We start from the raw sequence: 57,671 nt of genomic DNA, 5'->3' as shown, positions 1-57,671 counted from the left end.
ATTTTTTAAAATAGTTGTTGACATACTTGAAGACGCTCGCTATACTATTAAGCGGACGTTTTTAGAATGTTCAAATAAAGTTGACCACAACCTTTGAAAAAAGGGCATGGAAAGGAGGAAAATCGTGAAAGTAAGATCTTCTGTAAAGCCTATGTGCGAGAAGTGCAAGGTCATCAAAAGAAAGGGTAGCATTCGCATTATTTGTGAAAACCCAAAGCATAAGCAGCGTCAGGGTTAATTTCTGATTACTTATGTAATGCATTTATTATGTGCGGCTGCAGTCTAAAGTGTATCTAATTTAGGCTGTTCATAATAAAAGGCCTATCATACCGAGGCCAGATTTGGAAACAGATATGGGAATACACACATTTCAGGCCGATTTATCGGAGCTGTATTACTTATATCGATTATTAATTGTAGAAATATTTATGGAGGTGTAAACACACATGGCTCGTATTGCAGGTGTAGATTTACCAAGAGACAAGAGAATTGAAATTGGTTTAACTTACATTTACGGAATTGGTAGAGTAAGCTCAAACAAAGTTCTTGAGGCAGCTGGTGTAGATCCTAACACACGTGTTAAGGATTTAACTGACGAAGAAGTTAAGAAGATCAGCACAGTTATCGATGAGACATTAACTGTAGAAGGTGATCTTAGAAGAGAAGTTGCACTTGATATCAAGAGACTTCAGGAAATCGGATGCTATAGAGGAATCCGTCATAGAAAGGGTCTTCCTGTTCGTGGACAGAAGACTAAGACAAACGCTCGTACTCGCAAGGGTCCAAAGCGTACAGTAGCTAATAAGAAGAAGTAATTATTTATAGAAAGAAAGTAGGTTAGTTTAATTATGGCTAAAGTTGCAAAGAAGACAACAAAAAAGCGTGTAAAGAAAAACGTTGAACACGGACAGGTACATGTTCAGGCATCTTTCAATAACACTATCGTTACTATTACAGATGCTCAGGGTAACGCTCTTTCATGGGCAAGTGCTGGTGGTCTAGGATTTAGAGGTTCAAGGAAATCTACTCCTTATGCTGCGCAGATGGCAGCAGAGACAGCAGTTAAGGCTGCATTAATTCACGGTTTAAAGAGTGTAGATGTATTCGTAAAGGGACCAGGTTCAGGACGTGAAGCTGCTATTCGTGCAATCGATGCAAATGGCGTTCAGGTTCTTACAATCAAGGATGTTACTCCAGTTCCACACAACGGATGTCGTCCACCAAAGCGTAGAAGAGTCTAATTAGGAGGGAAATCTAATGGCAGTTAATAAGACACCAGTTCTTAAAAGATGTAGATCTCTTGATTTAGATCCTACATTTTTAGGATATGATAAGAAGTCACGTAGACAGAAGAATAGAGGAAGAGGCAAGAAGTCTGAGTACGCTCTTCAGCTTCAGGAGAAGCAGAAGGCTAAGTTTATCTATGGCGTACTTGAAAAGCCTTTCCGTAATTATTATGAGAAGGCTGACCGTCAGAAGGGTATGACAGGTGAAAACCTTATGACAATGCTTGAGAGCCGTCTTGATAACGTAGTATTCCGTATGGGATTTGCACGTACAAGAAAGGAAGCTCGTCAGGTTGTTGATCACAAGATGTTCCTTGTAAACGGTAAGTCAGTTAACATTCCTTCATACCTTGTAAAGGCTGGAGATGTTATCGAGGTTCGTGAGAAGTCAAAGAGCCTTCAGAGATTTAAGGATATCACAGAGGTTACAGCTGGTAGAATCGTTCCTGAGTGGATCGATGTTGACGCTGAGAATCTTAAGGGTACAGTAAAAGAGCTTCCTAACAGAGAGCAGATTGATGTTCCTGTAGACGAGATGCTTATCGTCGAGTTATATTCAAAATAATAGAATTTAGTAAAATCTTACAAAAAGCACTTATACAAGCTTGCTTGTATAAGTGCGATTTGTTAGAATTTTATTATGCGATAATAAGCGATAGAATCAGAATATTTATACTATTCTGATTTTGTAGTCTAATACATTATTTAAGGAGGCAATGTAGTGTTAAATTTTGAAAACCCAAATATAGAAATCGTACAGATTTCTGAGGACAAAAAATACGGCAGATTTGTTGTAGAGCCACTCGAAAGAGGCTACGGTATAACACTTGGTAATTCTCTTCGTAGAATTATGCTTTCATCTCTGCCAGGAGCTGCAGTTAGCCAGATTAAGATTGAAGGCGTTCTTCATGAGTTCAGCGCTATTCCAGGCGTTAAGGAAGACGTTACAGAAATCGTTATGAATATCAAGGAACTTGCTATTAGAAATAACAGCAGTTCAGATGAGCCAAAGACAGCATATATCGAGTTCGAAGGAGAAGGAGTAGTTACAGCTGCCGATATACAGGTTGATTCTGATATCGAAATTATTAATCCTGATCTTGTTATTGCTCACCTTAATGGTGGCAATGATTGCAAGCTTTACATGGAGCTTACAATTACAAAGAACCGTGGTTATATTTCAGCAGACAAGAATAAGACTCCTGATACTCCAATCGGCAAGATTGCAGTTGACTCAATTTACACACCAGTTGAACGTGTAAATATGACAGTAGAAGACACTCGTGTAGGTCAGGTTACAGATTATGACAAGCTTACACTTGATGTATATACAAATGGTACTATGGGACCAGATGAGGCAGTTTCTATGGCTGCTAAGGTTCTCAGTGAGCACCTTAACTTATTCGTAAATCTTTCAGATGCTGCACAGGATCTTTCAGTTATTGCTGAAAAGCCTGATGATACAACAGGAAAGACTCTTGAGATGAGCATTGATGAACTTGAGCTTTCAGTTCGTTCATACAACTGCTTGAAGAGAGCTGGTATCAACACTGTAGCTGAGCTTTGCGACAAGACACCTGATGATATGATGAAGGTTCGTAATCTTGGTCGTAAGTCTATGGAAGAAGTAGAAGAAAAGCTTCACGAGCTTGGTCTTTCACTCAGAATGATTGAGGACTAAATCGTTGAAATAGTAACAGGAAATAATACGTGAAATATAAGACCGATGAGCATTTTCGCGCATGCCTTTCCATTAATCAAAGTTACGGGGTAAGACCGATGAGCACCTGTGACGCCAGTTTTAAGGAGAAAAGAAATGGCAAAGTACAGAAAGTTAAGCAGAACATCTTCACAGAGAAAAGCACTTTTAAGAAATCAGGTAACTGAGCTTCTTTATCACGGAAAGATCGTTACAACTGAGGCTAAGGCTAAGGAAGTAAAGAAGATTGCAGAGCACATCATTACACTTGGTGTAAAGGAAAAGGATAACTTCGAAGAAGTTACAGTTCAGGCTAAGGTTGCTCGCAAGGATAAAGATGGTAAGAGAGTAAAGGAAGTTGTTGATGGCAAGAAGGTTACTGTATACGATACAGTAGACAAGAAGATTAAGAAGGATTCTCCTTCAAGACTTCACGCTCGTCGTCAGATGATGCAGGTTCTTTACACTCCAACAGCTAAGGGTACAAAGAAGTCAGAGTCACACAAGGTTGACATGGCAAACTTCGTATTCGATGAGATCGCTCCAAAGTACGTTGATCGTAAGGGTGGTTACACACGTATCGTAAAGATCGGACCACGTAAGGGCGATGCAGCTATGGAAGTTGTTCTTGAGTTAGTATAATTTAAGACTTTCATTTATCCCAGGATATTTATATCCTGGGATTTTTTTGTTCATAAAAAATAGATGATGAATATAAGTGAAAATAATCATAAATAATGTATTTTTAGGATATACTAAAATATTTTAGTAGTGTATTATGATAATTAACAAATAAAAATCTTCATGGAGGAAATAGAATGTCAACAAGTACCACCAAGAAGTTAACAGAGGGAAATCCAATGACTTTAATTCTCGAATTTTCAATTCCTATGCTTGCAGGCTTACTTTTTCAACAAATGTATAGCTTGGTTGACACAATTATCGTTGGACAGACCTTGGGAGATAATGCTTTAGCTGCGGTAGGTTCAACAGGCTCTATAAATTTCCTTATAAACGGTGGCTGTATAGGTATCTGTTCTGGGTTTGCTATACCTGTAGCACAGCGATTTGGTGCAGAAGCATATGATTCCATGAGGAAATTTGTAGGTAATTCAATCATCCTAGCTGCTATTTTGGCCGCTATAATTACAACGGTGGTTTGTGTCTTTTGCTACAGTATACTTGCTGTTATGCACACACCAAGTGATATTATAGATCTAGCGTATGATTATATATTTATTATTTTCTTAGGACTACCAGTTACATTTCTTTATAATCTTACTGCTGGAATAATGCGTTCACTTGGAGATAGCAAAACACCAACATATTTTTTAATTATGGCTGCAGCAATTAATATAGTGTTGGATATACTATTTATTATTGGATTTAAAATGAGTGTAAATGGGCCAGCCTTAGCTACAGTTATATCACAACTCATTGCAGGTTTAAGCTGCCTTTTGTATATGAAAAAGAAATTCCCGATCCTATGCCTTTCAAAAAATGACTTAAAACTAGGGAGACATCACTCACAGGTATTACTTGCAATGGGGATTCCATTTGGCCTTCAATATTCTGTTACCGCTATAGGTTCAGTGATTCTTCAGACGGCTGTAAATGGTCTTGGCACTGTAGCGGTAGCATCAATGACCGCAGGTTCAAAAGTTTCTTTATTTGTAGTGTGCCCGTTTGATGCATTAGGTGGCACAATGGCTACATATGCAGGTCAGAATGTTGGCGCCAAGAATATACCAAGAGTAAAAAAAGGTGTATGGACCGCCCAAATGCTTGGGACAATTTATGCGGTTATAATATTTGTCGTGCTCTTTTTATCAGGAAGGTTCATGCTCAGATTATTTACATCAACAGATGTTGTTATAGAACAGGCTATGATGTTTTTACTTACAAATGCTATAACTTACACACTTTTGGCTGCAGTCAATATCTTTAGGTTTGCAATTCAGGGTATGGGGTTTTCAACTTTTGCGATTTATTCGGGTGTGATGGAAATGATAGCGAGAATTCTAGTAGCGTTTACTCTTGTGCCGATGATAGGCTACGCAGGTGCAATATGGGCTAGCCCTGTGGCATGGCTTTTTGCGGTAATTTTTTTAATTCCAGGATTTTATTCATGTTGCAGAAAGCTTGAAAAGAAATTTGGAGAGGATGGATTTCATCACTTTTAGGTTATCATGAAAGAAAATAAAAACTAAATTGAATAATATCGGATTGACTTTAACAGATAAAAGTGCTAAAGTGAACACCATGAACAACATAAGGAGGAGCGTTGTATGAAGAAATTACTTAGTGTAATCATGGCGTCTGCTTTAGCACTTTCTTTAGTTGCCTGCGGTACAGATGCTGCAGCAAAAAAAGAAGCAAGCAATGATTCCGAGCCAGCAGTTGAAGAAACAGCTACAACAGACGATAGTAAAACTTATAATGTGGGCGTTATACAGTTGGTGCAGCATCCTGCACTTGATGCTGCTACAGAGGGATTTCAGGCAGCACTTGTTGATAAGCTTGGAAGCAGTGTAAACATTACTGTTGAAAATGCTTCTGGTGACAATTCAACATGTGCTACAATTGCTAACTCTTTTGTATCAGATAATGTGGATTTGATTATGGCAAATGCGACACCTGCATTACAGGCTAGTGGAACTGCAACAAGCACTATTCCAATCGTTGCTACATCAATAACAGACTATGCTACAGCACTTGGAATTAGCGTGGATGATTGGAGTGGAGCAACAGGTGTTAATGTAACAGGTACTTCAGATTTGGCACCACTTGATGGACAAGCTGAAATGCTTAAGGAACTTTTCCCTGATGCAAAGGAAGTTGGTATTATTTATTGCTCTGGTGAGGATAATTCAAAATTCCAGGCTGGCAAGATTAAGGGATATCTTGAGGATTATGGATATACCGTTAGCGAGTATACTTTCTCAGATTCAAGTGATGTTGCTACAGTAGTTCAGTCGGCTTGCGGTTCTAGCGATGTTTTATATGTACCAACTGACAATGTGGCTGCAAGCTGTGCAGAGACAATCAACAACGTAGCAGTTACAGCTAAGGTGCCAATTGTTGCAGGTGAAGAAGGAATCTGCAAGGGCTGTGGTATAGCAACATTATCAATTTCATATTACGATATTGGATATGCTGCCGGCCTTATGGCGTATGAAATCCTTGCAAATGGCGCAGATCCAGCAACAATGGATATTCAGTATGCACCTGAATTTACAAAGGAGTACAACCCTACAATTGCAGAACAGCTTGGAATAACACTTCCAGATGATTATGTTGCAATTGAAATGGAATAAGATATTCAAAATAAAATAATTAAAAATTATGGGCAAGGTCAAAATTTGACCTTGCTCTTTGGAGTTTAGAATGGGAATTGAAACATTAATAGCAGGTTTGCCGGGTACAGCCGCACAGGGAATAATATACGGTATAATGGCTCTCGGCATTTTTATCACATTTAAACTATTGAATTTTGCAGATTTGTCTGTGGATGGTTCTTTCGCTACGGGCGGAGCTGTTGCAGCAATGGTAATAATATCAGGTCATTCGTGGATATTAGCATTGGTGTTGGCGTTTATAGCAGGAGCATTAGCTGGCTTAATCACAGGTGTACTTCATACACTTCTTGGAATTCCAGATATCTTGTCCGGAATACTTACACAGTTGGCGCTATATTCGATTAACTTGCGTATTACAGGGAATCAGCCAAACACACCTATTTCGGTGGACAAGTATAATTTGGCTGTATCCTTAAGATATAAGACGGATGCTCTTATAACAGTACTTGTTATTGCAGTTATCATCATATCAATCATGTACTGGTTCTTTGGAACAGAAATGGGGTCAGCAATTCGTGCTACTGGAACAAATCCAGCGATGACAAAGGCACAGGGAATTAATGTGAATCTCATGAAGGCACTTGGTCTTGTCTTATCAAATGCATTTGTTGCTTTTGCAGGTGCTCTTTCAGCCCAGTTCAACGGAAATGCAGATGTAAATATGGGACGCGGCGCAATTGTAATCGGTCTTGCTGCAATTATCATTGGAGAGGTATTCTGCAACGCATTATTTAAGAAGAAAAGAAATTTCATTCTTACACTCACTTTCGTTGTGTTCGGTGGAATTCTTTATTATTTATTCATCGCAATTGTTCTTTGGCTCAAGATGCCAGCAAACGATATGAAGTTATTCACAGCAATTATAGTTGCAATTTTCCTTGCAGTTCCTTATTTGAAAAATAAGCACAACAGCTCATTTAGAAAGGCAGCTAAGAGAGGAGGCAAGGAAAATGCTTAATGCTTTTAATTTACAAAAAACCTTCAATCCTGGCACAATAAATGAGAAGGTTGCTCTTGCAGGTGCTACATTACATCTTGAAGAAGGTGAGTTCTGTACAGTAATCGGAGGAAATGGCGCTGGAAAATCTACATTTTTGAATGCTATTGCAGGTGTATGGCCTGTTGATGGAGGTAGTATCACTATTGATGGAATAGATGTAACAGGTCTTCCAGAGCACAAGCGTGCTCAGTACTTAGGTCGTGTTTTCCAGGATCCAATGACTGGAACAGCAGCTAATATGCAGATTGATGAAAATATGGCTCTGGCAGCCCGCAGAGGCAAGTTTAGAGGTCTTAGCTGGGGCGTAACCAAGGAAGAGAAGGCAAAGTATCATGAGATGCTTAAAGAACTTGATTTGGGTCTTGAGGATAGACTTACTGCAAAGGTAGGACTGCTCTCTGGTGGACAGCGTCAGGCGCTGACCCTTCTTATGGCTACCATTCAAAAACCTAAGGTACTTCTTTTGGATGAGCACACAGCCGCACTTGATCCGAAGACTGCAGCAAAGGTACTTGAAATCACAGATATGCTTATTAAGGAGCATGGCCTCACAGCAATGATGGTTACTCATAATATGCGTGATGCAATTAATTATGGAAACCGTCTTATCATGATGAATGAAGGCCGTGTGATTCTTAATATAAGCGGCGAGGAGAAGAAGCATCTTTCAATCGAAGACTTGCTTCACAAATTCGAAGAAGTCTCCGGAACCGAATTCACCAACGACACCGAAATCCTTTCTAAATAAATAATTAAGGCTGAGAGCCTCCAGTTACACTATCAAGCCTTGGTATTACTCCGCTCAACGTAGAATGTTTCGCTTGAGTAACACCAAGAGCTTGATAGTTACTGGAGGCATTTTAGTTTAATTGTATTAAAAAAGTATTAAAATCATTACTTTTACGACGTTTTATGATAAATTAGTATCGTACAAATTTATTATGTTACGGAGGCAGATGTGAACGACAATAACAGAAATGGTGGAGATAAAAAGAATAACCGTCAGCCTTTTTATACATTAGGAATATTGGTGCTCATAGCACTTTTCTTTACGAGTATGATGTATAAGGGCGTCAATGCCGGTACTAATCAGGAAATCAAGTATACAGAATTTCTTGATTTGGTGGAGGATGACAAGGTTTCTTCAGTTACCTTTAAGGACGATGTTATCAATATCGAGCTTAAAGAGGGGGTAACCTACGGTGTTTCAGATGAGGACGCTGCGAAGCTTCAGCAGTTGTATGAGGTGACAGGACAGGCTACAAAGACATCGCTTTACACAGCTTATATCAATGATGATGAGCTCCTTCCTCTTCTTAAGAAGCACAATGTTGAAATTGAAGGTACTATAGCAGATTCGACAGCAGCAATTATTTACAATATTCTTTCATTCGTACTTCCGTTAGTTCTTCTTTGGGTAGTCCTTGGATTCCTGATGAAGAAGATGGGCGGTGGTCCAATGGGCGTTGGCAAATCAAATGCCAAGCTCTACAATATGGAAAAGGCCACAGGTATTACTTTCAAGGATGTTGCGGGACAGGACGAGGCAAAGGAATCTGTGCAGGAAATGGTTGATTTCCTTCATAATCCTAAGAAGTACACTGAAATTGGTGCAAAGCTCCCTAAGGGCGCACTTTTAGTTGGACCTCCAGGAACCGGTAAGACACTTCTTGCAAAAGCTGTTGCTGGTGAGGCGGGAGTTCCATTCTTCTCACTTGCAGGTTCAGACTTCGTTGAGATGTTTGTTGGCGTTGGTGCATCTCGTGTGCGTGATCTTTTCAAGGAGGCACAGAAGGTTGCACCTTGTATCGTATTCATTGATGAGATTGATGCTATCGGTAAGAGTCGTGATGCTCATTATGGTGGTGGCAATGACGAGCGAGAGCAGACACTTAATCAGCTTCTTTCTGAGATGGATGGTTTCGATTCCAATAAGGGTCTTCTGATTCTTGCAGCCACAAACAGACCAGAGGTATTGGACAAGGCACTTCTTAGACCAGGTCGTTTTGATAGACGTATCATCGTTGACAGACCGGATCAGAAGGGACGTCTTGAAATTCTCAAGGTTCATGCTAAGGATGTTAAGATGGATGAATCCGTTGATTTGGATGCACTTGCTCTTGCTTCAGTTGGCTTGGTAGGTTCAGACCTTGCAAATATTATTAATGAGGCTGCTATTCTTGCTGTAAAGGCAAAGAGACAGTACGTAAATCAGAAGGATTTATTTGAAGCATTTGAGCTTGTTGCTGTTGGCGGCAAGGAGAAGAAGGACAGAGCAATGAGTGAGAAGGAACGCAAGATTGTTTCTTATCACGAGGTTGGGCATGCACTTGTGTCAGCACTTCAGAAGGATGCTGAGCCAGTTCAGAAGATTACGATTGTTCCACGTACAATGGGAGCACTTGGATATACTCTTCAGACTCCAGAGGAGGAGAAATTCCTTGAGTCTAAGGATGAGCTTATAGCAAAAATTGTTACATACATGGGTGGTCGTGCAGCCGAGGATATCAAGTTCGGAAGCTATACTTCAGGCGCTGCAAACGATATTGAACAGGCAACAAAAATTGCCAGAGCAATGGTTACCCGTTTTGGTATGTCAGAGAAGTTTGGCATGATGGGACTTGCTACTGTTGAGAGCCAGTATCTTGATGGTAGAGCATCTCTTATCTGCGGTGAGAACACCGCAGCTCAGATTGATGATGAGGTTCTCAAGATGATTACTGATGCCTATGCAAAGGCTAAGGAACTCCTCGCTGAAAATATGGAAAGCCTTGATAAGATTTCTGAGTATCTTTTTGAACACGAAACAATCACTGGTAAAGAATTCATGAAGATTTTCAGAGAAATTAAGGGGCTTCCAGAACCAGAGGAAAAGAAGTCTGAGAAAGATTCTATTTTACCAGAGCACAAGAGCATCTTCGAGGAAGAGGATGATCCTAAGAACGTTGTAACAGACAGTATTTTTGATGAGTAATTAATATGGTTACAGAACAAGACTTAAGTAAACTCCCGGACCAACCGGGAGTTTATCTAATGCATGGGAAAAACGATGAGATAATATATGTGGGTAAAGCACGCTCACTAAAGAACAGAGTGCGCCAATATTTTCAGCCGAGCCATGATGAAGGACTGAAGAAAAAACAGATGGTTGCCAATATTGACTATTTTGAATTCATCGTTACCGATTCCGAGCTCGAAGCCCTTATCTTAGAATGCAATTTAATAAAGGAATATCGTCCAAAGTATAATACAATGCTTCGCGATGATAAGACCTACCCGTATATAGAAGTCACCCTTAATGAGATGTATCCAAGGGTGCTTTTTTCGCGTCGTCTGAAGAAAAATGGAAGTAAATTTTTTGGACCATTTACTTCTGCGGGTGCGGTTCATGACACAATAGAGCTGGTTCAAAAGCTATACAAGATTCGTACCTGCTCTCAAAAGTTACCAGAGAATTTCGGAAAGAATCGTCCTTGTCTCAATTATCACATTGGACAGTGCTTGGGCCCTTGCCAAGGGAATGTTGACAAAGAAGAGTATCGAAAGAATATTGATAGTGTAATTGCATTTCTGGATGGGGATTACTACGATACTCTCAAGGATTTGGAAGAGAAAATGACAGCCGCTTCAAATGAATTGGATTTCGAAAAAGCTGCACTTTACCGCGATTTGATAGAATCAGTAAAGGCGTGTGCAGGTAGACAGAAGGCCACGCAATTGGATGGAGAGGATAGAGACATTATCGCTATGGCAAAGGCGGCAGATGCAGCTGTTGTACAAATATTCTTTGTGCGTGGTGGCAAGATGATTGGCCGAGAACATTTCTTTATCAATGTTAGAGTGGATGATACAGATGAAGAACTATTAGAATACTTTATCAAGGATTACTACACTGGTACACCATTTATCCCAAGAGAGATTTTTGTCCAATATGATATGGAGGAATCTGAGCTTATAGAAAACTGGCTTGGTGAAAAGAAAGGCTCAAGAGTTTATATCAGGACTCCAAAGCGCGGGGCGAAGGAGAAACTCGTTGAGCTTGCAGCAAAGAATGCTCAGATGGTTCTCGACCAAGACAAAGAAAAGATTAAGCGTGAAGAAGGCCGAACAATTGGTGCTATGAAAGAAATCTCAGACTTGCTTGGACTATCTGGTGCAAGCCGTATGGAAGCTTATGATATTTCCAATATTTCAGGATTTCAGTCTGTTGGTTCAATGGTCGTGTTTGAGAAGGGCAAGCCTAAACGCTCAGATTACCGCAAATTCAAGATTAAAACTGTTGAGGGGCCAAATGATTACGCATCCATGCATGAGGTCCTTACGAGACGCTTTTCGCACGGAATAGAAGCTCTTGAGGAGAATGGTGGAGCGATTGAGGACAGCTTTACTAAATTCCCTGATATTATCATGATGGATGGTGGTAAGGGACAGGTTCACATTGCAGAGCAGGTTCTGTCAGAACTAGGACTTCACATTCCTATTGCAGGTATGGTGAAGGATGACCATCACAGAACCAGAGGTTTGTATTTCAAGGACCAGGAGCTTCCTATTGACATTCATTCTGAAGGCTTTAAGCTCATCACTAGACTTCAGGATGAGGCCCACAGATTTGCAATTGAATATCATAGAAGTCTTAGAAGCAAGGGGCAGGTTCACAGCTTCCTGGATGATATCCCTGGAATAGGACCGAAACGTCGAAAGGCGCTGATGAAGAGATTTGTATCTGCAGAAAAAATGGCGCAGGCTTCTTTGGAAGAATTTATGGAAACAGAAGCTATGTCTAAAGAAGCCGCGGAGAATGTATATAACTACTTTCACCCTATGAATTAACAAAAAAATGATATATGATATATAAAGCAAAATGCATTTTTAAACGGAGGGATTTTATATGGCAAATAACAAATTCGTGACTGTAGCTACAGTGCAGGAAAGATTCAATTTAACAAATTTTACACCAGAGCTTAATCTGGAGGACGCACATGTTACCGTTGCCGACGTTAACAGACCTGCGCTTCAGCTTCATGGATTTTATGAGCACTTTGAACCAAGCCGTATTCAGGTGATTGGTAATGTAGAGGTTGCATACCTCTCAAAGAAGTCAGATGAGGAAAAAGTAGAAAGTTTTTCAAAACTGTTTTCATATGATATCCCATGTGTTATATTTTGCAGAGGCGAAGAGCCAGGCCCAATTCTTCTTCAGGAAGCAGTGAAGGCTAAGGTGCCTATCCTTGGAACTGACAGAAGCACATCTGAGTTCATGTCAGCCCTTATCTTCTCGTTGAATATGGACTTTGCACCTTACACAACCATCCACGGTGTTTTGGTTGACGTATATGGCGAGGGCCTTCTTATTACAGGTGAATCAGGAATTGGTAAATCAGAGGCTGCTCTTGAGCTTATCAGACGTGGTCATCGTCTTGTTTCTGACGATGTTGTTGAAATTCGTCGTCCAAACAATGAGAGACTATATGGTCGCGCACCATCAATTACACAGTATTTAATTGAGCTTCGTGGTATCGGTATTATCGATGTTAAGTCGCTCTATGGTGTTGAGGCTGTTAAAGATGAGCAGCGAATCGACCTTGTTATTAAGCTCGAGGATTGGACCAAGGAGAAGGAATATGACCGTCTTGGCATGACAGATGAATATATGAATATTCTTGGAATAGATGTTACTTGTCATTCACTTCCAATTCGTCCAGGACGAAATCTTGCAATTATTTGCGAGACAGCAGCAGTTAATCATCGTCAAAAGAAAATGGGCTACAATGCGGCAGAGGAGCTCTATCGCAGAGTCCAGAATAATATAGATAATAATTAGTTAGGAGTTATTTTTAATGGAACGTATTAATGCATGGTCTAAGTACACTTCAGAAAAAGACATGGAAAAAGTTATGGCATTCGGTGAGGATTATAGACAGTTCCTCTCAGATTGCAAGACAGAAAGAGAATGCGTAGATTTCTTTATTGAGAAGGCAGAAGCTGCTGGATATGTAAACCTTGAGACACTTATCGTGGAGGGCAAGAAGCTTAAGGCTGGAGATAAGGTATACGCAGCTAACAAGGGTAAGATGCTTGCTGTATTCAACATCGGAACAGAAGCTTTAGAGAATGGTCTTAACATTCTTGGCGCTCACATCGACAGCCCACGTATGGATTTAAAGCAGAATCCATTATATGAGGATACAGACATTGCTCTTCTTGATACTCATTATTATGGTGGAATCAAAAAGTACCAGTGGGTAACTATTCCACTTGCACTTCACGGTGTAATTGCAAAGAAGGACGGCACTACAGTAAAGATTAACGTTGGAGAGGACACTTCAGATCCTGTATTTGGTATTTCTGATTTGCTTATCCATCTTGCGGCTGACCAGATGGACAAGAAGGGTGCTAAGGTTGTTGAAGGTGAAGATCTCAACATTATCGTTGGTGGTATCCCTGAGTTCGACAAGAAGGGAAAGAAAGAAAAGGATGCTGTAAAGAATAACATCCTTAAGCTTTTAAAGGAAAAGTACGATATCGAGGAAGAGGATTTCATTTCTGCTGAAATCGAAGTAGTTCCAGCAGGTGCAGCAAGAGACTTTGGCTTTGACCGTTCTATGATTTTAGGGTACGGTCATGATGATAGAGTATGTGCATATCCTTCATTTATGGCACTTCTCAACACTACAAAGAAGCTTGCAAAGACTGCTTGTGCACTTCTTGTAGATAAGGAAGAGATTGGCTCTGTAGGAGCAACAGGTATGCAGTCTAAGTTCTTTGAGAACACTGTTGCTGAGATTTATAATCTCCTTGGCGATTATTCAGAACTTAAGCTTCGTCGAGCTCTTACAAACAGTAAAGTACTTTCATCAGATGTTTCTGCAGCTTTTGATCCAAACTATGGATCAGCTTTTGAGAAGAATAATGCGGCATATCTTGGACGTGGTCTTGTATTCAACAAGTACACAGGTGCACGCGGTAAGAGCGGTTCTAACGATGCCAGTGCTGAGTATGTTGGAGAGGTTAGAGCTATCATGGATAAGGATAATGTATGCTGGCAGACAGCTGAGCTTGGCAAGGTTGATCAGGGTGGTGGCGGAACAATCGCGTACATCATGGGCAACTATAACATGCAGGTAATTGATTCAGGTGTTGCAGTTCTTTCAATGCATGCTCCATGTGAAATCATCTCAAAGGTTGATTTATACGAAGCATTGTTAGGATACGAGGCATTTATTAAGTATGCATAAAGAGTTTTCTAAGTTAGATTTATATAATGATTTGCGGACAAATTTTTCTGAGGTGGAGTTTCTTCTTGATGAACCAATGAAGAAGCACACCACCTTCAGAATTGGTGGTCCGGCAGATATTTATGTGGAGCCATCTATTTCTCAGATGGTTCCTCTTATTGCTTATTTGAAAGATAACAGTGTGCCTTTTATGGTGATTGGAAATGGCAGCAATCTTTTGGTTTCAGATGATGGAATCGAAGGTGTTGTTATTTCTATGGGCAGGAATGCCAGTGATATTATTATTGATGATGAGATTATCACGATAGAGGCTGGTGCAATGCTTTCATCTGTGGCTAGTAGGGCGGCAGATGCTGGACTTTCAGGATTAGAATTTGCATCAGGAATTCCAGGCTCCATGGGTGGAGCTGTTTATATGAACGCGGGAGCCTACGGCGGAGAAATAAAGGATGTTTTGATAGAAGCCAATATTTTGACGGCAGAAGGCGAGGTTAAAACCATTTCATGTGAGGATTTGAATTTATCCTATAGGCATTCTGCTCTTATGGAAAATCCGGCTGTTGTTCTTAGTGCAAGAATCAGACTTGAGCATGGAGATAAGGCTGCTATTAAGGCTCAAATAGATGATATACGTAAAAAGCGTATTGAGAAGCAGCCACTTAATTTCCCAAGCGCTGGTTCAACCTTTAAGCGTCCTGAAGGATATTTTGCAGGAAAGCTTATTGATGATGCGGGACTAAGAGGCTATACTGTAGGAGGCGCGCAGGTCTCTGAAAAGCACTGTGGATTTGTGGTAAACAAATCAGAAGCTACAGCTGCCGATGTTCTTCAGCTAATGAAGGATGTTGATGCAAAGGTATATGAAAGCTTTGGAGTTCATCTTACTCCAGAGGTTCGAATTGTTGGGAGGAATATCAATTGAAGCTACTAATTCTTACAGGAATGTCAGGTGCAGGTAAAAATACCGCGTTTAAAATGCTAGAGGATATGGGTTATTATTGTGTCGATAATTTGCCTGTACAATTACTTAAGAGCTTTGTGGAATTGGCTGACAGTGGCACCTTTGAGAAGAAAATTGTAGTTGGAATTGATGTGCGTAATGGCACGGCAATGAAGCTTTTGCCGGATATATTGCAAGAATTAGACGGGGCTGAGAAGCGATTTTCTATACTATTTCTCGATGCTGAGGATGATGTCCTTGTAAAAAGATACAAGGAGACCAGAAGAAATCATCCCCTTTCAGGCAGAGAGAGAATTGCAGCTGGTATCAAAGAGGAAAGACAATCTATCGGATTTCTTCGTGATGAGGCTGATTATGTTATCGATACTACTCATCTTCTTACAAGAGAGCTTAAAGAGGAGCTTAAAAAAATCTTTGTAGAAGATGCAGAATATAAGAGCTTGTTTGTTACCATTATTTCCTTTGGTTTCAAATACGGAATCCCAGAGGATGCCGACTTGGTATTCGATGTCAGATTCCTTCCAAATCCATACTATGACTTGGAATTGAGACCATTCACTGGTAATGACCAGCCTATTAAGGACTTTGTTCTGAAATATGATGAGGCCAAGACATTTTTAGATAAAACGACTGACCTTATCAAGTTCCTGATTCCTAACTATATTAAAGAAGGAAAGAATCAGCTTGTTATCGCAGTGGGTTGTACTGGGGGGAAGCATCGTTCAGTATGCCTTGCTGATGAAATATTTGAAGCACTAAATGGAGACGAGTCTTACGGACTTAAAATAGAGCACCGTGATATCGGAAAGGATGCTCTGAGAGGAAAGTAATTGTCATTTTCAAAGAATGTAAAAGAAGAACTTTTTCAGGTCCTTCCGAAGAGCAGACATTGTACTGTTGCTGAGCTTGCAGCAATCTTTATGCTACAGGATGCGGATAGTTTTAAAACTATTTCGGAAGACCAATTAAATAGAAAAGTCTTTACTTTATTAAAAAATTCACGTAATATAGGAAAAGATGTCACCGCTATTACTGCCGATGTCTTTTTTGAGACTAAAAAAATGCTTAAGCTTACAGATGATTGTCAGCTTGCTGAAGACATCGTTATTCAACAGTCATGTTGTAAACGAGCCTTCATAAGAGGAGCATTTTTGGCAGCAGGTTCGATTTCAGATCCAAATAAGGGTTATCATTTCGAGATAGTATGCAATACCGTTGCTCAGGCTGAAATGATAAAAAGAGCAATGAATACCTTCGAAGTAGGTGCCAAATCAGTTGAAAGAAATGGTAAGTTCGTTGTGTATTTAAAGGAAGGTGCCCAGATTGTGGAAATCCTCCGTGTTATGGAGGCTGCTCATTCTGTCATGGATTTGGAAAATATTCGAGTTGTGAAAGAAGTGCGTGGCACTATCAACCGTAAGGTTAACTGTGAGACAGCCAATATTGGCAAGACCGTGGGAGCAGCAGTTCGTCAGATTGAGCAAATAAATCTGATTGATGAAAAACTCGGGTTAGAAAATCTTCCAGTTCAATTGGAAGAGATTGCTAGGGTAAGGCTGAGGTATCCTGATACACCGCTCAAGGATTTGGGAGAAATGCTTGAACCACCTATAGGAAAATCAGGGGTGAATCACAGGTTCAAAAAGCTGGCAGCAATAGCAGAGGGATTATAAGCCAGCGTTAGGTTTTATTAGATATTCAGGAGGACGTCATGCAAAAAGAAGTTACTATTCAGATGTCAAATTCAATGGAAGCTACACCTATAGCACACTTAGTTCAGTTAGCAAATAGATTTTCAAGCTCAATCTATTTTGAGATGGATGAGAAAAAGGTAAATGCTAAGAGTATTATGGGAATGATGAGTTTGGTATTATCTTCTGGTTCACACGTTGTTATCGATGCAGCAGGTGATGATGAGGAAAAAGCAGTAGCTGAGCTTTCTGATTTCCTTACAAAATAATTTTTTTCGAGGGATATATGTCAAAGAGATTATTATTTATAGTGAACCCACGCTCAGGCAAGGGGCAGATAAAAGAACATCTTGCTGACATCTTAGACATTATGATTAAGGCAGACTACCAGGTTAGTGTACATGTTACACAGGCTGGTGGTGATGCTACAGTTCAGACAATTGAACAGGCAGGGAATTTTGATAGAATCGTTTGCTCTGGAGGAGATGGTACCCTTGACGAGGTTGTCACAGGTATGATGCAGCTCCCTCTGGAAGAGAGAAAGCCAATTGGATATATTCCGGCTGGCTCCACAAATGATTTCGGTAATTCCCTTGGTATAGATAAGAACATGATAAATGCAGCGCGTATAAGTGTATCTGATCATCTATTTCCATGTGATATCGGAAGATTTAACTCAGATTCATTCGTTTACGTTGCTGCATTTGGTATTTTTACAGAAGTTTCTTATGCTACCCCTCAGGATTTAAAAAATGTTCTAGGACATGCAGCTTATATAATTGAAGGAGCAAAGCAGCTTCGCGATATTCCGTCTTTCAGAATGCAGGTGGAATACGAAGGCAATGTTATTTACGACGAATTTATCTATGGAATGATTACCAACTCTAAATCAGTTGGAGGCTTCCAGGGAATCATTCGTGGCGATATAGGATTGAACGATGGTGTATTCGAGGTTACTCTTATTAAAATGCCTCGTAATCCAATCGAATTAAACGAAATTCTTGGATTTATGACAGGCATTATTCCTGATTCGGAAATGGTTTATGCTTTCCAGACTAGCGAAATCAAGTTCATAAGCACTGATGTAGTACCATGGACATTAGATGGCGAGTTTGGTGGAAAACACGACGTTGTAGTGATTAAGGACGAGGGACACGCCTTGGAAATTGCTATTGAATAGAAATTTAGCTTATGCTAAAATTTCGTTTAGATAGGGTTTAAAACCTAATAACGAGAATATGGAGGATAATTCTATGTTAGTTTCTGCAAAAGAAATGCTTGATAAGGCAAAAGCAGGCCACTATGCAGTTGGTCAGTTTAACATCAACAACCTTGAGTGGACAAAGGCCATTCTTCTTACAGCTCAGGAGCTCAACTCTCCAGTAATCCTTGGTGTATCTGAGGGCGCTGGTAAGTACATGACAGGCTTCAAGACTGTAGCAGCTATGGTTAAGGCTATGGACGAGGAGCTTGGAATCACAGTTCCTGTAGCACTTCACCTTGATCACGGTACATACGAAGGATGTTACAAGTGCATTAAGGCTGGTTTCACATCTATCATGTTTGATGGTTCACACTATCCATTCGAGGAGAACCTTGCTAAGTCTACAGAGCTCGTTCACGTAGCTCATCAGCTTGGCCTTTCTATCGAGTGCGAAGTTGGTTCAATCGGTGGTGAGGAAGACGGTGTCGTAGGTATGGGCGAGTGCGCTGATCCAGAAGAGTGCAAGACAATCGCTGACCTTGGCGTTGATATGCTTGCAGCTGGTATTGGTAACATCCACGGCAAGTACCCAGAGAACTGGGCTGGTCTTTCATTCGAGACACTTGACGCTATCCAGCAGAAGACAGGTGCTATGCCACTCGTTCTTCATGGTGGTACAGGTATCCCAGCAGACATGATCAAGAAGGCTATCGAGCTTGGCGTATCAAAGATTAACGTTAACACAGAGTGCCAGCTTTCATTCGCTGATGCTACACGTAAGTACGTTGAGGCTGGTAAGGATCTTGAGGGCAAGGGATTTGACCCACGTAAGCTCTTAGCTCCTGGTACAGATGCTATCAAGGCTACAGTAAAAGAAAAGATGGAGCTTTTCGGATCAGTTGGAAAGGCTTAATTAATTATGATTATTTAGCTCTCACATGAGCTTTGGAAAAGACAATCGGCAATGGACAATCGCTGGTTGTCTTTTCTATTATTTTGTTATTTTGCGTGAAAGGATACATGATTAATGGAAGAATATTTTAATGTGGCAGACATCTTTGGTGAGAATGTTTTCAATGACACTGTTATGCAGGAACGCCTCCCAAAGAAGACCTATCAGAAGCTTAAGCAGACTATCTCTGAGGGTAAAGAACTAGATTTAGAGACAGCTGATGTCATCGCTCATGAGATGAAAGAATGGGCAATCGAAAAGGGCGCTACTCACTATACACATTGGTTCCAACCACTTACTGGTATTACTGCAGAAAAACATGATTCATTCATTTCTGCTCCATTGCCATCAGGGAAGGTTTTAATGAGCTTTTCAGGTAAGGAATTAATCAAGGGTGAGCCAGATGCATCGTCATTCCCTTCAGGCGGTCTTAGAGCCACATTCGAGGCTAGAGGCTATACTGCTTGGGACCCAACATCTCCAGCTTTTGTTAGACAGGATGCTGCCGGAGCTACACTTTGCATTCCAACAGCCTTCTGCTCTTATACAGGCGAGGCTCTCGATCAAAAGACACCACTTCTTCGTTCGATGGAGATTCTTTCTGAGCAGGCAATTCGTCTCCTCAGATTATTTGGTAACACCACATCACAGCGTGTTACTCCTTCAGTTGGTGCAGAGCAGGAATACTTCCTTATCGACCGTGAGATGTATCTTGCACGCAAGGATTTAATGTACACAGGTCGCACACTTTTCGGCGCTATGCCACCTAAGGGACAGGAGATGGACGACCATTACTTTGGTTCTATTCCTGAGCGAATTGAGGCATATATGCGTGATGTAAATATTGAGCTTTGGAAGCTTGGTGTTTCATCTAAGACACAGCACAACGAGGTTGCACCAGCACAGCACGAGCTTGCACCAATCTATGCACAGTGTAATGTTGCAGTTGACCATAACCAGATTATTATGGAGACACTTAGAAAAGTGGCTAACCGCCATGGCCTCCAGTGTCTGCTTCACGAGAAACCATTCAATGGCGTAAATGGTTCTGGTAAGCACAACAACTGGTCACTTGTTACAGATGATGGAATCAATCTTTTTGAGCCAGGAAAGTCGCCACACGAGAATATCCAGTTCTTACTTGTTCTTTGTCTTGTTTTAAAAGCAGTAGACCGTCACTCAGACCTTCTTCGTGAATCTGCAGCTGATGTTGGTAATGACCATCGTCTTGGCGGAAATGAGGCACCTCCAGTTATCATTTCTGTATATCTTGGAGAGCAGCTTGAGGATGTGCTTACACAGCTTATCTCAACTGGTACAGCAACTAAATCAAAGAAGGGTGAGAAGCTTGCTACAGGTGTTAAAACCCTTCCAGATTTTAGAAAGGATGCTACAGATAGAAACCGTACATCACCTTTTGCATTTACTGGAAATAAATTCGAATTCAGAATGCCAGGTTCACAGGATTCAGTTGGTGAGCCAAATGTAGTTCTCAATACAATCATGGCAGAAGCACTTTGTGAGGCATGCGATGTTCTTGAGAAGGCAGAAGATTTTGATGTGGCTGTTCATGACATGATTAAGAAGCTTGCTATCGAACATCAGCGCATCGTATTCAATGGAAATGGATATGGTGAAGAGTGGATTAGGGAAGCTGAGAAGAGAGGCTTAAAGAGCATCAATTCACTTGTAGAGGCTATTCCAGCTCTTACAACAGATGCTACTGTTAATATGTTTGAAAAGTTTGGTGTATTCTCAAAGGTTGAGCTTGAGTCACGTGCAGAAATCGAGTACGAGCAGTACATCAAGTCTATTAACATTGAAGCTCGCACAATGATAGATATGGCTTCTAAGCAGATTATTCCTGCTGTAATCAGCTATGCAACAGAGCTTGGTCTTTCTATTGGTACCATCTCTGATGCCTGCCCAGAGGCAGATGTTAGCACACAGAAGGAGCTTCTGATTAAGCTTTCTAATCTTCTTCGTGAATCTAAGGATGCACTTGTTACACTTAAAGAGACAAATGAGAAAGCATACTCTATGAAGGTTTCAAGCTGTGAGAAGGCAAACTATTATCATGATGAAGTTGTGAAGGCTATGGATAATCTTCGCAGACCTGTAGATGCACTTGAAATGATTGTAGATAAGGAATCATGGCCAATGCCTAGCTATGGCGATATGATCTTCGAAGTATAAAAAGGTAACAAAAAGCCCCCGGTTACGCTTTCAAGCCTTGGTATTACTCCGCTCAACGAACATGTTTCGCTTGAGTAACACCAAGAGCTTGACTAGCTACCAGGGGCTTATTTTACGCATTTTTTATTCGCCGCCAATTACTTGTATTTGTACGTCGCCGCTAGTTTCGCTAGTGGTTCCGCCGCCGGCACTGCCACCAAAGGTGCCACTATTTGGAAGTGGTTCACCACCATGGATAGGGCAATATTGTCCAAAGGTAGTTGGATTAACACCAAATGGTTCATCTTCACTGCCTGCAGCAGCTCCGATTATAAAGACGCCAGTGTAATGTGGGCATTCAGAGTTGGCAAACATGTGAGTTTCTGTACAAACATTTCCAAGATAATGGTGATCACAATATTCAGTAGGCTGCGTACCTTCTTCAAAATATTCTGTATATACCATTGAACCTCTTGGATCACAGTCGCAAACACCTGCTATGGCAAGTTTTCCTGATTTCTTACATACCTGAGCAGTTACAATACCTGATGGCTGGCTGAAACTCTTGTTAGCTAATCCTGAGTGGATTCTGCTCATTACAGCTTTCCAAATTACCTTTGAATAAGTTGTGTAGCTCTGTGGGGTATTATCATCATATCCACCCCAGATAACGCCTGTATAATATGGTGTGAAGCCTGCAAATACAGTATCGCGGTTCTTTGTTGTGGTACCTGATTTTCCTGCCACAGTCATTCCTTCGAAGTTCGCAACCTTACCTGTTCCAGCAGTCATAACATCTTGCATAGCGCTTGTAAGAAGCCATGCAGTAGTTTCTTTTAGCACTCTCTTAGAAGTGTTTTCTCTATTATCAAGAATTATATTTCCCTGATGGTCAACAACTGTTGTGTAGAAGATTGGCGTGTTGTATTCACCACCGTTGGCAATGGTTGCATAAGCAGCAGTCAAATCAAGGTTTGTAACACCATTTGTGATTCCGCCAAGGGCGAGAGCCTGGTTATTATCGCCATCTGTAAGGGTGGTAATACCCAAATCTTTTGCATATTGATAGCCGAGACTTGTACCGATATCACCCATGACTTCAACCGTAACAACGTTAATTGAGTTTGTGATAGCGGTTCGAATATTAGTCCAGCCAAGGTAAGTATTATTGTAATTCTTAAGAGATGTACCATCTCTGTAAGTGGTTGGCATATCGTTTTCAACAGAAGCAAGTGTCATGCCTCCGGCATCAAGAGCCGCTGTATAGCAAGCGATAACCTTGAAGGTGGAACCTGGCTGACGTTTAATGCCTGTGGCGCGGTTCAGTGTCTTTGCAGCTGTTTTATCGCCGCGTCCGCCGACCATTGCAACAACCTCTCCAGTAGAGTGATTAATGATTGTCATTGCAGCCTGTGGCTGGAGGGTGTATGTGACAGATTCACCTGCAATGGTGTCACCCTCTTCCATGATGGCTGCCTTGTATGTTTCAATTGCCTCGGCAGCAGCTTCCTCTGACTCGAATTCCAAGTTGTAGTCTTTATTGCTTGACTGATAATAAGAAAGCATTGTGGTGTCTGAATAATTCTTTGTAGAACCATCGGCCTTGTTGATTGTCAGTCGGTAAGAGAAGGATACCTTCTCAATCTTGTTATAATTATCAGTGTTGTTAATTTCCTCTTCCACTATGGATTGTATATTGGAGTCCTGTGTAGAGTAAATTGAAAGACCACCTGAATATAATAATGAGTATGCCTCTGACTCGTTGTAACCGAGTTTGTTCTGCAAATCAGCGACGATTTCATCCGTAAGGGCATCTACAAAGTATGAAGTGGATGAAGTAGAAAGCTCAGTGTTCAACACCTGAATCCTTCCGTATACATCATCTGCTAATGCCTCTTCGTACTCACTTTTTGTGATATATCCCTGCTCAAGCATGTGGTTTAAGCACTTCTTGCGACGCTTGGCGTTTTCCTCAGGACGGGAAATAGGATTATATTTTGTAGGATTCTGTGTGATACTGGCAATTACAGCACTCTCAGAAAGGGTAAGCTCTGAAACTGATTTGTTAAAGTATCTTTCAGCAGCTGATTGTACACCCAGTGTATTCTGTCCAAGGTTGATACTGTTAAGGTAGTTTTCTAAAATAACAGATTTCTTTACGATTTTTTCAAGCTGTACTGCTAAATATTGTTCCTGAATTTTTCGATTCAAGCTGTCAGCGAAGGTGTGCTCCGAAGTCCAGGTAGTGAAATAGTTATTCTTTAATAACTGCTGGGTAATGGTACTTGCACCTTGAGAAAAATCGAAACCATTCATCACACCTTTAACAGCGGCTCTGATGATACCCTGAACATCCACACCGTTGTGTTCGTAGAAACGCTCGTCCTCAATTGCTACGAATGCGTGCTGCAAATCTTCTGGAATCTGATCTAAAGTAACGTAAGTTCTGTTGGCACCAGTTGATGCCAAAGTTTCTATTTCAATTCCGTTAGAGTCGTATACCTTACTCATGTACCCTGTCGGAGAAATATCGATAGTGGATACATCTGGTAGCTGGTCTATAAGGTTCTTTGCGTAGAGGTAAGCAATTATGCCACTTGCAATTACGACAGAAACAATACATATCAAAAAGATACGGATAATAGCGAGTCCGGCGCTGTGGCGCTTTCGCTTTCTACGTCCTGTCAGCTGGGCTGATTGCTTAGCTGCATTTTCTTTTCCGTAATTCATAATAACCTCCAATTTAGACTTCATTATATCAAAATTATCCTATATAATGAAGTAACACTTTATTATATAGGAAATTATAGGCAAGAGCAAAATGGAAAAAGAATTCAAAATCATATATCAAGGCGGAACAGGTGAAATCGAAGAAAAGAAATCTCGCTTTATCGCACATATTGCACCGGTTACTTCAGAGGAAGAAGCTGTCGCATTTATTAATGGAAAGAAAAAAGAATTTTGGGATGCAAGACATAATTGCTCAGCTTTTGTGATTGGCCAGAATAATGAAATTACCCGCTGTAATGATGATGGTGAACCTGCTCAAACTGCAGGCAGACCAATGCTTGATGTTTTATTACGTGAGAATATTCATAACTGTGTAGTTGTTGTCACAAGATATTTTGGTGGAGTCCTTCTTGGAACAGGTGGACTCGTACGTGCTTATCAGGCTACAGTTCAGGAAGGTTTGAAGAATTGTCAGATTCTTGCCCCTAAAACGGGAATGCCATGCTCAATTTCTACAGATTACAATGGCTATGGAAAGATTGAATACGTATTGCGAGATAATAATCTTCCAATTTTAAATACTGAATTTGGGGCTGATGTAAATATTTCTTCTGTAGTTCCAACAGAAATGGTAGAAAATGTTGGGAAACTGATTGCAGATAAAACTGCTGGAAACGCAGTAATTACCTGGGATGATGAGATACGCTATGATATTCTAAATGGAAATCTATTAAAATTTTAAAAAAGTTGAAAAAAGTACTTGCACTTTTTGAAAACAGGTCGTATAATAACATTCGTTGACGCGGCAAAGCAAAGCAAACGCGAAAGACATTGGCCCATCGCCAAATGGTAAGGCAACGGACTCTGACTCCGTCATTTCAAGGTTCGAATCCTTGTGGGCCAGCTCTTAGGACCTAAGCGAATAGCTTAGGTCCATTTTTCGTATATGGAGAAATATGATTAGTTTTGCAATTGCAAGTATTAGATGAGGCTTGAGAGCGTAACAAGTCGGATTACAGTGATGGAGGGAAAATGTATAAGTACAATTCCAGAGTAAGCTATAGCGAAGTGGATTCTAAGCTTAATCTCACATATTTTGATTTAGTTAATTACATGCAGGACTGTAGCTGTTTTCACTCAGATGATGTGGGTGTAGGTGTTAGATATCTGGCTCCAAAGAAGCGTGGCTGGTTTGTCACATCCTATGAGATTCATATCAACAGGATGCCTGAATACATGGAGCGCATAGTGGTTTCCACATACCCATACCAGGTTAGGGGGATGATGGCTCGTCGTATTTATACAATCGAGTCGGAGTCGGGAGAGCTGTTGGTGTATGCTGATTCTCTCTGGGTACTGATGGATTTAGAAAATCTTAGACCAGCAAGACTTACGGATGAAATTATTGAAGCATATCCAGAAGATCCGGACAGACCAAAGTTTGAGTTCGGTCGTAACAAGCTTAGATACAATAATGATGGCAAATTAGTGGGACATTTCACAGTAAATGAAAACCACATAGATACTAATAGTCACATGAATAATTCTTTCTATATTGATGTGACAAGACGATTTCTTCCAAGGGAAGATTTTTCTACCATACTGGTTAATTACAAAAAGGCGGCAATGCTGTTTGATGAACTTGAGGTTTATTTGGTAGAATTAGAACAAGGTTACCAGGTTGTCCTTATGAAGGATGACGATGTTTATACAATTGTGGAGTACAAATAATGAAATTAGGTGAAATTCAGAAGCTTAAAATTGAAAAGAAGGTAGAATTCGGTGTTTATCTCACCGATGGGGAGCAGCGTGTTCTTCTACCGAAGAAGCAGGTTCCAGAGGATGCAAAGTCTGGTGATGAGGTGTCAGTTTTTGTTTATAAGGATTCAAAAGACAGACTTATCGCATCAACCAATATTCCAAAGCTTACACTTGGTAAGTTTGGCGTTCTTTCTGTAAGCCAGATTAATAAAGTGGGAGCGTTTATGGACTGGGGACTTGAAAAGGATTTGTTTTTACCATTCAAGGAGATGACTCGTCAGCCATCGGAGGGAGACGAGATTCTTGTGAGGGTATATATCGACAAGAGTGAACGTCTCTGTGCAAGTATGAAAGGCATATATGAACTTCTTTCTAAGAAGCCACCATATCAGGTGGGAGAGGAGATTGAAGCAAGAATTTATGAGTTCGGTCATGATTTTGGAACCTTCGTTGCACTTGAAGACAAATACTCTGCAATGATTCCCCGTCACGAGGATGTTTCAAAGTATCGTATAGGTGATGTTATTATGGTTCGCATTACTGGTATCAAAGAGGATGGTAAGTGCGACGTTACAATTCGTGATAAGGCATACGTGCAGATGGAAGATGATGCGGAGGCGCTTCTTCAGCTGATCGACAGCTATGCTGGTGTTCTTCCATTTTCTGAGAAGGCATCTCCAGAAGTTATCAAGCGTGAAACCGGTCTTTCAAAGGCTGCATTCAAGCGTGCTGTAGGCCGTTTATACAAGGAACGAAAAATAACTTTGAACGATGGCAAAATTCGTCGTAGCGAGTCGTAAATTATATGTTATAATAGGTTTACTATTTATAGGCGTAGAAATATTTTTAGTGAGCTTGTAGCTATCAAGCTCTTGGTATTGCTTTAGCGGCGCTTTCTATGCAGAGCGTAGCAATACCAAGGCTTGTGAGCGTAACAAGCGGGCTAAACAGGAGGTAATGCTATGAAAAATGTAATTTCTACAGACAAGGCGCCAGCTGCAATCGGCCCATATTCTCAGGCTGTAGAAGTCAACGGAATGGTTTATACATCAGGCATCATTCCAGTTGATCCAGCCACAGGAGAGATTCCAGAAGGTGCAGCAGCTCAGGCAGACCGTGTTTTCAAGAGCATGTCGGCTTTGTTAGAGGCCGCAGGCACATCTATGGCTAATGTTGTTAAGACAACAGTATTCATCAAGAATATGGAAGATTTTGCTGCAATCAATGAGGTGTATGCAAAGTATTTCCCACAGCCTTATCCATCACGTTCGTGTATTGAAGTTGCCAGAATTCCAAAGGATGTTCTTTTGGAGGCAGAGGCTATTGCCACAAAATAACATTGCTTTCGGAGAATAATGATGATTTATGACATTATAGTTGTAGGCGCAGGGCCGGCAGGACTTTCTGCGGCTATCTATGGCAAGAGAGCAGGAAGAAATATTCTTGTCTTAGATACTAGTTCCATCAGCGGTGGACAGATTCTTAGCACCTATGAGATTGATAATTATCCTGGAATGCCAGGTGTGACCGGTGAGGAGTTGGCTATAGCCATGCGTCAGCACTGTGAAAAGCTTGGAGTTGAGTTTGCTCGTGGTCGTGTTACATCTATTGTGGATAAAGGTGGCATCAAGGAGCTTGTCACCAAGAAGGCTACCTTCGAAACCAGAACTGTAATTCTTGCCACCGGTGCTACCAACAGACAGCTTGGTTGTCCTGGAGAGGAAGAATTTTCTGGTATGGGTGTTTCCTATTGTGCGACCTGCGACGGAGCCTTCTTTAAGGATAAAGTCGTTGCTGTCGTAGGCGGTGGAGACGTGGCGTTGGAGGATGCGATTTATCTTTCACGCTTCTGCACAAAGGTCTATCTAATTCATCGCAGGGACGAGTTCAGAGGTGCGGTTGTACTTCAAGAGCAGGTGAAGTCTTCTGAGAGAATTGAGATTATTTACGATACCACTGTTGAGGTAATTAATGGTAAGGATAGTGTAGAATCACTTCTATTAAAGAATAGAAAGTCCGGGCAGATGAATGAGCTTTCGGTAGATGGTGTTTTCATTGCCGTTGGAAATGTTCCTAATACAAATTCAATTGCAGGTTTGCCAGAGATGGATGAAGCAGGCTATATAAAAGCAGATGAGACATGTACTACTTCAATTCCTGGAATTTTTGCTGCTGGAGATGTTCGTACAAAGCAACTTCGACAGGTGATTACAGCTACTGCAGATGGTGCTAATGCCATAACTTCAATCGAACGGTTTTTACAAAAATAGTTACGTTGTCCCTTTTTTCTCAAATGTTACAAATTCTCGCATGATGATAAACGTGTGGACAAGCGTATAACAATGGGGCTTGACAGGATAAAAGATAGAATATATAATGTTCAATGTTGTAACAAAGTTGTAACAAATTGGAGGTTTTATTACAAAATGAATTCAAAAATGACAAAAGTTGTTAGCTACACACTTGCTGCTTGCGTCGTTGTTTCTAGTATATCCCTTACTTCGGATGCGGCTACTGCTACATCCGGTGTCAGTGCACTTTCCAGTGCTACTGGAGTTTTAGAGACTACTAATTACACTGCATTTGCAGGTGCTCAGCTTTCAGTTAATGATATGTTAGCTAATGCAACTATTATTGCAGCTGAAACCCAGCTTGCTGATAATGGTGCAGAGGCAGTTTCTTCTACAGAGGCAAATCCATACGAGAATATTGCTATTGCTCAGGTTGATAATTATGTTTATATCCGTGAGCAGGCTTCAGCAGAAAGCGAGTATGTTGGAAAGTTATACAACAATTCAGCTGCAACAGTTTCAGAGACAGTTGATGCTGCTGATGGCACTTGGCTTAAGATTACATCTGGTGATGTGACAGGTTATGTAAAGAGCGAGTACGTAGTTCAGAACGATGAGGAGCTTGCAAAGAAGGTTTCAAAGCGTCTTGCTACAGTTACCACAACTACTCTTAAGGTTAGAGAGTCAGCTTCAAAGGATTCATCTGTTCTTGATCTTCTTCCAATGGGCGACGATCTTGTTGTTATCGATGAGTCCACTGCTAGCGATGGTTGGGTAAAGGTTACTTGTAATGATGGCGAGGGTTATGTCAGCACAGACTATGTAACTCTTTCTACTGATTTCACAGTTGCTGAGTCAAAGGCAGCTGAGGAAGCTCGATTAGCAAAGGAAGAGGCAGAGCGTAAGGCTGCGCAGGAAGCAGCAAAGAAGGCTACTGAAAAGAGCCAGTCAAAGTCATCATCAAAGTCATCGGGCAGTTCTTCAAGCAAGAGCTACTCTTCACCATCGGGTTCAGGCGGTAGCGCAGTTGTTAATTACGGTTCTCAGTTTGTTGGTAACCCATATGTATATGGTGGTTCATCTCTTACAAACGGAACAGACTGCTCAGGTTTTGTAATGAGTTGTTATTCAGCATACGGCGTCAGCCTTCCACATTCATCAAGTGCAATGAGAAGCGTTGGTTATGGTGTATCTTATGATGAGATGCAGCCAGGTGATATCGTATGTTATTCTGGTCACGTTGGTATTTATGCTGGAAATGGAACACTTCTCCATGCATCAAATAAGAGAACTGGTATCACATATTCAAATGTAAACTACAAGACAATTCTTGCAATCAGAAGAATTTTCTAGTCCGATATTTAGATATTTAGGCATCACTTAGGTGGTGCCTTTTTTGTAGTAGAAGGCAGAAATTGATGCGAATTGTCAGAAAATAATATTTTTAGATATTGGATATTTTTAGATAATTGTGCACAAATAGACTCTTTGTTAAAGATGAATATAATTTCTTAAGCTGTGGAAATGCAATATTTTATCAACAAATGTTCACAATTTAAACACGAAAAAATGGACTTGTAAACGTGTTATCCACTTTATCCACAATAATTGTGAACGGATTAGAAAAGTTATCCACAATTTTTATAAACAAGTGTTTTGTCTTAAAGTGACAAAAGTGGTTAAATTGCTAAAAATACTTGACTTTGGAAGTGAGTAAAATATATCTGATAAAAGTGGGTATTATCAGACAATAAACCACATTGTTTGTCACTTCACAAAAGCTCCATAACCATGAGTATTTTATTATAGTTGTAAATGTGCATAATAAAATGTAAGTTTACTATTTCATTTTTTGGTTATTTATATTAGAATAGCAATAGATTATGTGAATTTGTATGCAAAAAGAGCTTTTTTGATTGTTGATATTGCATAGACAGGCAGGAGGTATTCGATATGATTTCGAATCAAATTATGCAAAATACTTTAGAGGGATTACATCAGCTTACTAAAATAGATTTAGCGGTAATGGACTCAGATGGGGTTATGTGTGCAGCCACTTTTGGCGATACTACACAATATTCGGATTCGGTAGCAGTCTTTGCTGCATCTGAGGCTGAGAGTCAGGTTGCTTTGGGCTGTCATTTCTTCAAGGTTTTTGATGACCAACAGTTGGAGTTTGTTATTTTAGCTGTTGGAGATAGTGAAGAGGCATCTACTGTTGGTAAGATTGCTGCTTTCCAAATTCAGGAGTTAATGATTGCTTACAAGGAGCGCTTTGATAAGGATAACTTTATCAAGAACCTTCTTCTTGATAATCTTCTTTTGGTTGATATCTACAACCGTTCTAAGAAGCTTCATGTGGATATCGCTGCACGACGAGTAGTTATGATTGTTGAGGTTGGTCCAGAAAAGGATGGCGATGAACTCGACAGAGTACGCTCTGTTTTTGGTGGAAAGAACAAAGACTTTGTTACTGCGGTTGATGAGCGCAACATTATCGTTGTTAAAGAACTGGGTGAAAATGATTCAAACAACGAAATAGACAAAATTGCGGCAGTAATTATCGACGCTTTTCATGATAAAGACGATAAAAAAGTCCGTGTATCTTATGGTACAATAGTCGGAGAAATAAAAGAGGTTTCCCGTTCATACAAGGAGGCTTCAATGGCTATGGACGTTGGCAAGATTTTCTTCAATGACCAGAATGTCATTGCATATTCACAGCTTGGTATAGGACGTCTGATTTATCAGCTTCCAATTCCACTTTGCAAAATGTTTATTTCTGAAATTTTTGAGAATAAATCACCTGACGATTTTGATGAGGAAACACTTACAACCATCAGCAAGTTCTTTGAGAACAGCTTGAATGTTTCAGAGACATCTCGTCAGCTATACATCCACCGAAATACTCTTGTGTATCGTTTGGACAAGCTCGAGAAGAGCACTGGTCTTGACCTACGTGTATTCGAGGATGCAATCACCTTCAAGATTGCACTCATGGTTGTAAAATACATGAAGTACATGGAAAGTGAAAAGTTCTAATTAGAAAGAGGTATTGAATTGATACGATTAGATCATGTTAGTAAATCCTACGAGGCTGGCAAGCCGGCTCTTGAGGATGTCACTATTCACATTGATCCAGGCGAATTTGTTTTTGTTGTTGGAGATAGTGGTTCGGGTAAATCTACCCTTATTAGATTGCTTTTAAAGGAACTTGAGCCTTCGAAGGGCAAGATATATATCAATGGTCAGGATTTAAAGAAGGTTACCCACAAAAAAATTCCTATGTATCGAAGGAATGTTGGAGTAGTCTTCCAAAATTTCCGACTGCTGCCTGATAGAAATGTTTATGAAAATGTTGCATTCGCTATGAAGGTTGTAGAATCTTCGAATCGCGAAATCAAAAAGAAGGTTCCAGCTATTCTGTCATTGGTTGGTCTTGCTGCAAAGTACAAGTCCAGACCTAGTCAGCTTTCCGGAGGAGAACAGCAGCGAGTTGCAATAGCCCGTGCTCTTATCAATGAGCCGAAGATTATTCTTGCTGACGAGCCTACTGGAAATCTTGATAGCGATAACACTTGGGAAATCATGCGTCTCTTGGAAGAGATTAATCAAAGAGGTACCACTGTTGTTGTCGTTACCCATAATATGGAAATTGTCAGAGCTATGAATAAAAGAGTTATCACCATCAAAAAGGGCGTGGTAGTTGACGACTTTGGAGGTGACAACTATGAAGATTAGTACGCATATTTACAATATTGGACAGGGATTGAAAAATGTATGGCGTAACAAGATGTTCTCGCTTGCATCGATCGCTACAATGACAGCCTGCATTTTCCTGTTTGGAATTTTTTACTCACTTGGTACCAACTTTCAGTCAATGGTAAAGACTGCAGAAGAGGGTGTTGCTGTAACTGTCTTTTTTGATGAGGGTATTACCCAACAGCGAATTGACGAAATCGGTGAAGAGATTAAAAAGCGAGTTGAAGTTTCGAAATATAATTATGTATCTGCAGAGCAGGCTTGGGCAGATTATCAGGAAGAGTATTTCGGAGGAAACGCCGAACTTGCAGCGGGCTTTGCTGATGATAACCCACTTGCAAATTCAGCAAACTACGAGATTTATCTTAATGATGTTTCGATGCAACCTACCCTGGTGTCTTTCCTTGAAGGACTTGATGGTGTTCGCCAGGTAAATCAGTCAGAGGTGGCAGCCAAGACTCTTACAGATGTAAACAAAGCTATTACAATTGTTTCTATGGCAATTGTTGCGCTTCTTTTAGCGGTATCAGTTTTCTTGATCAGCAATACTGTTATGGTTGGTATCTCAGTCAGAAGAGAAGAAATTGCTATCATGAAGCTTATCGGTGCTAAAGATGCATTTGTTAGAGCACCATTCGTTGTAGAGGGTATTTTCATCGGATTGATAGGCTCAATTATTCCACTTGTGCTTCTGTTCTTTATATATGGAAAGGTTGTGGAATATGCAAGTTCAGAGTTTAATTTCCTCAGCAACATGGTTTCATTCATTCCAGTTGAGACAATTTTTAGGACATTGGTTCCTATTTCTCTTTGTTTAGGAATTGGTATTGGCTGGGTTGGTTCTCGTGTGACCTTGCATAAGCATTTAAGAGTTTAGTTTAAATTTTAATAGCGAAGACATTTTAGGGAGTGCCTTGGATTAAAGGCACTTCTTAGTTTATTTAAGGAGGCTTATCAGCTATGCAAAACAATGAAAATGAAGAATACACTTATTATTACGATGCTCCTGAAAATGTAGTGGATGTACCTACCCCAGCACCAAATCGAAAGAAATGGCCGGTAGTTCTAGCTGCAATTCTTGGTCTAATCATTGGTGGCATAATATCTGCAGTTGCACTGCTTAGTGTATTTGGAAGTCAGTTTATGGTGCAGGAAAAACCTTCTGAAGAGGTTCTTGATAATCTTCAAAAGGGCGAGACTTCTGGCTCAAAACTCAGCACAATTATTTCTATTATAGAGAACTATTATTATCAGGATGTTGATTCAAATGACCTTGTGAATGGAATTTATAAGGGCGTTGTTGCAAGCCTTGATGACCCATATTCTGAGTATTATACTGCCGAGGAGTATGAGGATTTAATGTCTACCTTGACTGGTAATTATGCTGGAATAGGAGCACTGCTTCAGAAGAATGCCGAGACAGGTGCTGTTACAATAACAAAGGTTTATGCTGGAACACCTGCAGAAAAGGCGGGACTTTTAGCCGGTGATTATATCGTTTCAGCAGATGGAAATCTTGCAACTGATGAAGGGCTAGATACTTTTGTTCAGCACATACGCGGTGAAGAAGGAACAGATGTAGAGCTGGTTATTTCAAGAGATGGCGAGGAGCAGACGGTAGTTTGCACCCGTGCATCGATTGCTACACCAACTGTTGAGCATCAGATGCTTGAGGGAAATGTTGGATATATCGTTGTATCTCAGTTTACAGAGCATACATACAGAGATTTTGTGGATGCATACAAGGATTTGGAAAATCAGGGAATGACTTCAGTAATCTTTGATATGAGAAATAACGGCGGCGGTCTCTTGGACTCTGTTGTTGAGATGCTTGATTATCTTCTCCCAGATGGAACCGTTGTTTATACTATGGATAAAGCTGGAGAGCGAGAGGATTATCGTTCAGATGATGCTTCATCAAAGAATATACCGATGGTAGTCCTTGTTAATGAAAATACTGCTTCTGCAGCAGAAATTTTTACAGGTGCCATCCGAGACTTTGATTATGGTACAATAATCGGTACCAATACATTTGGAAAGGGAATTGTTCAGTCGACTATTCCGCTTACAGACGGTTCAGCTCTTAAGCTGACCACACAGACTTACTATACACCAAGTGGAGAGTGCATACACGGAAAAGGAATCAAGCCAGACATCGAGCTTGAATACGAGTTTATGGGCGGTGAAGACGACACCTACAGCGTCGATCTCGACAACCAAATCCAAAAAGCGTTAGAAGTGTTACGTAAGTAGAGTAAAATCAACTAATAAGTAACTAGGTTTATAGATGAGCCTGTAGGCATCAAGCTATTAGGGCTCTCTAGCGAGGCTTTTTGTAGCCGAGTCTGAGAGACTCTAATGCTTGTAGCCGTAACAGGCGGATTATGAAAAGAGGTGATTTCGTGATAGAACTTGATCAGTTCAAACAGCGACTTACGTCGCAAAAAAATTCTATGACGGAAGTGAGGGATTCACTTTGACGTCGCAGCCAAGAAAGCACGCATAGAAGAACTTGAGCGTGAGATGGAAGCTCCAGACTTTTGGACGGATGCAACTGCATCTACAGCCAAAATGAAAGAGCTTAAGTCCATGAAGGACGACGTGGCTGTAATTGATAAGCTTGAGGATTTATATAAAGAAATAGAGGATTACATCGATCTTGGCAATGAAGAAGAGGATGAAGAAATTGTTGAGACTGTTGGAATTCTTATTGAAGAGTTTGAAAATGACTTGGAGACTCTTCGTATGAAGACTCTCCTTTCAGGAGAATATGATGGTGATAGCGCCATTGTTACTCTTCATTCTGGAGCAGGTGGTGTGGAAGCCTGCGATTGGGTTCAGATGCTATATCGTATGTATAGTCGCTGGGCTGGTGATATGGGCTTTGGAGTTGAAGAGCTTGATTATCAGGAAGGCGATGAAGCGGGTATAAAGTCTGTTACATTCCAGGTTAATGGTGAGAATGCCTATGGCTACATGAAATCTGAAAAAGGTATTCACCGTTTGGTCCGCATTTCGCCATTTAATGCACAGGGCAAGCGACAGACTTCTTTCGCAAGCTGCGATGTTATGCCTGATATTGAAGAGAACGTTGATGTTGAAATACGTGATGAAGATATCAGAATCGATACTTATCGTTCATCTGGTGCGGGCGGTCAGCATATTAATAAGACCAGCTCAGCTATTCGTATTACCCACTTCCCTACTGGAATTGTGGTAACTTGTCAGAATGAGCGAAGCCAGTTCCAAAACAAGGATAAGGCAATGCAGATGTTGAAAACCAAGCTTCTTCTTTTGAAGCAGGAGGAAAACGCTGCTAAAGCTAGTGGAATTCGTGGAGAGGTCTCAGAAATCGGTTGGGGAAATCAGATCCGCTCTTACGTTCTCCAACCTTACACTATGGTCAAGGACCTTCGTACTGGTGAGGAATCAGGTAATGCAGATGCTGTCCTTGATGGTAAGCTAACTCCATTTATGAATGCGTATTTGAAGTGGCTTTCTCTCGGCTGCCCAGACCGCGGCACCAGCGCAGATGAATAAAAGTAAATAAATACAATTAATTAAAAGCGGCCAAATTGTGTTGGCAAGCGCGAACAGGGAAGTATCATGCCAAGCTAGGAGGGCGCCGCGGAGCGGAAAGTTGCCTAGCGAAGGTATGAGGGGGGCCCTGCGGGAACAAGGAGTTCTTGGTGGCTGCGATAATTATATTATGATTTGACTTGAAATTAGGTAGTATTTAATGTTATCATCTTCTGAAAGCGCACAAATGTATTTGTGCGAAAGACACTTATGGAGGAGATATGGCAGAGAAGACTACCTATTTTGTTTTAAAAGAGAAAGCTGTACCAGAAGTATTGCTAAAGGTTGTTGCCGCTAAGAAGCTTTTGGACACTGGCAAATGTGACTCAGTTCAGGAGGCTACAGAAATAGTTGGCATAAGCCGTAGCTCATTTTATAAGTACAAGGATGACATTTTCCCGTTCCATGAGGATACAAAGGGAAAGACAATCAATATGGTCATCCAGTTGGAGGATGAGCCTGGAATTCTTTCGAGAGTACTAGATGAGATGGCTCACTTCCATGTGAATATTTTGACTATACATCAAAGTATTCCAGTCAATGGCTTTGCCACCCTTACTATTTCGGTGGACGTGCTTGAAGATTCAGGAGATTTTTCTGATCTTGTGACAGCTATCGAGGCCTTTGATGGTGTTCATTATGTAAAAATTTTAGCAAGGGAGTGACAACAGGATGAAAGCAGCAATTATGGGTTATGGAACTATAGGTTCCGGCGTAGCAAAGGTTCTTGAGACAAACAAGGATGTCTTGGCAGAAAGAATAGGTGAGCCACTTGAGCTTAAATATATTCTTGATCTTAGAGATTTCCCAGGTGACCCAAACGAGAAACTTTTTGTTAAGGATTACAAGGAAATAGTCAAGGATAAAGATGTTAAAATCGTTGTTGAGACTATGGGCGGTGTCGAGCCTGCATTTACCTTTGTGAAAGCTATGTTGGAGGCTGGCAAATCAGTCACAACTTCCAATAAAGCACTTGTTGCGGACAAGGGTGCTGAGCTTATGCAGGTAGCTGAGAAAAATAATGTTAACTTCGTTTTTGAAGCTGCCGTTGGCGGAGGTATTCCTATTATCAGAACTCTCACAGCCTGTCTTACAGGTGATGTGATTGAGGAAATGTCTGCTATTTGTAATGGAACCACTAATTATATGCTTACAAACATGGAACAGTTCGGAAGCGACTATGCTGAAATCCTTGCTGAGGCACAGAGCCTTGGTTATGCTGAGAAGGATCCAACTGCTGATGTTGAAGGTCATGATAGCTGCAGAAAAATCGCAATTCTTACTTCTCTTGTTTCAGGTAAAAATGTTGACTTCAATGATATCCCAACTGAGGGTATCAGCAAGATTTCATCGACAGATTTCAAATATGCCAAGGCTATGGGCCGTAGCATTAAGCTTATTGCACACAGTATAAAGGTTGGCGATACATACGCATGTCGTGTTGCTCCTTTCCTTGTAAAGCCAGATAGCATGCTTTATCATGTTTCGGGTGTTATGAATGCTGTATCGGTAAGGGGAAACATGCTTGGTGAGTCTATGTACTATGGTGCAGGCGCTGGGGCGCTTCCTACAGCATCCGCTGTTGTTGGAGATATGGTATTCCTTGCACGAAATCCAGGTAAATACATCAAGCTTGGATGGAGTGACGAAAAGCTTGAACTTGCAAATCCAACTAAGGAGAAGCATAGATTCTTTGTAAGAACATCAGCTCTTCAGTCAAATATTGAAAATGAATTTGAAGAGGTTGAGTACTCAACTCTTGACTTAGATAATGAGGTGGGCTTCATCACAGCTGAGATGTCTGAAGCAGAATTTGCCGAGCGTAGCGCAGCACTTGGCGGAATCATTAGTGTAATTCGCATGTATTAGTCGTATAAAATTTATGAACTAGTTAATGAATACAGGTTTTTAAATGAGCGGTAGGCATCAAGCTTATAGATATCTCAAGTCAAGCTTTCCATGCTGAACGGAGATAGCTAATGCTTGTTGCTGTAACTGCGTACTATAGGAGAGATGTTATGTATATTACTTGCTTAGATTTAGAAGGTGTACTTGTTCCAGAAATTTGGATTGCATTTGCTGAAGCGAGTGGAATCCCAGAGCTTAAGAAAACAACCAGAGATGAGCCGGACTATGACAAGCTTATGAATTACCGTATCGGTATATTAAAAGAGCATGGTCTAGGTCTTAAAGAGATTCAGGATACTATAGCAACCATTGACCCGCTCCCAGGAGCAAAGGAATTCTTAGATAAACTCAGAGCTAATGGTCAGGTTGTCATAATTAGTGATACATTTGCACAGTTTGCTGGACCTCTTATGGAAAAGCTTGGCATGCCTACTATCTTCTGCAACGAACTTGTTGTTGGAGAAAATGGAGAGATTACAGGATATAAGATGCGTTGTGAAAAGAGTAAGCTCACCACAGTAAGAGCGCTTCAGTCCTGCGGTTTCGAGACAATTGCAAGCGGAGATAGCTTTAATGACCTTGCAATGATTGAAGCTTCAAAGGCGGGCTTCTTATTCAGAACAACAGATGCTATTAAGAGGGATTATCCACAATATCCTGCATTTGAAGAATATAATGATTTATACAATGCAATAGTTAGTTCCCAACAATAGACGTAAAAGCAAGTTTTGGTATCAAAACTTGCTTTTTTAGTTTCCACAAATCCTTCCTTTACACACATTTGTCTATAATATCTTAAACGCAACTTTTAACAAAACCTGATTTTATGCAATTCCTACAGTTCGTTAATTATATCACAATGACAATATTGGGCAATTATGTACAGATAATGTTTAGACTGTGAAAAATTTATGTTGAATTTTACTCAGATGTCGTGTATCATTTAATCATAAAAGTTAATAAATGCCCGTGAGAGATGAGAATGTGGCTGTGTCGAGAGTTGGAGCTCTTGCATCTTTAGGCATGTTCTTTTTTTGTGCCTAAAACAAATAGGGGTATTTGAAGGAGTATAAATAGTAATGCATAGAGACTTCATCGAAAAGCTGGAAGCAAATCCAGTTATCGCAGCCATCAAAGACGACAGCGGATTGAAAAAGGCAATTGCTACCGACTGTGAGATTATCTTCATTCTATATGGAGATGTCTGTACGATTCCAGGTATCGTAGAGCAAATCAAAGCAGCAGGAAAGCTTGCCATGGTTCATTTAGATCTGGTTGCAGGTTTGAATAACACCAAGGAAATTTCGGTCGACTTTATAAAAAACAACACCCAGGCAGATGGAATCATCACCACCAAAGGGAATCTCATCGGAAGGGCAAAGGAGTTGGGGCTTTACACAGTGCTCAGATATTTCGTAATCGACAGTATGGCTCTTGTGAATATTGAGAAGCAAGACCGTCACGGAGTATCTCAGCCAGATGTCATCGAGATTCTTCCGGGAATCGTTCTTCCGAAGATTATCAAGCGTGTAAATCAGGCAAGTAGGGTGCCTGTTTTAGCTGGAGGTCTTATCGGAGACAGAGATGACGTAATGAACGCACTAAATAATGGGGTGCTTGCCGTATCTACCACCAATGAGGAGGTATGGAAGCTTTAGTGACGTTTAAGCCAACTCCTGAATAGTAGCCAATGCCAAAGGCAAAAAGGAGGAGTAATAATGGCAAAATATGTAATGGCTCTTGATGCCGGAACAACAAGTAACAGATGTATCCTTTTTAATGAGAAAGGTGAGATGTGCTCTGTTGCACAGAAGGAATTTACACAGTATTTCCCACAGCCAGGTTGGGTTGAGCATGATGCCAACGAAATTTGGCAGACACAGCTTTCAGTTGCTCGTGAAGCAATGAGAAAGGTTGGCGCTACATCAGATGATATCGCAGCAATTGGTATCACAAATCAGCGTGAGACAGTTATCGTTTGGGATAGAGCAACAGGACAGCCTATCACACATGCAATCGTATGGCAGTGCCGTCGTACAGCAGATTTTGCTGAGCAGATGAAGGGTAAGGTTCCAGGTATCGTAGAGAAATTCCAACAGAAGACAGGTCTTAAGTTTGACCCATACTTCTCTGGTACAAAGATTCGTTGGATCCTTGATAATGTAGAGGGCGCACGTGAGAGAGCAGAAAAAGGCGAGCTTTGCTTCGGTACTGTAGATTCTTGGTTAATCTACAAGCTCACAAAGGGCAAAGTACACGTTACAGACTACTCTAACGCATCTCGTACATTATTATTCAATATCAACACTCTTGAGTGGGATGATGAGCTTTGCCAGATTCTTGAGATTCCAAAGAGCATGCTTCCAGAGGCTAAGCCTTCAAGCTGCATCTATGGTGAGACAGATCCTGAGTTCTTCGGTGGTCCTATCCGTATCGCTGGTGCTGCTGGCGATCAGCAGGCAGCTCTTTTCGGACAGACATGCTACAAAGAGGGCGAGGCAAAGAATACATACGGAACAGGTTGCTTCATGCTTATGAACACAGGCGAGAAGCCAATCTTCTCCAAGAATGATCTTCTTACAACTATTGCATGGGGTCTTGATGGGAAGGTTACATACGCACTTGAGGGTTCTGTATACGTTGCTGGTGCTGCTATCCAGTGGCTCCGTGACGAGTTAAAGATTGTTGATTCTTCACCAGATTCAGAGTACTTCGCTACTCGTGTTAAGGATACAAACGGTTGCTACGTTGTACCTGCATTCACAGGTCTTGGAGCTCCTTACTGGGATCCATACGCACGTGGAGCAATCACAGGTCTTACACGTGGTGTTAACAAATATCACCTTATCAGAGCAACACTTGAGTCTCTTGCTTATCAGACATACGATGTTCTCCATGCTATGGAGCTTGATTCTGGCAAGCATCTTACAGCTCTCAAGGTTGATGGTGGTGCATCAAACAACAACTTCTTGATGCAGTTCCAGTCTGATATTATCAACACTGACGTTCTTCGTCCAAGCTGTGTTGAGACAACAGCTATGGGTGCTGCTTACCTTGCAGGTCTTGCAGTTGGATACTGGAAGAGCAAGGAAGACGTTATCCAGAACTGGTCAGTAGACCGCGAGTTCAAGCCAGAAATGACAGATGCTGACAGAACAGCAGCTATCAAGGGCTGGTCAAAGGCTGTAGCAGCAACAAGAGGCTGGGCTAGGGAATAAAACGTAATTCGTAAAACTGAATACAATAAGCACCCTTCATAGTTTAAAGAGTGTGTGCATTATTTACATGAGTCAGTAGCAGACAAGCTCTTGGTATTACTTAAGTGAAGCATTCCAAGCTGAACTAAGTGATGCCAAGGCTTGTAAGCGTGACTGGCGGACTGTGGAGGTAGTGCTGAAAATTATTAAATGTATTAAGGGGGTAAATGTATATGTCAGTTTATTTAGGAGAGTTTATAGGTACTATATTACTTGTATTACTCGGCGATGGTGTTTGCTGTAACGTTTCTTTGAACAAGTCAGGTTTCAAGGGCGGCGGAGCAGTTCACATCCTTATTGGATGGGGAATGGCAGTTATGGTTCCTGCATTTGCAATGAGCAATTTCACAGGATGTCCTTCAGCATTTAACCCAGCAGTTACAATTGGTATTGCAATTAGATCTGGTGACTGGAGCACAGTTCCTGGACAGATCGTAGCTCAGATGCTTGGTGGTTTCGTAGGCGCAGCTATCCTTATCTTCCTTTACGGAGATCATATTAAGGAAACAGCTGATGATGCTGTAATCAGAGGATGCTTCTGTACAGGAGCTTCAATTCCTAACCAGGTACTCAACTTCTTCTCTGAGTTCGTAGCTACATTCGTACTTGTATTTACACTTGCTCTTATTCCAGCAGGTTCAGATCGTACAGTTTGGGTACTCGTATATGGCGTAATCGTTGCTTGCGGTGCTTCATTTGGTGGCCTTACAGGATACGCTATGAACGCAGCAAGAGATACAGCTCCTCGTATTGCTTACCTTCTTCTTGCACCAAACTTTGGTAAGAAGGACGGAAACTGGAGCTATGGATGGATTCCAGCAGTAGCACCTATCTGTGGCGGTATTGTTGCATCACTTCTTTACAATGCACTTGCAGCTGCTCAGATGTTTGGCTAAGATTTAGTTAAGAATTTAATAGCGAATTTTGGAGGCGAGAGTGTTATGAAACTACGGGGGACGTAGTTTATTTCTCTCGCCTTCTCTTATAAGAAGGAGATAAAAATATGTTGTATGATGTCATAATCATAGGCGCAGGCGTTTCAGGAAGCGCAATTGCAAGGGAACTCTCACGTTTCGAAGCTAACGTCTGTGTTCTTGAAAAATGTGAGGATGTATGTGAAGGTACATCAAAAGCTAATTCAGCAATTGTTCATGCAGGCTTTGACGCAGCTGCAGGTTCATTAATGGCAAAACTTAACGTACGTGGAAATGAGATGATGGATGACCTCTGCCGTGATTTGGACATTCCATTTAAGAGAAACGGTTCTATGGTCGTATGTATCCACAAGGAAGCTCTTCCAGGACTTCAGGAGCTTTACGACAGAGGAGTTAAGAATGGTGTTAAGGGCTTAAAGATTCTTACTCGTGAGGAAGCTCTCGAGATGGAGCCTAACCTTTCTGACAATGTAGAAGGAGCATTATATGCACCAACTGGCGGAATCATCTGCCCATTCAAGCTTTGCATCGCAATGGCAGAGAATGCAAATGTAAACGGAGTAGACTTCAGATTCAACACAAAGGTTGAAAATATTAAGAAAGATGAAGATGGATTATGGCATATTCGTACCAACAATGGTGAGTATGTTTCTAGATATGTAGTGAATGCAGCAGGAGTTTATTCTGGTGTAATCCACAATATGGTTAGCAAGGATGATGACAAGATTGAAATCATTCCTCGTCGTGGAGATTATTGCCTCCTTGATAAGGAAGTTGGTAATCACGTATCACACACAATCTTCCCACAGCCTACTAACCTTGGTAAGGGTGTTCTTGTATCACCTACTGTTCACGGCAATCTTATCGTTGGACCAACAGCTATTGATATTGAAGATAAAGAAGGCACAAACACAACAGCTGATGGAATCAATGATCTTATTGCAAAGGCAAATGACCATGTAAAGAACCTTCCTATGAGAAAGGTTATTACATCATTTGCAGGACTTCGTGCACACGAAGCTCGTCATGAGTTTATTATTGGTGAGGTTGATGGTGCTCCACACTTTATTGACTGTGCAGCAATCGAGTCACCAGGTCTCACATCTAGCCCAGCTATCGGCGAGATGGTAGGAAATATGTTAAAGGAAATGATGGGACTTACACCAAAGGCTAACTGGATTAGCACACGTAAGGATGTTATGAACCCAGCTGACCTTTCAGTTGAAGAAAGAAATGAATTAATTAAGAAAAATCCAGCTTATGGTAACATTATTTGCCGCTGTGAATCTATTTCAGAGGGAGAGATTCTTGATGCAATTCACAGACCTTTAGGAGCACGTTCATTGGACGGTGTTAAGAGAAGAACACGTGCAGGAATGGGAAGATGTCAGGCAGGATTCTGCTCACCTAAGACAATGGAAATTCTTCACAGAGAGCTCGGCCTTGAATACGAGGAAATTACAAAGAGTGGCGGACGTTCAAATATTGTAATCGAGCGCACCAAAAATCAGAAGGGAGGCGAGAAATAATGTTAAATTATGATATTGTTATTGTTGGCGGTGGTCCAGCTGGTCTTGCAGCAGCAGTTGCAGCAAGAAATGCTGGCGTAGATAAAATTCTTATTTTAGAAAGAGATAAGGAATTAGGTGGTATCCTTAATCAGTGTATCCACAATGGTTTCGGACTCCACACATTTAAAGAGGAGCTTACAGGTCCAGAGTATGCTTATCGTTTCATTGAGAAGGTCCTTGATGCAAAAATCGAGTACAAGCTCAACACAATGGTAATGGATATTTCTGAGGACAGAGTTGTTACAGCTATGAGCCGTGAGGATGGAATGTACCAGATTAAGGCTGGTGCAGTTATCCTTGCAATGGGATGCCGTGAGCGTCCAAGAGGAGCTTTAAACATTCCAGGCTACAGACCAGCTGGCATTTTCTCAGCAGGTACAGCTCAGCGTCTTGTAAACATCGAGGGCTATATGCCAGGTCGTGAGGTAGTTATCCTTGGTTCAGGTGATATCGGACTTATCATGGCACGTCGTATGACACTTGAAGGTGCCAAGGTTAAGGTTGTAGCAGAGCTTATGCCTTACTCAGGCGGTTTAAAGAGAAATATTGTTCAGTGTCTTGATGACTTTGGTATTCCTCTTAAGCTTTCACACACAGTTGTTGATATCGAGGGCAAGGAGCACCTTACAGCTGTTACAATTGCAGCAGTTGACAACAAAGGCAAGCCAATCCCTGGTACAGAGGAAAGATACACTTGTGATACTCTTCTTCTTTCTTGTGGACTTATCCCAGAAAACGAGCTTTCAAGAACAGCAGGTGTAGAGATGAGCCCAATTACAAGCGGCCCAGTTGTAAATGAATCTCTTGAGACAAACATCCCAGGTGTATTTGCTTGTGGTAACGTTCTTCATGTACATGATCTTGTTGATTACGTATCTGAAGAAGCAGACAGAGCAGGCCATAACGCTGCTAAGTTTGTAAAAGGTGAACTTTCAGAAGGTGCAGCTGATATCGAAATCGTTGCAACAGAAGGCGCACGTTACACAGTTCCATCTACAATCAATGTAGACAGAATGGATGATAAGCTTACAGTTCGTTTCCGTGTTGGTGCAGTTTATAAGGATTCATACGTAAGTGTTTACTTTGATGATGAGAGAGTAATGCACAACAAGAAGCGTATCATGGCACCAGGCGAGATGGAGCAGGTTATCCTTCTCAAGGATAAGCTTGCTGAAAAGCCAGGTTTAAAGAAAATCACAGTAAAGATTGAAGCAGAATAGAAGGAGGCGGCAGATAAATTATGGAAAAAAGAGAATTAACTTGTATCGGCTGCCCAATGGGGTGCCAGATTACAGTAGAATTAGAAAATGGCGAGGTTTTATCTGTAACAGGTAACACTTGCAAAATCGGCGAAAATTATGCTAAAAACGAGGTGACACATCCTGAAAGAACAGTTACATCTACAGCTGTTATCTTAGGCGGGGATAAGCTACGTGTTTCAGTTAAGACAAAGTCCAACATTCCAAAGGACAAAATCGCAGACGTTATGAAGGAGATTGATGCAGCAGTCATGAAAGCTCCTGTTCATATCGGAGATGTGGTTGTTAAAGATGTTTGCGGAACTGGCGTAGACGTTGTAGCAACAAGAAATGTAGAAACAGTTTAATACGAAAAGGAAAAGGGGCTGTGAAATAATCAGCTCATGAAAAAAAGAGAAGTAATAGCTGGAAACAGCCGATTACTTCTCTTTTTTCATGGTAAAATATTACCATGATCAATCAAACCAATTCTTATAATACTCTAAATCAGGGCGTTTTACCATTTTTTATTTCAGATTGCTTGGATATCTGTGATCCGGTTTTTACTTTTGACGAACTCGTGGGAGGTATGAATCTTGAGAAGTATCTGAAAAATGTGCCAGAGCATAAGCTTGGCAGAATCAGATATAATCCAGTCAAAATGTTGAAAACCGTACTATTCGGTTTTATGAGTGAAGGATATATTTCACTAAGAGGACTTCAAGAAAACTGTAGGGTTAACATTCGATTTATGTATCTTATGGACAGGGAAACTCCTTCTTACAGAACCTTCAGCTATTTCATAAACGATGTGTTAAAGGATTCAATAGAGGATATTTTCAATGATATTAATCAGGAAATATTCAGCAGGCATAAAGTTGACCTGAATCATCTTTATATTGATGGTTCGAAGTTTGAAGCTAATGCTAACAAATATACTTGGGTATGGAAGAAGGCCACGGAAAAATCCCGTTACCGTCTTTTTGAAAAGATTACTAAATTACTGCAAGAAATCAACAGCGATCTTCAGTGGAGCGGAATCAAGATTGAGACTAATACAGAGTACATGCCTGAATATATGCGCCAGATAACAGAACGGTTTTCTGAGATATGGAAGCTTGATACTTCAACTTTTGTTTCAGGAAAAGGACATAGGAAAACCGTCCAGCAGAGACAGTACGAAAAGCTTGTAGAGTACACAACAAAGCTCAATGAATATGTCACAAAAATCAGCATCTGTGGAGAAAACAGGAACAGCTATTCAAAGACAGATCCTTCCGCTACATTCATGAGAATAAAGACCGACTACATGGGAAACGACCAGCTTCTTCCCGCATACAACGTTCAGATTGGTGTAGCTGATGAATACATAGCAGTTGTTGATGTTAATCAATACAGATCTGACATGGACTGCTTCATACCGTTGATGAATAAGTATTATGAAACATATGGCTTTTATCCAAAATATCCTGTGGCTGATGCTGGATATGGCTCGTTCAATAATTATATCTTTTGCGAGCAAAAAGGCATGAAAAAGTACATGAAGTTCACAATGTTTAAAAAGGAGACGACCGATAAGAAATATCACAACGATCCATTCAGAGCTGTTAATTTTGAGATCGGTGATGATGGGAAAATGCGTTGTCCTAATGGGAGGAGCTTCAACTTTCTATACAGGCAGCATGTAAAAGGAAACCAGTATGGCCGGCAAGAAGAAGTCTATCAGTGTGAAGACTGCAGTGGTTGTCCCTATGCATCGAAGTGTAAGAAAACAGATAAAAACAAAACCGTAAGAATAAACGAAGAACTGACCGCTATGCATCAGGAGGTTATAAATAATCTTGAAAGCATCCAGGGAGCACTCCTTAGAATGAACAGATCCATTCAAGCGGAAGGTACTTTCGGAATCATAAAAAATGATCGTTGGTATAAAAGAATAGTCCGAAAAGGAATAGAATCCGTAAAACTTGAGGTTCTTTTGGTTTCAATAGGTCATAACTTATATAAATATCACAATAAAAAGATGCGTCTCCAAGAAGCTGCCTAATCAAAAAAGTTTGTAGTTTTTTGGGGAAAGGGGCATTATACTCTATTTTTGCCAGAAACAGCATACCTCACAAAAAATGATATAAAAAGGGAGCTGGAAAAAATGATTATCTCATTTTTTCACAGCCCCTTTTTTTGTCTTTACACACTTTTAACATAGAAGTTTTTTATAATTAATAAATAAATTATGAAAGAGCTTCTATGGTGGCAAAATGGTGTAGGAAAGGAGATTTTATTATGGAAAAGAAACGAGGAATTCCGCATTTTATATGTGAGAAGCTACCAGCGTTAGCGATAGTTTTATCTGTTGTTATAATTACTGTATTATTGGCAGCAGCTGAATTGCCTGTAGAAGGTCTCCTGGCTGATAATGATGCTTTGCACAATCTCTATAATGTATTGGTGGCTATAATACTTCTGTTTGTAATCAAGCTATGGTTTACTCCTAACTACAAGGGCTCGTTAAAATCGTCCATTTCCTTAGGCGAAATGATAAAGATACTTATACCTGTAGTAGTCTATGCTGTGGCTTCAGAGATTGTCACCATAATTACGGGTGATTTTGTTTTTAAGCCAACATTGACTAAACTATGTATGGCACTAAACGCTGGATTTGGCGAAGAGACTATGTTTAGAGCTGCAGCGATTCCTATTGGTCTTATGTATTTGAAATCTGAAAAGAAAATAGCATACACACTAATTATAACTTCAATTGTTTTTGGTGCTTTACATTTTGTAAATGTTACGGGAGGAGGAGCACCTTCTGTTATACTAATGCAGGTTATTGCTACAACATTTATGGGTATATATTTTGCTGCATTGTTCATGATTTCAGGCAGTATTTTAATACCTATTATTGTTCATGCCGTGTGGGATTATTTATGCTTCGTAACAGATGGCTCCTTGGAAAATGGGGTGATGACTCAAGATGCGGTTAATGCTCCATTGGTCGTAGCGGTATTATTTGATGTGGCAATCGGCATAGCAGCGATAATCATGATATACAGAAATAAGGATAGAATTAATCAGATCTGGGATGAAAAATGGAGTAAGTAAAGCACCCTGAGGGGTGCTTTTTTGATGTTCAATAGATATATCAAAGTTGATAACAGATTTTATTTTTTATATACTTAACTAGAAAATAATTCTAGGAGAGTATACATGAAAAAACGAATCATAGGCCTTGATATCCTTCGTGATATAGGCGTCATTTTTATATTCTTTTACCACTTCTTTGTGGAGTATATAGTTACAGCAGGTGGCACTGATGGTGCTATGTATGGCTATAACTATTTCTTTAATATCTTGGCTCGACCAGCTAGTCTTTTTTTGTTTGTTATTTCGGGGTATGCCCTCATGTACAATCATGAGGACGAGATGCCAATTGGCAAATATTTTAAGAGACGATTTAAGGGGCTATTTATTCCATTTTATGTTGCTTATACATTAATGTTCATTATCTCATTTTTGGTGAATAATGAGGTGGTAGGTCACGACCTTCCAATTAAGCTATTCGTATATACGATACTTGGCGTAGATGGAGTTGCACAGCTCACCGGAGCAAATTTCTATCTTATTGGTGAGTGGTTTATGACTTGCATTGTGGTTTGCTATGTGCTGTTCCCACTGCTTGCCAAGTTGCTTAAAAAATTTAAATACATAACTCTCGGAGTATTAATGGTTTGGTACGTATTCCTACTTTATATTTACAATCCATTCCCGATCACACAGCTCATGAATCCAGCATTTATCATCGTATATTTTTACCTGGGAATGTTTCTTCAGAACCTCCTTGGAGAGAACAAAATTAACTCTAAAATTCGTGTTGCCTGTGCAATTATTTCAGTTTTGATTTTCATATATTTCTGTATGATAGGCTTTATTCCGTCTTTGGAATGGATGAAGATGAAACAGGTTCAGACTGAGATAATCTATTTCATTCTCAGCATGACTATGCTGATTGCATTACGTGATGTAGAAATACCTTCAGATAAAATCGTATATACGATAATCACATACATATCAGGTATCAGCTGGTATGTAATCCTTTTACATCATCGAATTATGATATTGTTTTATTCTCATTTGTCAGTCGAGAATTACAATCACCGCGACATCTTCGCGCTGCTTCTCGCCTGCATTTTCATTACATGGGCATTGTCAATTTTCGTACGCGAAGCGTCGAATCGCGTAAAAAAGTTGATTTAATATTTATTACGTATAAATAGCTGGTAGCTATATAGCTCTTGGTATTACTTAAGTGAAACATTTCAAGTTGAGCGGAGTAATACCAAGGCTTGATAGCGTAACCAGCGAGATATAAACTAAGGAGTTTTCAACATGGATATTAACAAAAAAATTGCTGGGGAGCTACAGGTTCGTGTCGCTCAGGTTGAAGCAGCGGTAAGTTTATTGGACGAGGGCAACACAGTCCCATTCATCTCACGATACAGAAAGGAAGCTACAGGAGGTCTTAATGACGAACAGCTTCGTACACTTGCAGAACGCCTCACATATCTAAGAAATCTTGAGGATAAAAAGGCGACCTGCCTTGCATCAATCGAGGAGCAGGGGCTTCTTACAGATGAGCTTAAAAAGGCAATTCTTGAAGCAGAGACACAGGTGGCAGTAGATGATTTATATCGTCCATACCGTCCAAAGCGCCGCACTCGTGCAACTATCGCAAAGGAAAAAGGCTTAGAACCACTTGCAAACATTATCATTCTTCAGATGACAGATAAATCTCTTGAGGAAGAGGCAAAGGCATTCATTAATTCTGAGAAGGAGGTTAACACTCCAGAGGAAGCCATCGCTGGCGCTTGCGATATCATCGCTGAAAGTATTTCTGATGACGCAGATTACAGAACTTGGATTCGTGAAAAGACATTCAAATTTGGTCGTATTGTTTCTAAGGCAAAGGATGCTGAGGCAGAATCGGTTTATGAGAATTACTATGATTACGATGAGTCTGTTGCAAAGCTTCCGGGACATAGAATTCTTGCACTCAATCGTGGTGAGAAAGAGAAGATTCTCAAGGTATCAATAGAGGCACCAGTTGAGGATATCCTTAACTACCTTCAGAAGAAAATTATCAGCCGTGATAACGTAAATACGAATCAGGCTCTTATCAATACAATCGAGGATGCATACACAAGACTTATTGCACCTTCTATTGAAAACGAAATCAGAAATAACCTTACAGAGATGGCAGAGGATGGAGCTATCAAGGTATTCGGCAAGAACCTTACACAACTTCTCATGCAGCCTCCAATCGCAGGACGTAATGTTCTTGGCTGGGACCCTGCTTTCAGAACGGGTTGTAAGATTGCTGTAGTTGACGCTACAGGAAAGGTTCTCGATACAACAGTTGTTTATCCAACAGCTCCACAGAACAAGGTTGAGGAGACAAAGAAGGTTATCAAAGCCCTTATTAAAAAATACAACGTTTCCCTTATTTCATTAGGTAATGGTACTGCCAGCCGTGAGTCAGAGCAGATTATCGTTGATATGCTCAAGGAAATACCTGAGAAGGTTGAATATATCATCGTAAATGAAGCAGGTGCTTCAGTTTATTCTGCCAGCAAGCTTGCGACAGAAGAGTTCCCTAACTTCGATGTAGGACAACGTAGTGCTACATCTATGGCTCGCCGTCTTCAGGACCCACTTGCCGAGCTTGTAAAGATTGATCCTAAGTCTGTTGGTGTTGGTCAGTACCAGCATGATATGAATCAGAAGAAGCTTGATGAGACTCTTGCAGGTGTTGTAGAGACCTGTGTTAATGCTGTAGGTGTAGACCTTAACACTGCCTCAGCTTCACTTTTAGAATATGTTTCAGGTATCAACAAAACTCTTGCAAAGAACATCGTTGAATATCGTGAGACAAATGGCAGATTCAATTCCAGAGCTGAGCTTAAAAAGGTTCCAAAGCTCGGACCAAAAGCTTTCGAGCAGTGCGCTGGTTTCATGCGAATCACAGGTGGCAAGAACCCTCTTGATTCAACAGCTGTTCACCCTGAGAGCTATGAAGCTGCAAAGGCTTTACTTGAGAAACTTGGATTCAGTACAAAGGATATTGCTGCTGGAACGCTCAAAGATATTCACAAAAGTATCTCTAACATAAAGGCGTTATCCACAGAACTTGGTGTTGGCGAGATGACTTTGGAGGATATTGTCAAGGAACTTGAGAAGCCAGGGCGCGACCCACGTGAAGATATGCCGAAGCCAATCCTTAAGAGCGATGTTCTTGAAATGAAGGACCTTAAGCCTGGAATGCAGCTTAAGGGTACTGTTCGTAATGTAATCGATTTTGGTGCATTCATTGACATCGGTGTACATCAGGATGGGCTTGTGCATATTTCTCAGATGACAGACCGCTATATCAAGCATCCACTTGAGGTTGTTTCTGTAGGTGACATAGTAGATGTTGAAGTTATTTCTGTTGATGAGAAGAAGGGACGAATTGCCCTCACTATGAAGCTCAATAAGGTGAAGAAAGCTTAAAGGTTTATGTCTTGTAATCATTTACATATAATACACACTGAAATTAGCACATTCTTACAAAATAATACCCTAAAGAGCCGCCACTGTTGACATTAGTATAGACAATACCTATACTTTATTTATGGAAAGTAACAGTGAGTGTGCTTTTTAGGAGAAATGTTGGCATGAGTCGTTAGGGGTTTCGACTCGTGCTATTTTTTTGCTTAAAATGACTTCCACATGAGGAGAAGCTGTCAGCACTTGCTATTTTTTTAAAAATAAATATGATAAAATAATAAAAAATAGGGAGTTTATGGGATTATGGGACAGAGCACTTCATTCAGCGTAAAGATCAAAGAAGAAGATTTATATCGTTTCAATCTTCATCATGCATATACAAGTAGTCAAGGTATCATTTCAGTGGTGCTTTTCATTCTGCTTATAGCTGTTTGGATTTTGAGATTTCCTCAGCTGTCTTTAATCTACAAGGTTCTCTATCCAGTGATAGCGACTGTATTTCTTTTATATATTCCGATGAGCCTCAAGCTTCGTGTTAAAACACAGATGCAGCAGGAGGTATTTCAGTACCCTCTCACCTACGAGCTCGTTGATACTGGCATTAAAGTCAGTTCTCCATCTACAGAGGAGCCTGCCGAGTTGCCATGGGAATATGTTTACAAGATTTCTACATGGAAGGACTATCTTCTCATCTACAGTAATCGTGTAAATGCGTACATCATTCCGCGGAAAGATATAAAGGATGTATACGAGCCAATCATTGACTATATTAAAAATCACGTAGAGGATTATAAATTACAAATAAAATGATAGAAGTATTTGAAACTAATTCACCAGAAGAAACAGATGCTCTCGGACGAAAGCTTGGTGCTGAAGCTACTTCAGGGCAGGTATTCACATTAATAGGCGATTTGGGTGTTGGTAAAACTGTTTTTACACAGGGATTTGCTACCGGTCTTCAGATTGATGAGGCGATTTGCAGTCCAACCTTCACAATCGTTCAGGTCTACGACACAGGTCGATTGCCATTCTACCACTTCGATGTTTACCGCATCGGTGACGTGGAGGAGATGGACGAAATCGGTTACGAGGATTATGTCTATGGTGATGGGGTTTCACTCATCGAGTGGGCAAACCTCATCGAGGATATTCTTCCAGAGCATTACACTCAGATTACAATTGAGAAAGATTTAGAAAAAGGATTCGACTACCGTAAAATCACGGTAGAACAGATATAAACTATGAAGATTTTAGGAATAGATGGCTCTGGCCTTGTCGCATCAGTGGCCATCGTAGAAGACGACAATTTAATTGGTGAGTACACCACAGGCTATAAAAAAACTCATTCACAGACATTACTTCCAATGCTGGATGAGCTTACAAAGATGGTGGAGCTGGATTTGAATTCAGTTGATGCTATTGCAGTTTCAGCAGGCCCAGGCTCTTTCACAGGCCTTCGTATTGCTTCTGCAACAGCTAAGGGATTAGGACTCTCGTTGGGATGCCCAATCGTGTCCGTGCCAACGGTGGATGCGCTGGCATTTAATCTTTGGGGAAGTGATTCATTGATTTGCCCTATCATGGATGCGAGACGTGGGCAAGTTTATACGGGTCTTTATTTATTTGAAACCAACGGTGATTTTAAGGTCGTTAAGGCTCAGTGTGCTGTTGATTTCAGCGAGATTGCTGAAGATATTAATGCGAATGGACAACCAGTCACTTTCCTTGGTGATGGAGTCCCTGTATTTAAGGATAAGATTGCTGAAATTATCAAGGTGCCTTACAGATTTGCTCCAGCACATCTCAATCGTCAGCATGCTTCTTCGGTAGCTGCTCTTGGCTCAATCTATTATGCAAATGGAGATTGTGAGATTGCAGCAGATCATCGTCCTGAGTATCTTAGACTATCTCAGGCAGAGCGCGAGCGTATGGAACGCGAAAAGTCTCAGATGCCTGAAAAGGAAGGAAAGGCTTAATGGCTTTTGATTTTAGATATGCAACAGAATCAGATATAGAGCAAATTGTTGCTATAGAGGAAGAGGCCATGAGTAACCCATGGAATGCCGTGGCATACCAGGAGGCAATCAGCTCTGATCATGCTTTTATCATAGTTGCAGAGGATTCTGGTACTATCGCAGGCTTTGCGGTTTTTTATCTTACTGCACCGGAGTCAGAATTGCCAGATATTGTTGTATCAGAGGAATATCGTGGACATGGCATAGGAAAGAAGCTTTTGGCCCATTCAATCGAAGAATTGAAATCCAAGGGGATTGATATTATATTTTTAGAGGTTCGTGTATCCAATACACCAGCTCGACACCTATATACGTCTCTGGGCTTCGAGGAAATTGGAAGACGTAAATATTTTTACAGTAATCCTGTCGAAGACGCGATATGCATGCGTTTGGACATAGAAAAGGATAGATAGATGTTAGATGTTTGTTTACTAGGAACAGCAGGCATGATGCCATTGCCTAATAGATGGCTCACCTCCTGTTTATTTAGATTTAATGGCGAAGGTCTGTTAATTGATTGTGGTGAGGGAACTCAGGTAGCTCTTCGTGAGGCTGGTTTTTCGCCAAACCCAATTTCAATTATATGTCTTACCCATTACCACGCAGATCACGTCAGTGGTTTGCCAGGTTTTCTGCTTTCTATGGGAAATTCCGATAGAACAGAGCCTATTACTATAGTTGGTCCAAAGGGCTTGGAAAGAGTTGTTAACTCACTCAGGGTAATTGCTCCAGAGCTTCCTTTTGAAATCAACTTCCATGAAATTACAGAGCCAGATGAAACTTTTGAGATTCTTGGCTATCACATTCATGCTTTTAAAGTAAATCATAATGTTTTGTGCTATGGCTACACCATTGATATCCCTAGAAAGGGACGTTTTGATGTGGAGGCTGCCAAGAATCTTGGTCTTCCTGTTACTTTATGGAATCCACTTCAAAAGGGGCAGACTGTCCAGCACGAAGGCAAGACCTACACACCAGATATGGTTATGGGAAATGCTCGAAAGGGAATAAAGGTTACTTATTGCACAGATACAAGACCTACCAAGTCTCTTGTAGATGCTGCAAGTGAATCGGATCTTTTGATTTGTGAAGGAATGTATGCTGAGGAAGAGAAGCTTATTAAGGCTAAGCAGAATAAGCATATGACATTCTATGAGGCTGCCAAGGTGGCAAAGGACGCCAATGTTTCAAAACTTTGGCTCACTCATTTTTCACCATCGATGACGGGACATAAACGCTATATGAAAGCAGTTTGCGATATTTTTCCACAGGCCCAGTTGGGTGAGGATGGCAAGTTTTTAGAGCTTGATTTTGCGGAGGAGTAATATGAAAAAGGTGCTGCGTATAGGAATAGCGGTAATCTGTATGGTTTCTCTTGTTGTGGGGTATTATGCCTATTTATCAACCAGAAAAGCCTCTGCTAGTACGGAAAAGAATGTTGAATTATCCGAGGTTCAGACAATCATTTCTAAGAATTTTACTACAGATTACCCTGTCACGCCTAGAGCAGTAGTCAAATGGTACAATCGAATAATTACAGCTTACTATGCTGAGGATTTTGATCAGAAACAGCTTGAGCAGATGGCAGATCAGGCTCGTATGCTCATGGATGATGAACTACTATCATACAATCCTAAGGATACCTATTTAGCATCACTCAATCTTGAAATAGAGGATTATCATAATAGGTCAAGGACTATAGTTTCCAGTACAGTAAGCGATTCAAAAGATGTTCAATACAAGACAGTTCATGGCTATGAATGCGCCTTCCTGACTTCGAACTATTTTGTCAGAGAAGGAAGCTCATACAACAGAACCTATGAGAATTTTTGCCTTAGAAAAGATTCTAATGGACATTGGAAGATTCTCACTTGGAGACTGTCTACAGAGGATGAAATAAATGGATACTAAAGAAATAAAAATACTTGCTATAGAAAGCTCCTGCGATGAAACTGCAGCGGCTGTAGTTATAAATGGAAGAGACGTTAGAAGTAACGTTATCTCTACTCAAATTCCACTCCATACTCTTTATGGAGGTGTTGTTCCAGAAATTGCTTCAAGAAAACACATAGAACGAATCAATCAGGTTATCGAACAGGCATTGGAAGATGCTGATATGGGACTTGAGGACATGGATGCAATTGCCGTTACCTATGGACCTGGTCTTGTAGGTGCTCTTCTTGTAGGTGTTGCCGAAGCAAAGGCAATCGCTTTTGCAACAGGTAAGCCTCTTATTGGAGTCCATCATATCGAGGGACATATCAGCGCGAACTATATCGAGAATAAAGAACTGAAGCCACCATTTCTGTGTCTTGTTGTATCAGGTGGCCACACTCATCTCGTGAGAGTGGCAGATTATGGCAAATACGAAATTCTTGGTCGTACAAGGGACGATGCAGCAGGCGAAGCCTTTGATAAAGTGGCCAGAGCGATTGGTCTAGGTTATCCAGGTGGCCCTAAGATTGAAAAGGCTGCTCACGAAGGTGACCCATTTGCAATCCAATTTACACGCCCAAAGGTTTCTGATGGAGTATATGATTTCTCTTTCAGTGGTCTTAAATCTCAAGTTCTTAATTATATCAATGGTGCTCAGATGAAGGGCGAAACAATAAACGATGCAGACATTGCTGCGTCCTTCCAGCAGACCGTTATTGATACATTATGTGAGCATGCAGCTCTTGCTATTGATGAATTTGGCATGGATAAGTTTGCTATTGCCGGTGGTGTGGCTTCTAATCAGACTCTTAGAGGTGCTATGGAGCAGATGTGCAAGGAAAAAGGAGTGGAATTCTACCATCCTTCACCTATCCTTTGCACTGACAATGCAGCGATGATTGGTGCAGCAGCATATTATGAGTATTTGGCAGGTCGTCGCGACAGCTGGGATCTTAATGCCATCCCTAACTTAAAGCTGGGAGAAAGATAATAACAAGGCTTCCCCTTGAGGAGAAGCTGTCACCGAAGGTGACTGATGAGGTGGAATAATTAGGTATGAATAAATTCACAGCCATAGTTCTTGCTGCGGGTAGTGGTAAACGTATGCAGCAGGAGGTTCCAAAACAATACATGCGATTGGGTGATGCTCCCTTGATGGTTCATTGTCTTCGAACCTTTCAGGAAAGCAAGTGCACCCAAATTGTGCTTGTTGTAGCGCCTGGTGACGTGGAAAAATGTCGCAAGGAGATTATAGAGCGCTATCACATTGATAAGTGCATCGCTATCGTTGAAGGCGGAGAAGAGCGCTACAATTCTGTCTATGCAGGCCTTCAGGTTATAAATGATGGTTATGTTCTTATTCATGACTGTGCAAGAGCTTTTGTATCTGTTGACATTATTCATAGATGTATGTCGGCTGTAGCTTTGTATGAGTCTTGTGTTGTAGGAATGCGTTCTAAGGACACGGTAAAGCTTACTGACACTCATCGCAAGGTTCTTGATACCCCTGATAGGAGCAATGTATGGATTGTTCAAACACCACAATGCTTTGAATATAATCTCATACGTGGGGCCTATGATAGGATTATTGCAGATGCAGATACATCTATCACGGACGATGCTATGATAGTGGAAAAAGCCACTGATCATGACGTCCACATGATAGAAGGATCCTACTTGAATATCAAGGTAACTACCCCTGAGGACATAGCTTTTGGCGAAGCAATTTTACGCAGCAAACACTGATGAATTTACCGCCAGAAAAATCGCTCAAAATCAATGGTTGTCACAATTTTCTGAATATGGGATTTTTTGAATTTTTTTCCATTTTTTTGTTGACATATAATTAGGTGGATGATATTATACTATTCGTGTTCGGGAGATACGAAACACGAAATACGAAATACATGGAGAGGTATCGAAGTGGTCATAACGAGGCGGTCTTGAAAACCGTTTGTCCGCAAGGGCGCGTGGGTTCGAATCCCACCCTCTCCGTTACACATAGGCAATCGCGAAAGCGGTTGCCTATTTTCGTACATGCAATAATATGCACAACAGAAGGAGGTAAGTTATGCTGTATTTTTCATGTGATTACGCAGAGGGGTGTCATCCAAAGGTGCTTGAAGCCTTGAGTAAAAGTAATATGATTTCTACTCCTGGTTATGGGGAGGATGATTATTGCAAAGAAGCGAAAGAAAAGATTCGAGAATATATTAAATGTCCCGAGGCAGATATATATTTCCTTGTTGGCGGTACTCAAACCAATCAGGTTGTAATTGATTCCATGCTTTCGAACTATGATGGTGTTGTTGCGGCTGCCACAGGTCATATAGCTGTTCATGAGGCTGGAGCAATTGAATATAGTGGACATAAGGTTATAGCAATACCTGCTCACGAGGGTAAGCTTTACGCGAGTGAACTTAAACAGATGCTTGTAGATCATTATGCGGATGATAGTGCAGAGCATATGGTTAATCCAGGAATGGTATATATATCATTCCCAACGGAGTATGGAACTTTGTACTCACGTGATGAGCTGGAGAGTATTTCTTCTATATGTAAAGAATATAATATTCCATTATTC

General features: G+C 40.7%; 56 protein-coding genes and 2 tRNA genes (2 of these 58 only partly in view). 57 read left to right on the top strand and 1 reads right to left on the bottom strand.

The window, feature by feature from the left end; translation table 11 throughout:
• From infA to FXF36_RS07640, 22 genes are all read left to right on the top strand, one after another.
• Position 1: a 1-nt sliver of a translation initiation factor IF-1 gene (gene infA / locus FXF36_RS07745; protein WP_015548337.1), read on the top strand. It extends 218 nt beyond the left edge of the window; only 1 of the gene's 219 nt is visible here; its start codon lies off the left edge, out of view; only part of the stop codon is in view: it crosses the left edge, with 1 base visible at position 1.
• A 123-nt stretch (positions 2-124) separates the two neighbouring features.
• Positions 125-238 (top strand): 50S ribosomal protein L36, encoded by a 114-nt coding sequence (gene rpmJ / locus FXF36_RS07740; protein WP_004604068.1) that lies wholly within the window; start codon positions 125-127, stop codon positions 236-238.
• A gap of 208 nt (positions 239-446) precedes the next feature.
• Complete coding sequence (rpsM, locus tag FXF36_RS07735) at positions 447-815, top strand: 30S ribosomal protein S13 (protein ID WP_028234412.1); 369 nt, start codon at positions 447-449, stop codon at positions 813-815.
• Between the two features lie 33 nt (positions 816-848).
• Positions 849-1,241: a 30S ribosomal protein S11 gene (gene rpsK, locus FXF36_RS07730; RefSeq protein ID WP_090420832.1), complete on the top strand. Its 393-nt coding sequence runs from the start codon at positions 849-851 to the stop codon at positions 1,239-1,241.
• A gap of 16 nt (positions 1,242-1,257) precedes the next feature.
• Positions 1,258-1,851, top strand: coding sequence for a 30S ribosomal protein S4 (rpsD, locus tag FXF36_RS07725; protein ID WP_151623221.1), 594 nt, complete (start codon positions 1,258-1,260; stop codon positions 1,849-1,851).
• 156 nt (positions 1,852-2,007) lie between these two features.
• Positions 2,008-2,967, top strand: a complete 960-nt coding sequence (locus tag FXF36_RS07720) for a DNA-directed RNA polymerase subunit alpha (RefSeq protein ID WP_151623220.1) — start codon at positions 2,008-2,010, stop codon at positions 2,965-2,967.
• 135 nt (positions 2,968-3,102) lie between these two features.
• Positions 3,103-3,627, top strand: a complete 525-nt coding sequence (locus FXF36_RS07715) for a bL17 family ribosomal protein (protein ID WP_015548333.1) — start codon at positions 3,103-3,105, stop codon at positions 3,625-3,627.
• A gap of 176 nt (positions 3,628-3,803) precedes the next feature.
• Complete coding sequence (locus tag FXF36_RS07710; protein WP_151623219.1) at positions 3,804-5,168, top strand: MATE family efflux transporter; 1,365 nt, start codon at positions 3,804-3,806, stop codon at positions 5,166-5,168.
• Positions 5,169-5,273: 105 nt separating this feature from the next.
• The gene (locus tag FXF36_RS07705; RefSeq protein WP_151623218.1) at positions 5,274-6,302 is read left to right on the top strand and encodes an ABC transporter substrate-binding protein; all 1,029 of its coding nucleotides are present in this window, start codon (positions 5,274-5,276) and stop codon (positions 6,300-6,302) included.
• Positions 6,303-6,372: 70 nt separating this feature from the next.
• Positions 6,373-7,302 carry an ABC transporter permease gene (locus tag FXF36_RS07700; protein ID WP_151623217.1) on the top strand — a complete coding sequence of 310 codons (930 nt, stop codon included), beginning with the start codon at positions 6,373-6,375 and terminating at the stop codon, positions 7,300-7,302.
• On the top strand, positions 7,295-8,092 hold the full coding sequence (locus FXF36_RS07695; protein ID WP_151623216.1) for an ABC transporter ATP-binding protein: 798 nt from the start codon (positions 7,295-7,297) through the stop codon (positions 8,090-8,092). The genes FXF36_RS07700 and FXF36_RS07695 overlap by 8 nt, the downstream gene beginning before the upstream one ends.
• A 210-nt stretch (positions 8,093-8,302) precedes the next feature.
• Entirely contained in the window at positions 8,303-10,318 is a 2,016-nt protein-coding gene (ftsH, locus tag FXF36_RS07690; RefSeq protein WP_151623215.1) for an ATP-dependent zinc metalloprotease FtsH, read from the top strand.
• A 5-nt stretch (positions 10,319-10,323) separates the two neighbouring features.
• Positions 10,324-12,174 carry an excinuclease ABC subunit UvrC gene (uvrC, locus tag FXF36_RS07685; protein ID WP_151623214.1) on the top strand — a complete coding sequence of 617 codons (1,851 nt, stop codon included), beginning with the start codon at positions 10,324-10,326 and terminating at the stop codon, positions 12,172-12,174.
• Between the two features lie 58 nt (positions 12,175-12,232).
• Positions 12,233-13,165 carry an HPr(Ser) kinase/phosphatase gene (hprK, locus tag FXF36_RS07680; RefSeq protein WP_151623213.1) on the top strand — a complete coding sequence of 311 codons (933 nt, stop codon included), beginning with the start codon at positions 12,233-12,235 and terminating at the stop codon, positions 13,163-13,165.
• Between the two features lie 16 nt (positions 13,166-13,181).
• A complete protein-coding gene (locus FXF36_RS07675; RefSeq protein WP_151623212.1) occupies positions 13,182-14,579 on the top strand; it encodes an aminopeptidase in 1,398 nt (465 codons plus the stop codon).
• Positions 14,572-15,501 carry a UDP-N-acetylmuramate dehydrogenase gene (murB, locus tag FXF36_RS07670; RefSeq protein WP_151623211.1) on the top strand — a complete coding sequence of 310 codons (930 nt, stop codon included), beginning with the start codon at positions 14,572-14,574 and terminating at the stop codon, positions 15,499-15,501. The genes FXF36_RS07675 and murB overlap by 8 nt, the downstream gene beginning before the upstream one ends.
• Positions 15,498-16,370, top strand: coding sequence for an RNase adapter RapZ (rapZ, locus tag FXF36_RS07665; RefSeq protein WP_151623210.1), 873 nt, complete (start codon positions 15,498-15,500; stop codon positions 16,368-16,370). Before murB ends, rapZ begins: the two co-directional genes overlap by 4 nt.
• Positions 16,371-17,213 (top strand): DNA-binding protein WhiA, encoded by an 843-nt coding sequence (gene whiA / locus FXF36_RS07660; protein WP_151623209.1) that lies wholly within the window; start codon positions 16,371-16,373, stop codon positions 17,211-17,213.
• A gap of 38 nt (positions 17,214-17,251) precedes the next feature.
• A complete protein-coding gene (locus FXF36_RS07655) occupies positions 17,252-17,500 on the top strand; it encodes an HPr family phosphocarrier protein (protein ID WP_151623208.1) in 249 nt (82 codons plus the stop codon).
• 17 nt (positions 17,501-17,517) lie between these two features.
• Positions 17,518-18,411: a diacylglycerol/lipid kinase family protein gene (locus tag FXF36_RS07650; RefSeq protein ID WP_151623207.1), complete on the top strand. Its 894-nt coding sequence runs from the start codon at positions 17,518-17,520 to the stop codon at positions 18,409-18,411.
• A gap of 73 nt (positions 18,412-18,484) precedes the next feature.
• A complete protein-coding gene (fba, locus tag FXF36_RS07645; RefSeq protein WP_151623206.1) occupies positions 18,485-19,348 on the top strand; it encodes a class II fructose-1,6-bisphosphate aldolase in 864 nt (287 codons plus the stop codon).
• A 114-nt stretch (positions 19,349-19,462) separates the two neighbouring features.
• Entirely contained in the window at positions 19,463-21,583 is a 2,121-nt protein-coding gene (locus tag FXF36_RS07640; RefSeq protein WP_151623205.1) for a glutamine synthetase III family protein, read from the top strand.
• Positions 21,584-21,706: 123 nt separating this feature from the next.
• Here FXF36_RS07640 and FXF36_RS07635 read toward each other — a convergent pair whose 3' ends face one another.
• The gene (locus FXF36_RS07635) at positions 21,707-24,292 is read right to left on the bottom strand and encodes a transglycosylase domain-containing protein (protein ID WP_151623204.1); all 2,586 of its coding nucleotides are present in this window, start codon (positions 24,290-24,292) and stop codon (positions 21,707-21,709) included.
• 91 nt (positions 24,293-24,383) lie between these two features.
• Here FXF36_RS07635 and FXF36_RS07630 point away from each other — a divergent pair, with 91 nt between their 5' ends.
• From FXF36_RS07630 to FXF36_RS07460, 35 genes are all read left to right on the top strand, one after another.
• On the top strand, positions 24,384-25,034 hold the full coding sequence (locus tag FXF36_RS07630) for a YigZ family protein (RefSeq protein ID WP_151623203.1): 651 nt from the start codon (positions 24,384-24,386) through the stop codon (positions 25,032-25,034).
• Between the two features lie 90 nt (positions 25,035-25,124).
• Positions 25,125-25,196, top strand: a tRNA-Gln gene (locus tag FXF36_RS07625).
• 128 nt (positions 25,197-25,324) lie between these two features.
• Complete coding sequence (locus tag FXF36_RS07620) at positions 25,325-26,023, top strand: acyl-[acyl-carrier-protein] thioesterase (protein ID WP_151623202.1); 699 nt, start codon at positions 25,325-25,327, stop codon at positions 26,021-26,023.
• Positions 26,023-26,853, top strand: coding sequence for a CvfB family protein (locus tag FXF36_RS07615; RefSeq protein WP_151623201.1), 831 nt, complete (start codon positions 26,023-26,025; stop codon positions 26,851-26,853). Before FXF36_RS07620 ends, FXF36_RS07615 begins: the two co-directional genes overlap by 1 nt.
• A gap of 162 nt (positions 26,854-27,015) precedes the next feature.
• Positions 27,016-27,390 carry a RidA family protein gene (locus tag FXF36_RS07610; protein ID WP_151623200.1) on the top strand — a complete coding sequence of 125 codons (375 nt, stop codon included), beginning with the start codon at positions 27,016-27,018 and terminating at the stop codon, positions 27,388-27,390.
• Between the two features lie 15 nt (positions 27,391-27,405).
• Positions 27,406-28,323, top strand: coding sequence for a thioredoxin-disulfide reductase (gene trxB / locus FXF36_RS07605; protein WP_151623199.1), 918 nt, complete (start codon positions 27,406-27,408; stop codon positions 28,321-28,323).
• 156 nt (positions 28,324-28,479) lie between these two features.
• On the top strand, positions 28,480-29,697 hold the full coding sequence (locus tag FXF36_RS07600; protein ID WP_151623198.1) for a C40 family peptidase: 1,218 nt from the start codon (positions 28,480-28,482) through the stop codon (positions 29,695-29,697).
• A 600-nt stretch (positions 29,698-30,297) separates the two neighbouring features.
• Positions 30,298-31,386, top strand: a complete 1,089-nt coding sequence (locus tag FXF36_RS07595; RefSeq protein ID WP_151623197.1) for a PucR family transcriptional regulator — start codon at positions 30,298-30,300, stop codon at positions 31,384-31,386.
• 18 nt (positions 31,387-31,404) lie between these two features.
• Entirely contained in the window at positions 31,405-32,085 is a 681-nt protein-coding gene (gene ftsE, locus FXF36_RS07590; protein WP_151623196.1) for a cell division ATP-binding protein FtsE, read from the top strand.
• Complete coding sequence (ftsX, locus tag FXF36_RS07585) at positions 32,075-32,983, top strand: permease-like cell division protein FtsX (protein ID WP_151623195.1); 909 nt, start codon at positions 32,075-32,077, stop codon at positions 32,981-32,983. The genes ftsE and ftsX overlap by 11 nt, the downstream gene beginning before the upstream one ends.
• 83 nt (positions 32,984-33,066) lie before the next feature.
• Positions 33,067-34,359 carry a S41 family peptidase gene (locus FXF36_RS07580; protein WP_151623194.1) on the top strand — a complete coding sequence of 431 codons (1,293 nt, stop codon included), beginning with the start codon at positions 33,067-33,069 and terminating at the stop codon, positions 34,357-34,359.
• 149 nt (positions 34,360-34,508) lie between these two features.
• Positions 34,509-35,646 (top strand): peptide chain release factor 2 gene (prfB, locus tag FXF36_RS07575; protein WP_151625725.1). Its coding sequence is split into 2 segments (ribosomal slippage): positions 34,509-34,583 and positions 34,585-35,646, totalling 1,137 coding nucleotides; the frame shifts between segments, so codons are not numbered across the junction.
• Positions 35,647-35,906: 260 nt separating this feature from the next.
• Complete coding sequence (locus tag FXF36_RS07570) at positions 35,907-36,350, top strand: ACT domain-containing protein (RefSeq protein WP_151623193.1); 444 nt, start codon at positions 35,907-35,909, stop codon at positions 36,348-36,350.
• A gap of 7 nt (positions 36,351-36,357) precedes the next feature.
• Positions 36,358-37,554 carry a homoserine dehydrogenase gene (locus FXF36_RS07565; RefSeq protein WP_151623192.1) on the top strand — a complete coding sequence of 399 codons (1,197 nt, stop codon included), beginning with the start codon at positions 36,358-36,360 and terminating at the stop codon, positions 37,552-37,554.
• Positions 37,555-37,703: 149 nt separating this feature from the next.
• Complete coding sequence (gene thrH, locus FXF36_RS07560; protein ID WP_151623191.1) at positions 37,704-38,306, top strand: bifunctional phosphoserine phosphatase/homoserine phosphotransferase ThrH; 603 nt, start codon at positions 37,704-37,706, stop codon at positions 38,304-38,306.
• A gap of 366 nt (positions 38,307-38,672) precedes the next feature.
• The gene (locus FXF36_RS07555) at positions 38,673-39,251 is read left to right on the top strand and encodes a glycerol-3-phosphate responsive antiterminator (protein WP_151623190.1); all 579 of its coding nucleotides are present in this window, start codon (positions 38,673-38,675) and stop codon (positions 39,249-39,251) included.
• Between the two features lie 60 nt (positions 39,252-39,311).
• Positions 39,312-40,811, top strand: a complete 1,500-nt coding sequence (gene glpK, locus FXF36_RS07550; protein ID WP_151623189.1) for a glycerol kinase GlpK — start codon at positions 39,312-39,314, stop codon at positions 40,809-40,811.
• Positions 40,812-41,023: 212 nt separating this feature from the next.
• Complete coding sequence (locus tag FXF36_RS07545) at positions 41,024-41,746, top strand: MIP/aquaporin family protein (protein WP_151623188.1); 723 nt, start codon at positions 41,024-41,026, stop codon at positions 41,744-41,746.
• Between the two features lie 110 nt (positions 41,747-41,856).
• Positions 41,857-43,314: an NAD(P)/FAD-dependent oxidoreductase gene (locus tag FXF36_RS07540; protein ID WP_151625723.1), complete on the top strand. Its 1,458-nt coding sequence runs from the start codon at positions 41,857-41,859 to the stop codon at positions 43,312-43,314.
• Positions 43,314-44,576, top strand: coding sequence for an NAD(P)/FAD-dependent oxidoreductase (locus FXF36_RS07535; RefSeq protein ID WP_151623187.1), 1,263 nt, complete (start codon positions 43,314-43,316; stop codon positions 44,574-44,576). The genes FXF36_RS07540 and FXF36_RS07535 overlap by 1 nt, the downstream gene beginning before the upstream one ends.
• A 20-nt stretch (positions 44,577-44,596) precedes the next feature.
• A complete protein-coding gene (locus FXF36_RS07530) occupies positions 44,597-44,962 on the top strand; it encodes a DUF1667 domain-containing protein (protein WP_151623186.1) in 366 nt (121 codons plus the stop codon).
• A 104-nt stretch (positions 44,963-45,066) separates the two neighbouring features.
• A complete protein-coding gene (locus FXF36_RS07525) occupies positions 45,067-46,641 on the top strand; it encodes an IS1182 family transposase (RefSeq protein WP_151623185.1) in 1,575 nt (524 codons plus the stop codon).
• A gap of 236 nt (positions 46,642-46,877) precedes the next feature.
• A complete protein-coding gene (locus FXF36_RS07520; RefSeq protein WP_167511320.1) occupies positions 46,878-47,696 on the top strand; it encodes a CPBP family intramembrane glutamic endopeptidase in 819 nt (272 codons plus the stop codon).
• 105 nt (positions 47,697-47,801) lie between these two features.
• On the top strand, positions 47,802-48,848 hold the full coding sequence (locus FXF36_RS07515) for an acyltransferase family protein (protein WP_151623183.1): 1,047 nt from the start codon (positions 47,802-47,804) through the stop codon (positions 48,846-48,848).
• 132 nt (positions 48,849-48,980) lie between these two features.
• A complete protein-coding gene (locus FXF36_RS07510) occupies positions 48,981-51,140 on the top strand; it encodes a Tex family protein (RefSeq protein WP_151623182.1) in 2,160 nt (719 codons plus the stop codon).
• A 300-nt stretch (positions 51,141-51,440) separates the two neighbouring features.
• Positions 51,441-51,947: a YcxB family protein gene (locus FXF36_RS07505; protein ID WP_151623181.1), complete on the top strand. Its 507-nt coding sequence runs from the start codon at positions 51,441-51,443 to the stop codon at positions 51,945-51,947.
• Positions 51,944-52,375 (top strand): tRNA (adenosine(37)-N6)-threonylcarbamoyltransferase complex ATPase subunit type 1 TsaE, encoded by a 432-nt coding sequence (tsaE, locus tag FXF36_RS07500; RefSeq protein WP_151623180.1) that lies wholly within the window; start codon positions 51,944-51,946, stop codon positions 52,373-52,375. The genes FXF36_RS07505 and tsaE overlap by 4 nt, the downstream gene beginning before the upstream one ends.
• Positions 52,376-52,378: 3 nt before the next feature.
• Positions 52,379-53,113 carry a tRNA (adenosine(37)-N6)-threonylcarbamoyltransferase complex dimerization subunit type 1 TsaB gene (tsaB, locus tag FXF36_RS07495; RefSeq protein WP_151623179.1) on the top strand — a complete coding sequence of 245 codons (735 nt, stop codon included), beginning with the start codon at positions 52,379-52,381 and terminating at the stop codon, positions 53,111-53,113.
• On the top strand, positions 53,113-53,565 hold the full coding sequence (gene rimI / locus FXF36_RS07490) for a ribosomal protein S18-alanine N-acetyltransferase (RefSeq protein WP_151623178.1): 453 nt from the start codon (positions 53,113-53,115) through the stop codon (positions 53,563-53,565). Before tsaB ends, rimI begins: the two co-directional genes overlap by 1 nt.
• The gene (locus tag FXF36_RS07485) at positions 53,566-54,477 is read left to right on the top strand and encodes a ribonuclease Z (RefSeq protein ID WP_151623177.1); all 912 of its coding nucleotides are present in this window, start codon (positions 53,566-53,568) and stop codon (positions 54,475-54,477) included.
• Between the two features lies 1 nt (position 54,478).
• Entirely contained in the window at positions 54,479-55,063 is a 585-nt protein-coding gene (locus FXF36_RS07480; protein ID WP_151623176.1) for a DUF6715 family protein, read from the top strand.
• Positions 55,053-56,078 (top strand): tRNA (adenosine(37)-N6)-threonylcarbamoyltransferase complex transferase subunit TsaD, encoded by a 1,026-nt coding sequence (gene tsaD, locus FXF36_RS07475; protein ID WP_151623175.1) that lies wholly within the window; start codon positions 55,053-55,055, stop codon positions 56,076-56,078. The genes FXF36_RS07480 and tsaD overlap by 11 nt, the downstream gene beginning before the upstream one ends.
• Before the next feature lie 65 nt (positions 56,079-56,143).
• On the top strand, positions 56,144-56,833 hold the full coding sequence (ispD, locus tag FXF36_RS07470) for a 2-C-methyl-D-erythritol 4-phosphate cytidylyltransferase (RefSeq protein WP_151623174.1): 690 nt from the start codon (positions 56,144-56,146) through the stop codon (positions 56,831-56,833).
• Positions 56,834-56,996: 163 nt separating this feature from the next.
• Positions 56,997-57,082, top strand: a tRNA-Ser gene (locus tag FXF36_RS07465).
• Between the two features lie 76 nt (positions 57,083-57,158).
• Positions 57,159-57,671, top strand: the 5' portion of a protein-coding gene (locus FXF36_RS07460; protein WP_151623173.1) for a threonine aldolase family protein. Its footprint extends 510 nt past the window's final position; the window shows 513 of its 1,023 coding nt (coding positions 1-513); it begins with the start codon at positions 57,159-57,161; its stop codon lies beyond the right edge, outside the window.

It is taken from the genome of Pseudobutyrivibrio xylanivorans (assembly GCF_008935055.1).
GTDB lineage: Bacteria > Bacillota > Clostridia > Lachnospirales > Lachnospiraceae > Pseudobutyrivibrio > Pseudobutyrivibrio xylanivorans_A.
This window is presented reverse-complemented; position numbering and strand designations above follow the sequence as displayed.

Coding starts and splice junctions, on each gene's coding strand:
- FXF36_RS07565 (WP_151623192.1), top strand. CDS start 36,358: ATGAAAGCAGCAATTATGGGTTATGGAACTATAGGTTCCGGCGTAGCA.
- FXF36_RS07695 (WP_151623216.1), top strand. CDS start 7,295: ATGCTTAATGCTTTTAATTTACAAAAAACCTTCAATCCTGGCACAATA.
- tsaE (WP_151623180.1), top strand. CDS start 51,944: ATGATAGAAGTATTTGAAACTAATTCACCAGAAGAAACAGATGCTCTC.
- FXF36_RS07630 (WP_151623203.1), top strand. CDS start 24,384: ATGGAAAAAGAATTCAAAATCATATATCAAGGCGGAACAGGTGAAATC.
- murB (WP_151623211.1), top strand. CDS start 14,572: ATGCATAAAGAGTTTTCTAAGTTAGATTTATATAATGATTTGCGGACA.
- FXF36_RS07705 (WP_151623218.1), top strand. CDS start 5,274: ATGAAGAAATTACTTAGTGTAATCATGGCGTCTGCTTTAGCACTTTCT.
- FXF36_RS07595 (WP_151623197.1), top strand. CDS start 30,298: ATGATTTCGAATCAAATTATGCAAAATACTTTAGAGGGATTACATCAG.
- ispD (WP_151623174.1), top strand. CDS start 56,144: ATGAATAAATTCACAGCCATAGTTCTTGCTGCGGGTAGTGGTAAACGT.
- uvrC (WP_151623214.1), top strand. CDS start 10,324: ATGGTTACAGAACAAGACTTAAGTAAACTCCCGGACCAACCGGGAGTT.
- FXF36_RS07650 (WP_151623207.1), top strand. CDS start 17,518: ATGTCAAAGAGATTATTATTTATAGTGAACCCACGCTCAGGCAAGGGG.
- rpsK (WP_090420832.1), top strand. CDS start 849: ATGGCTAAAGTTGCAAAGAAGACAACAAAAAAGCGTGTAAAGAAAAAC.
- FXF36_RS07615 (WP_151623201.1), top strand. CDS start 26,023: ATGAAATTAGGTGAAATTCAGAAGCTTAAAATTGAAAAGAAGGTAGAA.
- FXF36_RS07635 (WP_151623204.1), bottom strand. CDS start 24,292: ATGAATTACGGAAAAGAAAATGCAGCTAAGCAATCAGCCCAGCTGACA.
- thrH (WP_151623191.1), top strand. CDS start 37,704: ATGTATATTACTTGCTTAGATTTAGAAGGTGTACTTGTTCCAGAAATT.
- FXF36_RS07510 (WP_151623182.1), top strand. CDS start 48,981: ATGGATATTAACAAAAAAATTGCTGGGGAGCTACAGGTTCGTGTCGCT.
- FXF36_RS07515 (WP_151623183.1), top strand. CDS start 47,802: ATGAAAAAACGAATCATAGGCCTTGATATCCTTCGTGATATAGGCGTC.
- hprK (WP_151623213.1), top strand. CDS start 12,233: ATGGCAAATAACAAATTCGTGACTGTAGCTACAGTGCAGGAAAGATTC.
- FXF36_RS07640 (WP_151623205.1), top strand. CDS start 19,463: ATGGAAGAATATTTTAATGTGGCAGACATCTTTGGTGAGAATGTTTTC.
- FXF36_RS07655 (WP_151623208.1), top strand. CDS start 17,252: ATGCAAAAAGAAGTTACTATTCAGATGTCAAATTCAATGGAAGCTACA.
- glpK (WP_151623189.1), top strand. CDS start 39,312: ATGGCAAAATATGTAATGGCTCTTGATGCCGGAACAACAAGTAACAGA.
- FXF36_RS07580 (WP_151623194.1), top strand. CDS start 33,067: ATGCAAAACAATGAAAATGAAGAATACACTTATTATTACGATGCTCCT.
- FXF36_RS07570 (WP_151623193.1), top strand. CDS start 35,907: ATGGCAGAGAAGACTACCTATTTTGTTTTAAAAGAGAAAGCTGTACCA.
- FXF36_RS07700 (WP_151623217.1), top strand. CDS start 6,373: ATGGGAATTGAAACATTAATAGCAGGTTTGCCGGGTACAGCCGCACAG.
- FXF36_RS07480 (WP_151623176.1), top strand. CDS start 54,479: ATGAAAAAGGTGCTGCGTATAGGAATAGCGGTAATCTGTATGGTTTCT.
- FXF36_RS07555 (WP_151623190.1), top strand. CDS start 38,673: ATGCATAGAGACTTCATCGAAAAGCTGGAAGCAAATCCAGTTATCGCA.
- rpsM (WP_028234412.1), top strand. CDS start 447: ATGGCTCGTATTGCAGGTGTAGATTTACCAAGAGACAAGAGAATTGAA.
- ftsX (WP_151623195.1), top strand. CDS start 32,075: ATGAAGATTAGTACGCATATTTACAATATTGGACAGGGATTGAAAAAT.
- FXF36_RS07525 (WP_151623185.1), top strand. CDS start 45,067: ATGATCAATCAAACCAATTCTTATAATACTCTAAATCAGGGCGTTTTA.
- FXF36_RS07545 (WP_151623188.1), top strand. CDS start 41,024: ATGTCAGTTTATTTAGGAGAGTTTATAGGTACTATATTACTTGTATTA.
- fba (WP_151623206.1), top strand. CDS start 18,485: ATGTTAGTTTCTGCAAAAGAAATGCTTGATAAGGCAAAAGCAGGCCAC.
- tsaD (WP_151623175.1), top strand. CDS start 55,053: ATGGATACTAAAGAAATAAAAATACTTGCTATAGAAAGCTCCTGCGAT.
- FXF36_RS07530 (WP_151623186.1), top strand. CDS start 44,597: ATGGAAAAAAGAGAATTAACTTGTATCGGCTGCCCAATGGGGTGCCAG.
- FXF36_RS07485 (WP_151623177.1), top strand. CDS start 53,566: ATGTTAGATGTTTGTTTACTAGGAACAGCAGGCATGATGCCATTGCCT.
- FXF36_RS07675 (WP_151623212.1), top strand. CDS start 13,182: ATGGAACGTATTAATGCATGGTCTAAGTACACTTCAGAAAAAGACATG.
- FXF36_RS07520 (WP_167511320.1), top strand. CDS start 46,878: ATGGAAAAGAAACGAGGAATTCCGCATTTTATATGTGAGAAGCTACCA.
- FXF36_RS07710 (WP_151623219.1), top strand. CDS start 3,804: ATGTCAACAAGTACCACCAAGAAGTTAACAGAGGGAAATCCAATGACT.
- tsaB (WP_151623179.1), top strand. CDS start 52,379: ATGAAGATTTTAGGAATAGATGGCTCTGGCCTTGTCGCATCAGTGGCC.
- rpsD (WP_151623221.1), top strand. CDS start 1,258: ATGGCAGTTAATAAGACACCAGTTCTTAAAAGATGTAGATCTCTTGAT.
- FXF36_RS07620 (WP_151623202.1), top strand. CDS start 25,325: ATGTATAAGTACAATTCCAGAGTAAGCTATAGCGAAGTGGATTCTAAG.
- FXF36_RS07535 (WP_151623187.1), top strand. CDS start 43,314: ATGTTAAATTATGATATTGTTATTGTTGGCGGTGGTCCAGCTGGTCTT.
- FXF36_RS07600 (WP_151623198.1), top strand. CDS start 28,480: ATGAATTCAAAAATGACAAAAGTTGTTAGCTACACACTTGCTGCTTGC.
- FXF36_RS07610 (WP_151623200.1), top strand. CDS start 27,016: ATGAAAAATGTAATTTCTACAGACAAGGCGCCAGCTGCAATCGGCCCA.
- FXF36_RS07505 (WP_151623181.1), top strand. CDS start 51,441: ATGGGACAGAGCACTTCATTCAGCGTAAAGATCAAAGAAGAAGATTTA.
- FXF36_RS07715 (WP_015548333.1), top strand. CDS start 3,103: ATGGCAAAGTACAGAAAGTTAAGCAGAACATCTTCACAGAGAAAAGCA.
- rimI (WP_151623178.1), top strand. CDS start 53,113: ATGGCTTTTGATTTTAGATATGCAACAGAATCAGATATAGAGCAAATT.